We start from the raw sequence: 57,671 nt of genomic DNA, 5'->3' as shown, positions 1-57,671 counted from the left end.
GCGGTCGCAGTGACGGAACGTTCGATGGGACTTCGTGAGCCGCACGCTCCACGCGGCCCACGCTCCTAGAGAAAGGCATTCCGTTGCTCTCAACCAGGAAGTCGACCCGCTCCCGGCGCACCGTCGCCCGCGTCGCCGTCGCCGGAGTTCTGGCCGCCGTGCCGATCGCGGCGGTGGCCGTCCCGGCCTTCGCCGACGACATCCCCTCCGCGGCCCCCGTCGACCGGCACGACCACGACGGCGACTGGCGTCATCACCACCACGACGGCCCGTGGGACGGCCCGGGCGGTCCCGGACAGGGCCCGTGGCCGGGTGGCCCCGGCCCGTTCCACCCCGGCCCCGACGGCCCGCCGCTGCTGCCCCCCACCGGCTCCTTCGGCTGAGCCACAGACCGATACGGCCCCCGCACCCCCGCCGCTTCCCGGCACACCGGAACGGCGGGGGTTCGTTCTTCCCAGTCAGCTGCCAGCGTCGTCGCATTTCCGTCCCAGCCTGCGCCGCTTCGATGGGAAGCGTGAATCCGACGGAGACGATTCACTTTCCGATCGAAAGGCACTGCTTTGTCGAATACCGCGAACACCTCGACCGCCAAGCCCGCCCGTGCTCGCCGCCGGGTCGTCCGGCTCGCCGCCGCGAGCGCTCTGGCCGCCGTCTCGCTGACGGCCGTCGCCGTCCCGGCCTTCGCCGCGACCGCCGACACGAACTCCTCCGCCGGCTCGATCGCCCTGCAGCCGGACGACCAGCGCCTGCCGGGCGATCAGGACCACCGCGGACAGGACGGCGACCACCGCGACGGCGACCGCGGGCCGGACGGCGACCACCGCGGCGACGGCGATCACCGCCGGCCGGATGCCCAGCAGAGCCCGATCCCGGGCGTGCAGCTGCCGTCCACCGGCTCCTTCGGATAATCCGCCGGAGACAACGAGGGCCGCTCCCCTGTCGGGAACGGCCCTCGGTCTCAGGAAGATTCAGCTCACGCCATGCCGGAGATCCAGTTGTGCATCCAGGAGATGGCGGTCTGGCCGCCGCCGACGGAGTAGTTGCCGTAGGAGGTGTGCGCCCCGGAACCGTAGAAGTCCTCGAGCTGCTCCACACGCTGCTTGTTGGCGCCCTCGGTCAGCTGCGACTGCAGGGTCGGGATACCGCCGTGCGACATCAGGTCGCCGATGATCGACCCGGCCTCCAGCTGGTAGCGCCACACGTTGGCGGCCGACGCGCCGGACGCCTGCGCCAGGAAGCCGGCGAAGCGGGTGATGAAGTCGGTGTCCTCGGTCGCGCAGTACAGATCGCCCTGGGCGCAGATGGTCCGGACGCGGTCGCTCAGGAAGCCGAAGCCGCCGACGCGGGGACCACCGGAACCGGCGCCGCCGACGACCGGGCCGACCTGAACGTCGGTGGGCGAGCGCCGCGGATCGGAGATCAGGCCGACACCGGAGATCTTGTCGGGCGTCACCACACCGAGTCCGGTGCCGAGTTCGGCCGCGAGATCACCGGCGGCGTCCGCGCCCTGGCTGTAGCCGACGACGGCGTAGTGGGTGGCCCCGCAGCGGGCCGCCATCTGGCTGATCAGTCCGCGCGCGCCGTCGGTCGCCTGCTTCTTGGAGGCGCCGTAGACGTCGCCCTCCCAGGGGAAGGCCGTCGCGGCGTAGGAGACGTAGTCGACGTCGGCCGAGCTCGGGAGGCCGCGGGTGACACCGGACAGCATGCCCGGACCCGTCATGTCCTCGGGCTTGTGGTCACCGGTCTCCCACGTTCCGGGGATGGCGACCACGTACAGGCTCGGGCAGCCCGGATCCGCAGCGGCGGTACCGCTTCCGAGTACGGTGCCGGACAACGTCATGCCGGACAACACCGCCGCCGCTGCCCCTGCCGCCGCGACCAACTTCTTCAACCGCATAATGCTCCAGTTCAAGCCTGCCCCGGCACGGGGACATGAGGACAATTCGCCGATCATGGTGGGGCCACCGAATTTCCGGATGGTTGACTCCCGGCCAACCGGCGACGCACATGTCGGCCGCTGCGGAACAGACCGAATGGCTGGTTCAGTGACACACCGCTGCCAAGAATAAAGGGCTCCGCACCGAAGTGCCATTCGGCCACCCGATGTCGTCCGATTTCCGTCGTGACCGGACACGACGAAAAGTGCCCGCGGGGCATACACCCGCGGGCACCTTCACAATCTGCCCCTACGTCAGCGCTGCGCGACCGTCGTCGGCGCGATCGGCGACGGCAGCGCCGTCTCGCCCTCCAGGAACTTGTCGGCCGCCGACGCCGCGGCGCGGCCCTCGGCGATGGCCCACACGATCAGCGACTGGCCGCGGCCCATGTCACCGGCGGCGAAGACGCCGGGAACCGTGGTCTGGAAGTCGTTGTCGCGCTTGACGTTGCCGCGCTGGTCGTAACCGACGCCCAGATCCTCGAGCAGGCCGTTCTTCTGCGGGCCGGTGAAGCCCATGGCCAGCAGCACCAGATCGGCCTCGAGGGTGAAGTCGGACCCCTCGACCTTCTCGAAGCGGCCGTTGACCATCTGGACCTCGTGCGCCTGCAACGCGGTGACTTTGCCGTCCTCCCCGACGAAGCGCTCGGTGTTGACCGAGTAGACGCGCTCGCCGCCCTCCTCGTGCGCCGAGGAGACCCGGTACATCAGCGGATAGGTCGGCCACGGCGTCGACTCGGCGCGCTCCTCCGGCGGCCGCGGCATGATCTCGAACTGGTGCACGCTCTCCGCGCCCTGCCGGTGCGAGGTGCCCAGGCAGTCCGCGCCGGTGTCGCCGCCGCCGATGATGACGACCTTCTTACCCCGGGCGTGGATGGGCGGCAGGCCCTCCTCGTCGGTGATCGGGTCGCCGAGCTGCACGCGGTTGGACAGCGGCAGGAATTCCATCGCCTGATGGATGCCGTCCAGATCGCGGCCGGGAACCGGGAGATCGCGCGCGATGGTCGACCCACCGGCCAGCACCACCGCGTCGAACCGCTCGCGCAGCTGCTCGGCGGTGATGTCGACGCCGACGTTCACGCCGGTCTTGAAGACGGTGCCCTCGGCCTCCATCTGCGCCAGCCGGCGGTCGATGAAGCGCTTCTCCATCTTGAATTCCGGGATGCCGTAGCGCAGCAGGCCGCCGATGCGGTCGTCGCGCTCGAACACCGTCACCGTGTGGCCGGCGCGGGTCAGCTGCTGGGCCGCGGCCAGACCGGCCGGGCCCGAACCCACGACGGCGACCTTCTTGCCGGTCAGCCGGGTCGGGTAGACCGGGGCCACCCAGCCCTCGTCGAAGGCGTTCTCGATGAGTTCGACCTCGACCTGCTTGATGGTCACCGGGTCCTGGTTGATGCCGAGCACGCACGACGCCTCGCACGGCGCCGGGCACAGCCGCCCGGTGAACTCCGGGAAGTTGTTGGTGGCGTGCAGGCGATCGATGCCCTCGCGCCAATTGCCCTTGTACACCAGGTCGTTCCACTCGGGAATCAGGTTCCCCAGCGGGCACCCGTTGTGGCAGAACGGGATTCCGCAGTCCATGCACCGGCTGGCCTGGGTCTGCAGGGTCTCGTGCGCGAAACCCTCCTCGTAGACCTCTTTCCAGTCCATCAGGCGCAGCGGGACCGGCCGCCGCTGGGGCAGCTCTCTGCTCGTGTGCTTCAGAAATCCTTGTGCGTCACCCATGAACGGCCTCTGACCTCCGCGCCTGTCCGGCGCACCCAACAAAATCGGTGCGTCTCATATCAGCCACGGGCGGCCTCCATGATTGCTTCATCGACGTTCCTGCCGGCCTTCTCAGCTTCGGAGATAGCCAGCAGTACCTTCTTGTAATCGCGCGGCATAACCTTCACGAAGTGGTTCACCTGCTGCGACCAGTCACCCAGAATCCGCTCCGCGACGGCCGATCCGGTCGCGTCGCGGTGCCGGGTGATGGTGTCGCGCAGCCACGTGAAGTCGTCGCCGGACAGCGGCTCGACGGCGTCGGCCTGTTCGGGGTTGATGTTGTGCTCGAACTTGCCGTCCGGGTCGTAGACGAACGCCAGGCCGCCGGACATGCCGGCGCCGAAGTTGCGCCCGGTCTCGCCCAGGATGACCACGCGACCGCCGGTCATGTACTCGCAGCCGTGATCGCCCACGCCCTCGACCACCGCGGTGGCGCCCGAGTTGCGGACCGCGAACCGCTCGCCGACGACGCCGCGGATGAACGCCTCGCCGCTGGTCGCGCCGAACAGGATCACGTTGCCCGCGATGATGTTCTCCTCGGCGACGAACTCCTTCGGGGCGTTGAGCGCGGGGCGCACGACCAGGTGGCCGCCCGAGAGTCCCTTGCCGACATAGTCGTTCGCGTCGCCGAACACCCGCAGCGTGATACCCGCCGGGACGAACGCGCCGAAGCTGTTGCCCGCCGAACCGGTGAAGGTGATGTCGATGGTGTCGTCGGGCAGGCCGGCGCCGCCGTACAGCTTGGTCACCTCGTGGCCGAGCATGGTGCCGACGGTGCGGTTCACGTTCGTGATCTTGGTCTCGAACTTGACCGGCTTACCGCGCTCCAGGGCATCGGCGGACTGGGCGATGAGCTGGTTGTCCAGCGCCTTGTCCAGGCCGTGATCCTGATCCTTGGTGCGGCGGCGGTCCTGGTACATGAACGCCGTCTCGACATCGTCGAGGATCGGCGAAAGGTCCAGCTTGGCCGCCTTCCAGTGCGCCTTGGCCTTGGTGGTGTCGAGCAGGTCGACGCGGCCGATCGCCTCGTCGAGCGTGCGGAAGCCCAGCGAGGCCAGCAGCTCGCGCACCTCCTCGGCGATGAACAGCATGAAGTTCTCGACGAACTCCGGCTTGCCCGTGAAGCGTTCGCGCAGCACCGGATTCTGCGTCGCGACGCCCACCGGGCAGGTGTCGAGGTGGCAGACGCGCATCATGATGCAACCCGAGACCACCAGCGGCGCGGTCGCGAAACCGTACTCCTCGGCGCCGAGCAGCGCGGCGATCATGACGTCGCGGCCGGTCTTCATCTGACCGTCGACCTGCACCACGATGCGGTCGCGCAGGCCGTTGAGCAGCAGGGTCTGCTGGGTCTCGGCGAGACCCAGCTCCCAGGGGCCGCCCGCGTGCTTGAGCGACGTCAGCGGCGAGGCGCCGGTGCCGCCGTCGTGACCCGAGATCAGCACCACGTCGGCGTGCGCCTTGGAGACGCCCGCGGCGACGGTGCCGACGCCCGGCTCCGCGACGAGTTTCACGTGAATCCGCGCCTGCGGGTTGGCGTTCTTGAGGTCGTGGATCAGCTGCGCCAGATCCTCGATCGAGTAGATGTCGTGGTGCGGCGGCGGCGAGATGAGGCCGACGCCCGGCGTCGAGTGCCGCACCTCGGCGACCCACGGGTACACCTTGTGCGCCGGAAGCTGGCCGCCCTCACCGGGCTTCGCGCCCTGCGCCATCTTGATCTGGATATCGGTGCAGTTGGTCAGGTAGTGCGCGGTCACACCGAAGCGGCCCGAGGCCACCTGCTTGATCGCGCTGCGCCGCCAGTCGCCGCTCTCCTCCGGCTCGAAGCGGGTCACCGACTCGCCGCCCTCACCCGAATTCGACCGGCCGCCCAGGCGGTTCATCGCGATCGCGAGGGTCTCGTGCGCCTCGGCGGAGATGGAGCCGTAGCTCATCGCGCCGGTGGAGAAGCGCTTGACGATCTCCGACGCCGGCTCGACCTCGTCGATCGGGATGCCGTGACGGTTCTCGGACCTGAACTTGAACAGGCCGCGCAGCGAGGCCAGCCGCTCGGACTGGTCGTCGACGAGCTTGGTGTACTCCTTGAAGATCTTGTACTGGCCCGTGCGGGTGGCGTGCTGCAGCTTGAACACCGTGTCCGGGTTGAACAGGTGGTACTCGCCCTCGCGCCGCCACTGGTACTCGCCGCCGACCTCGAGTTCGCGGTGCGCGCGCTCGTTGCGGTTCTCCAGGAACGCCACCCGGTGCCGGGCCGCGACCTCGGCCGCGATGTCGTCGAGGCCGATGCCGTCCAGCGGGGAGGTGAGACCGGTGAAGTACTGGTCGCACAGCTCCTGCGACAGGCCGACCGTCTGGAACAGCTGGGCGCCGCGGTAGGAGGCGATGGTGGAGATGCCCATCTTGGACATCACCTTCAGCACGCCCTTGCCGGCGCCCTTGATGTAGTTCTTGACGGCCTTGTCGTAGTCCGCGGCCAGATCGCCGGTGCTGCCCGGCATCTGCAGCGCGTTGCGCTCGAGCATGTCCTCGAGGGATTCGAAGGCCATGTAGGGGTTGATCGCGGCCGCGCCGAAGCCGACCAGCGTGGCCATGTGGTGCACCTCGCGGGCGTCACCGGCCTCCACGACCAGGCCGACCTTGGTGCGAGTGCGCTCGCGCACCAGGTGGTGGTGCACCGACGCGGTCAGCAGCAGCGACGGGATCGGCGCCAGCTTCTCGTTGGACTCGCGGTCGGACAGCACGATGATGCGGGCGCCGCCGTCGATGGCGGTCGAGACCTGCTCGTTGATGGCCTGCAGCGCCTTGCGCAGGCCCTTGCCGCCCTTCTTGACCGGGTACAGGCCGTGCACCACGACCGAGCGCAGGCCCGGATGCGAGCCGTCGTCGTTGATGTGGATGAGCTTGGACAACTCGTCGTTGTCCAGGATCGGCGAGGTCAGCGTGATCTGCCGACAGGACTCCGGGCTGGGGTGCAGCAGGTCGGCCTCCGGGCCGATCATGCTGCGCAGGCTGGTGACGATCTCCTCGCGGATCGCGTCCAGCGGCGGGTTGGTGACCTGCGCGAACAGCTGCGAGAAGTAGTCGAACAGCAACCGCGGGCGCGCCGAGAGCACCGCGATCGGGGTGTCGGTGCCCATCGAGCCGAGCGCCTCGCCGCCGGTCTTGGCCATCGGCGAGATCAGCAGGTTCAGCTCCTCGGTGGTGTAGCCGAAGATCTGCTGCCGGATCAGGACGCGGTCGTGCGACATGTGCACGTGCGGGCGGTCGGGCAGGTCCGACAGCTTGGTCGGGCCGTCGTCCAGCCACTCCTGGTACGGGAACTCGTTGGCGAGCTGGGTCTTGACCTCCTCGTCGCCGATGATGCGGCCCTGCGAGGTGTCGACCAGGAACATGCGGCCCGGCTGCAGGCGGACCTTCTTGACCACCTTGGACGGCTCGATGTCCAGCACGCCGACCTCGGAAGCCATCACGACCAGGCCGTCGTCGGTCACCCAGATGCGCGAGGGGCGCAGGCCGTTGCGGTCGAGCACGGCGCCGATGACGGTGCCGTCGGAGAAGCACACCGAGGCCGGGCCGTCCCACGGCTCCATCAGGAACGAGTGGTAGCGGTAGAAGGCGCGGCGGGCGGGGTCCATGGACTCGGCCCGCTCCCAGGCCTCCGGGATCATCATCAGCACGGCGTGCGGCAGGCTGCGGCCGCCCAGGTGCAGCAGCTCGAGCACCTCGTCGAAGCGCGCGGTGTCCGAGGCGCCCGGGGTGCAGACCGGGAAGATCTTCTCCAGCCGGTCGCGGCCCTCGTGGTCGGTGCCGAAGGCGTCGGAGTTCAGCAGCGCCTCGCGGGCGCGCATCCAGTTCTCGTTACCGGTGACGGTGTTGATCTCACCGTTGTGGGCGACGCGGCGGAACGGGTGCGCCAGCGGCCACGACGGGAAGGTGTTGGTGGAGAAGCGCGAGTGCACGATGCCCAGCGCCGACTCCACCCGGTGGTCCTGCAGGTCCAGGTAGAACGCCCGCAGCTGCGGCGTGGTGAACATGCCCTTGTAGACGAAGGTCTGGCCCGACAGGCTCGGGAAGTACACGGTCTCGCGGCCGACCGATCCTTCCCCGGGACCCTGCTTGCCGAGCTCGTGCTCGACGCGCTTGCGCACGACATAGGCGCGGCGCTCCAGGTCCATGCCGGACAGCTGCTCGGCCGACTCCGGCGGCGAGGCGATGAAGAGCTGGCGGAAGGTCGGCATCGCGTCGCGCGACAGCGCGCCCAGCGACGACTCGTCGATCGGCACCTCGCGCCAGCCGAGAACCGCCAGGCCCTCTTCCTTGACGATCTTCTCGACGTGGTAGCGGGCACGGGCCGCCTCGCGGCGGGCCTGCGGCAGGAAGGCGATGCCGGTGGCGTAGGAACCCTCGGCGGGCAGCTCGAAGTCCACGACGGCACGGAAGAACGCGTCCGGGACCTGGATCAGGATGCCCGCGCCGTCACCCGAGTTGGGCTCGGCGCCGGCCGCTCCGCGGTGTTCCAGGTTCAGCAATGCCGTAATAGCCTTGTCGACGATGTCGCGGCTGCGGCGGCCGTGCATGTCGACGACGAACGCGACACCACAGGAGTCGTGCTCGTACGCCGGATCGTAAAGACCGGTGGGTCCGTGCCCATGACCGGCACCGCCGGAGGGGGACCGGTGGCCAGGAAGTTGCGTCATGCCTCTGCCTTCAGAAAAATCAGGCCTTCGATGAATTCGGGCCTTCGTCGAACGCCTCCGTCTAGACTGCGCCCGGACGTGTAGGAGACCAGCAGCGCTGATGGTCCCGTTGCAGTCGACTCTCCAGTTGTCGTTCCCGCTTCGATGTCGTAGCCGGGTGCTCGGCGGTAGCGGAACTCTGACGCGTTCCGCGCCCACCGTGCCGTTATCGCCCGCTAGGCTGGTTTCACGGCTTGTGGCCGAATCGGGCGATGTAGTCGGACATTTCGTGCCGACGTTCAGAGCAAACGATAAGTCAGGACCTGAACCCAACCAACTTAGGTTGCACTAATAACGGCGTCTACCTGGACTTCTTCATCGGTCCTCCACTACCTGCGCGTTCTCCAGTGTAAAGCAGGGATGGATGATCGCTGAGTCGCGTATGCCACTGTTCGTCTCCGCCGTGCGCGATCGCTCGCCGATCCTGCACGTACGCTGCAAGATGCCCTCTTACCTGCATCAACAAAGAATTCCCAGCGTCCGGTACGGACAAACCGAATGTAAGACGGCTAACTTTCCGGACACCGGGAAGTGACGTTCCGGACACGCAGGCAGCGGGTATCGGCCGTGTGCAGACCGTACGGCTTTCTTTCTCCGATGTGCCTTTCAGCACAACTCCAGCAAACTATCTCGGTGTGGTTTCTCACACCGGGGCCGGGCACAGTGCGGCGGCCGCGCGCACCAGGGCCGCGGCGTGCAGCGGATCGACTCGGCCGGAGGTCGACACCGGGAAAACCGCCGCGGCGACCCGCTGCGCGCAGGCCGGGCCGGACAGGTCGGCGCGCCGGTCCGCCAGCTGCCGCAGGATCTCGCCGTTCACCCGGTCGATCACCGGCCGGACCGTGGCCAGATCGGGCGTCTCGGCGGGCGTCGCGGCCGGATCGATCCGCCACCGGGCCTGGAGGCCGCGCTGCACGATCTTGTTGCCGTCGATCTGGCCGTAGAAGACCTGGCGCACCCACTCCTGCGGCACGCCGAGCCGCGCGCCCGCCGCCGCCATCGAGTCGTAGACCTCCGCCTCGCGCGCCGGATCGTCGACCACCGGCGGCTGTCCGGTGCGGGTCGCGGTGGCCCATTTGGCGGCCGCGACCGCATCGGCGGTGTTCAGCCGCTCCAGCACGAGGTCCACCAGCGGGTCGAGGGACGCGGGCGCGCCGGGCTCCTCCGCGGCGGCGACCGGCACGATCCGGTCGGCGGTCAGCGGCAGGACTCCGGCGGACGTCACCCCGAACGAAACCCCTACGGCCAGCGCGAGCGCGGCGAAGCGCATATCGGAACCTCCTGTCGCCGGGACCCGCGGATGATCTGTGAGCCTGACCACAACCCCGCGGGCGTACTCGGTGGAACGCGCCTCAGCCTGTCACGCTGAGGGCACGAATGAGCGACAATTTCGAGCAGCACGCGAAATAGCCTGGGACTTAGAGGATGTGAGATCCCCGTGACCCCTGCGTCTCCCACGGCCACCGGCCGCAGCGCTACCGCTCGCCCCTCCCGCATCGGCCCGGCCGCCCTGCTGATCTGGCTCGGCGGCGGGGACCCGAGAGTCACCGACCGGCACGAACGCGCCGGTTACGCCGTCGACGGCGCCGCGGTCGCCCTGTTCGCGGTGCTCTCCGGGCTGGTGGTCGCGCTGGCCACGGTGGCCGCGCACTGGCCGGCGAGCATCGTGGTGATCGCGGCCCTGATCACCGTATCGCTGGTCGCGGTGGGTGAGCGCGCGTTGATCACGCTGCCGGGGCGCGGCCGCGGTCCGTGGATCGGCCGGCTCGTCGCGGCGGCGCTGGCCGGGCTGGTGATCGCGGAACTCGCGAGCACCGTCCTGCTCGGCGGCACCGTGCACCGGGTACTGGACGAAAACACCAGGCGCGACGCCGAATCCGCGCCCGCGGTGGTCACCGCCCGCACCGATCTGGAGCAGGCGGCGGCCGAGCGCGCCGCCCTGGACCAGGCCGTCGTCAAGGCCCAGGGCGATATCGATCAGGCCCTGGTCATCGCCCGCTGCGAATACAACCCGACGCCGGGGTGCCCGCAGACCAAGATCACCGGCGTACCTGGCCGCGGCCCGGAAACGCAGACCGCCAACGACATGCTGGCCGACGCCCGCACCCGGCTGGCCGCCGCGCAGGCGCGGGTCCAGCCCCTCGACGACCGGATCGCCGACCGCCGCGGCGCGCTCGACCGGGCCCGCGCGAATGCGTTCGACACCGGCGACCGCGGCCTCGGCGCACGCTGGATCGCCATGAACGAGTACACCACCGGCCACGCCGGCGGGCTGCTGCTGCGGCTGGCCACGATCGTGGTGGGCGTGGCGCTGGCCCTGCTCCCGCTGCTGCTGCGCCGGTGGCGCGGTGAGACGTCGCTCGACCGGCGCGTCGCGGCGCGGGCGGTCGCCGACCGGGCCGAACAGAACGCCACCGCCGCCATCGCGGTCAAGCGGGCCGAGGTCCGCGCCGAAGCCGAAAGCCTGCGCGCGGACCGCGAATTGGCCGGCGCACGCCTCGCCGCACACGCCGACACCGCCATCGACCGCGAGCGGCAGCGCAAACGCATCGTCGCCGCCATCGGCAATATCGAGATCGGTATCACCGAGCCCGCCCGCCGGGCCGTCTCCGATTTCGAGACGCTCGCCGAGCTTCCGCCCGCGCCCGCGGCCGGAAGCCACGACCCCGGATCCCAGGAGGGGACTGTGACACCGCCGCGCAACCTACCCGCCCAGCGCACTTCGAGCGCGCTCGCACCGGCCGCTGCCGCGGACGTTCCCGTCCCCGTCGGCTCCGGAGCGCAGCCGGTCGCGAAGAAGGGTGGCGGGCTGGAACTTCCGGTGATCGGCACGGTGCCGTTCACCGATACCGCGGCCCGGTGGATCCGGCCGCTGGTCCCGTCGTTCGTGACGAGCGCCGTGGATACCGCGACGCACCCGCTGCGTACCGTCCGGCAGGCCTTCGAGGAGGCCCAGGAGATCACCTTCACCCTGCGCCGCACCCGGAAGGTCACGGTGCATTCGGACGATTCGGCGTACGGACAGCTCGCGCCGGGCTCGCCGCAGTACGCGGAGCAGGTCGCGTCCCAGGTCGTCGACGCGCCGCAGCACGCGAACGATCCGCGCTACGCGGCTCTGGCACAGGGCAGGTCCGAGTACGGACTCACCGCCCGGGAGCCGCACGAAGCGCTCGCGGCGCGTTCGACCGGCGAACTCGACTACCGCGGCCCGCGCCAACTGCCGCCCGCCCCGGACAACGGCTGAGCCGATTGTTTCACGTAGAACATGTAAACCGGCTGGTACCAACCTTTTTGGCAGTGCTTTCGTAGCGTGGGCCACCCGCACCGGGACGACCACGCGCGGTGATTCCGCCCGGCCACGACGCGAGCGGAATCACCCGAGATCAGCGCGCTTCACCCGCAGATGCCTTCTCGGGGGCCGCGCCACTCCGATCTGCTCCGGCCCGGACCGGGGAAGTCCTGGTCCGGAAGGCGATCAAGGCCGCCAGCAACAGGATTGCCGCAGTGGCTATCGAGGCCAGGTGGATACCTGATACGAAAGCCGCACGGGCCGCCTCGAGCAGCGCGGCCGCGGCCTGGTCCGGCAGAGTGCTCGCGGTGTCCACCGCGCTGCCCAGGGATTCGCGGGCAGCACCCACCTGCGACCCGGGCACCTGCGAGACATCCAGGCCGTGCCGGAACACCGCCATCACCACGCTGCCCAGGACCGCGACGCCGAGCGCGACGCCCGCCTCGTACGCGGTCTCCGAGACCGCGGCGGCCGCACCGGCGCGTTCCGGCGGCGCGGACCCGACCACCAGGTCCGACGAGACCGTCAGCGCCACACCGACACCCGCGCCGACGAGCAGGAACCCGACGATGAACGCCGCAGTCCCGGCCGCCGGATCGGCACTCAGCCAGGCGAACAGCCCGGCGCCGAGCGCGGCCACCACCAGCGCGCCGCCGAGGACTTTGCTCGGCTGCCACACCCGCACCAGCCAGGCCGAGACCAGCGCCGAGGCCATACTGGCCAGCATGCCCGGCAGCAGTCGCAGCCCGGCGTCCAGCGGCGAGCGGCCCTGCACCAACTGCAGGTACTGCGAGCCGAAGAACAGCACCCCGGCCAGCGCGAAGACCGCCAGCAGGCTGGTGAGCACCGCCGTGCGGAACCGCGGCAGCGCGAACAGCCGCAGGTCCAGCATCGGGTCGGCCAGCCGGCGCTGCCGGCGCACGAACAGCGCGCCCGCGAGCACACCGGCGGCGGCGACACCCAGCATCGCCGGGCGCACGCCGTGCGCGGCGATCTCCTTGACCGCGTAGACGATCGGCACCAGCGCCAGCATCGACAGCCCCGCGCTGATCACGTCGAACCGGCCCGGATTCGGATCGCGCGATTCGGGCACCAGCAGCGGACCCAGTGCGACCAGCACCGCCATCACCGGCAGGTTGATCAGGAATACCGAACCCCACCAGAAGTGCTCGAGCAGCCAGCCACCCAGTAGCGGTCCGAGCGCCGCGCCGCCGGTGGCCGCCGAACTCCACACCGCGATCGCGGTCGTGCGCTGGCGCGCGTTGGTGAACATCGAGCGGATCAGGCCCAGCGTGGCCGGCATCAGGGTGGCGCCGGCGACGCCCTGCAGGACGCGCGCCGCGATCAACATCTCCGGATTCACCGACCACGCGGCGAGCACCGAGGCCACACCGAATCCGGCCGCGCCGATCAGCAGCAGCCGCCGACGGCCGATGCGGTCGCCGAGCGTGCCCATCGTGACCAGCAGGCCCGCGAGCACGAACGAGTAGACGTCGATGATCCACAGCAGCTGCGGCGTGGTCGGGGCCAGGTGGGCGCTGATCGCCGGGACCGCGATGTCGAGCACGGTCGCGTCCACGGAGATGAGCAGCAGGGCCAGCACCAGAACGCCGAGACCGGCCCAGTCGCGAGCGGTGGCCCGGCGCGGGAGGGCGGTGGTGACGGGGGTGTTCATGTCCTTCTCTACTTCCGTGATGTTCTAACCGTCCGGACGGTACAGTACCAAAGATAACCGTCCGGACGGTACAGTTGCGGGCGTGACAACCACCACCCGCGATCGAATCCTCGACGCGCTCGAGACGCTGCTGCTGGACAAGGGCATGTCCCAGGTGACGCTGGAGAGCGTGGCCGCGTCCGCCGGCGTCTCCAAGGGCGGCCTGCTGTACCACTTCAAGAGCAAGGACGCGCTGCTGGCCGGGCTGGTCCGCCGGCTCGGCGAACGCGCGGACGAGCAGTTGCGGAATTCGGTGGCGGACGGCAGATCGGTCGCCGAGTGGTATCTCCAGACCCCGAGTCCGGACAGCGATTCCGACGCGCTGGAACTGGCGCTCTACCGATCCATGGTGGCGGCCATGCGCACCGTCGACGCGCCGGCCGGCGAGCAGGACGACGAGGTGCAGCGCGCCCTGGCCGAGGTCATGGACGCGCCCGGCGCGGGCCTCGACACCGAGATCGACGACCCGGTCCGCGCCGACATCATCCGTCTGGTCGGCGACGGCGTCTATCTGCGCGCCCTGCTCGGCCTCCCCCCGATCGATCCGGACCGCTACCGCGCCGTCGTCGCCCACCTCCTGCGGCGCTGACCCCTCGCAACGCCGACCCCGCACATCACCGCCCACGTGTCCGATTCGGCGACGCACTCGACCGGGGCCTCATCGGCGGGAAGGCTTGTGGTCCGGCGGTCCGGCAAATCCGGAAACCGCGCACAACGGGTGGCCACGGATAAACTCGTGCCCGTGTTGTCCGCCGCGGCCGAGGGGGCCGGCCCGTCGCCACGGTCCGGCGCGCCCGCGCCCGCCGAGGCCGGACGTTACGACGGCTCCGAACCCGCCGAGGCGTTGCCGATCCGGCCGCTGACCTTCCGCGAGGCGCTGGACCTGCCGTTCGCGGTGCTCCAGGCACACGTGCGGGTACTTGCGGGGCTGCTGGGTGTCGCCTACCTGATCGCCGTGGGGGCGGTGGCCGCGATCACCGCCGCCGGTTCGGCCGCGACCGGTGGCTCGGATGCCGGAACCGCCTGGGCGGCGGTGCTTTCCACCGCGGTATTCGCCTGGCTGCTGCGCTGGTACGCGCGCGGCTGCACCGCCGCGGCCGGATCGGCGAGCGTGCACGGCGACTCCGTCACCTGGCGTTCGGTGTTGCGGCGCCTCGGCGCGACGGCCGGGCCGGTGCTGCGCTACCGGATCGTGTCCACCGCGCTCGCTATGGGTGTACTGGTGCTGGGCGCGGTCCTGATCGTCACGATCCTGCCCGCCCTGGCCTGGCTCGGCTGGCTGCACGCGCGGCGCTGCCTGACCGTCCCGGTGCTGGTCGAGGAGACCGCCACCTACCGCCAGGCCGCCGCGCGGGCGAAAACGCTTGCCGCCGGGGCGGAGTGGCGACTGGCGGGGCTGTGGCTCGCCCTGCGCGCGCTGCTGCTGGTCCTGGTCGTCCCGCTGCTCGGTGTCACGCTGTTCGTCGCGGGGTTCTCCGGCACCCACCGCTGGGCCACGATCGTCCTGGCGACCGCCACGGCCCTGTTCGTCGCGCTGCTCGCCGAGGTGATGCAGGCGGCGGCCGACGTGGTGAGCTACGTCGACCGGCGCTGCCGCCGGGACGGCTGGGACATCCGCGTTCCGCTCCCGCCCGACGCGAACCGGGCGGCGGCCGGATGACCGGCGAACCGCCCGTCCCGCCGATCCCCGGACTCGGCGCCGCCGGTGAGCACCGCGGCGCGGCGGAGTCCGCGGCCGGCCGCAACGACTACGACACCGCGCTGCGGGAGCGCTACCGCGCGGTCGTGCGCGGCCTGGAACAGGGCGGCGTCCTCGAGGTGCGGCGCTCGCGGACCGCGCGGGAGACCGCCGACGCCGCGGTCGCCGCGCTGCCCGACCGGACGAGCGAACTGCCCGCCGCGGCAGGCAGTTTCGACGAGGTCGTCTACGGCGGCCGGCCCGCCACCGAGGACGAGTACCGCCGCCTCGAACGAGCCGACCTCTTCTCCCTCGCCCCACCGCCGCCGCCCGAACCGGCGGAGGCCACCCCCGCTCGCCGCCGGACGCTGCGGATTCCGCCACTGCCGCAACTGATCCGGGAGCCGAAGTTCTGGGCCGCCGTGGTCGCCGTGCTCGCGCTGGCGCTGATCGCGTACGTCCTGGTGAAACTGGCGACCGCCCCGACGGCGCCGCCACCCCCGGATCCGAACCTCCCACCCCCGGACCCCGGCGACTACTCCCCGCCCCCACCGGATTTCGGCGAGGGCTCGGATTCGATCTTCGCGCGGACACCGGACTGGCTGGCCTACGGGGGCCTGCAATGGCTGTTCTGCGGCGCACTCGTGGTGTGGTGGCGGGCCCGCCGCCGCGGCGCCCTGGTCGGCGAGCCGCGGCCGGTGCAGGTCGCGGCCAACGAACTGCTCGCCGGACAGGCCGCGCTGTACCGGAAGTCGGGCGACCGCGACCATGTCGCCGCCCTGCTGCGCGCCGCGACGCTGCGCCGGATCCGGCCGCGCCTGGGCGTGCACGCCGACGCCCCCGTGCAGCAACTCGTCGACGCGCTCGCCGTCCGCACCGGCACGCCCCGGGAACACTTGGGCGCCACGCTGTTCGGGCCCGTGCCGGACGACGACACGCTGCGGCGGGTTGCCGCGCAGTTGGACCGGATCGAATCGGAGATCGGATGACGGAGATCGAATGACGACAGCGGACACCGACCACACGCCGACGGCCGAGGAGGCCCTGCAGGCGTTCGGCGCCCTGCGCACCGAGATCGGCAAGGCCGTGGTCGGCAACGACCAGGCCGTGATGTTCCTGGTGCTGGCGCTGCTGTGCCGCGGGCACGTACTGCTGGAAGGCGTTCCGGGCGTGGCGAAGACGCTGCTGGTGCGCTCGCTCGCCACCGCGCTGGACCTCGACCACTCCCGGGTCCAGTTCACGCCGGACCTGATGCCCGGCGATGTCACCGGATCGCAGATCTACGACCCGCATTCGGCCGAGTTCACCTTCCGCCGCGGCCCGGTGTTCACGAATCTGCTGCTGGCCGACGAGATCAACCGCACCCCGCCGAAAACCCAGTCGGCACTGCTGGAATCGATGGAGGAGCGCCAGGTCTCCGTCGACGGCAAACCGCAGCCGCTGCCGGACCCGTTCGTGGTGGTGGCCACGCAGAACCCCATCGAACAGGAGGGCACCTACCCGCTGCCCGAGGCCCAGCTCGACCGGTTCCTGTTCAAGGTCGATATCGAACTTCCCGGCCGCGACGACGAATTCCGGGTCCTGCAACGGCATGCCGCGGGCTTCGACCCGCGCGATCTGACGGCGGCCGGCCTGCGCGCGGTCGCCGGTCCCGACCACATCGCGGCGGCGCGGGTGGCGATCACGGGGGTTCAGGTCAAGCCCGAGGTCCTGGCCTACATCGTCGACCTGTGCCGGGCCACCCGGTCCACCCCCGCGGTGCGGCACGGCGCCTCGACCCGCGGCGCGACCGCGCTCCTGGCCGCGGCGCGCGCGTTCGCGTGGCTCACCGGGCGCGACTTCGTGACCCCCGACCACGTGAAAACCGTTGCGGTTCCGGTGCTGCGGCACCGGCTGCAACTGCGGCCGGAGGCGGAACTGGACGGCGTGACGGCCGAGGGCGTGCTGTCGTCCCTGCTGCTGTCGGTACCGGTTCCGGTGTAGCCCATGGTCGTCACGGGTCGATCGGCCGCGCTCGCCGCGGTGGCGGCGGTGGTCGTCACGGCCGCACTGGCGTCCTGGTGGGGCGTGCTGATCGTGACCGGCGTGCTGATCGTGCTGATCTGCGCCGATCTGCTGGCGGTCGGCCGGGCCGACGGTCTCGAACTGTCCCGCGACCCGCTCACCACCGTGCGGACCGACCGCACCGCGACCGTCGAGCTGACCGTGCTGAATCGCGGACCGCGCCCGGTGCGCGGCGTGCTGTGGGACGACTGGCCCGCCAGCGCCCGCGCCGCCGAGCGCGCCTATCCGCTCCGGCTGCCGCCGAATACGAGGGTCCGGCTGGGCACCACGCTGCGGCCGGCCTACCGCGGCGATCGCGTCGCGGGCCCGGTGACGGTGCGCCTGTTCGGCCCGATGGGCTTGGCGGGCAGGCAGTTCCGCCGCGACGTGCCCGCCCGGGTACGCGCGCTGCCGCCGTTCCGCAGCGAGGGCGTCCTGCTCTCGAAGGTCGCCGAACTGCACCTCCTCGAGGGCAGCGCGGTGGTCAACGCCCGAGGGCAGGGTTCCGAATTCGACTCCTACCGCGAGTACGTCGCCGGAGACGATGTGCGCGCGATCGACTGGCGGGCCACCGCGCGCGCCGCCGACGTCCTGGTGCGCACCTGGCGCCCGGAGCGGCACCGGCGGCTGCTGCTGGTGCTCGACACCGGCCGGCTCAGCGCCGGGCGCATCGGCGCGGGCACCCGGCTGGATGTGAGCATCGAGGCCGCGCTGCTGCTGGGCGGGCTGGCGGCCGCGGCCGGCGATACCGTCGATCTGCTCGCCTACGACCGGCGGGTGCGCGCCGAGGTGTACGGCACGGGCGGGAAAGGGTTGCAGCCCAAGCTGATGCACGCGCTGGCCGGCGTCGTTCCCACGCTGGTCGACACCGATACCGCCGGACTCGTGCGCACGGTCGTGCAGCGGTCCCGCCGCCGCAGCCTGGTGGTGTGGTTCACGAGCCTGGACGGCGCCATGGTGGCGGAGAATCTGCTGCCGGTCCTGCCCGTGCTCACGCAGCGGCACCGGGTGCTGATCGTCTCGGTGACCGATCCGGATGTCGCGGCGGCCGCCGCGCGGCGCGGCACCCTCACCGAGATCCACACCGCGGCCGCCGCCGAGGCCCTGCTCGCCGAGCGGGCCCTGACCCGGGAGTCGTTGCGCCGCAAGGGGGTCGATGTGGTCGCGGCCGCGCCGGATCGGTTGCCGGAGGCGCTGGCCGACGAATATCTGGAGCTGAAACGGTCGGGGCGAATGTGACTTCGGCGGACTGCCTCGCCGACGCCGGGCGCGCTACCAGCGCGTCCGAGCCGGGACGAGCGCGGGCCCGAGCGCGGCCGCCGGATATGCCAGCGTGCGGCGTTGGCGTTCCGCGATGATCGCGCCGAGGACCTGCAACGGCGGGTACCCGGGCGGCGGCGGGACCCGCAACTGCCGGCAGACGGCGGTGACCAGAGCTTCCCCGAGGTGGTGCTGCGCCTCCGGCGTCAGTGTGCGGCAGCGCGTCAGATACTGCCGGACCGGCAATGCCACTTCTTCAGTGAGACCGGACAGCTCCACCCGCTGCACCCAGCCCTGCAACCACGGCGGCGCGACGGCCAGGGCGGGCATCGGCATGCGGACGCGGTCGTGGACGACGACGGTGCCGGCGAGCACGTCGCCGACCCGGCGGGCTCGCGGCGAGCACAGTGAGGTGACCACCGCGACGGCCCCGAATCCGCCCAGCGCCCAGAAGTCGACGATGGCCCCGGCGAGACCGCGGGTGACGGCGTGGCGGAAGTCGATCGGGCCGCCGTCGCCGCGCACCACGCGCAGCCCGAGCGCCAGCTTGCCGACCGTCCGGCCGCGCAGCAGCGTCTCGCAGGTGATCGGATATCCGGCCAGCACGGTGACGACGGTGACCAGCATGGCGACGTCGAACCACGCCGGATCGGGCCGGGTCCACACCAGCGCCGCCGACAGCGCGAGCATGATCAGCCACCCGGCCACCAGTTGCAGCATCACATCGAGAAGGAATGCCGCGGCCCGGGTCGGGATGCGCGCGATCGGCAGGTCCAGGGCGACGGCCTCGCCGGTAGTGAAAACGGCCATGCTGCACACAGACTAGCCTTTTGCGGGGACCACGGGAGGGCACCGATGGACGTGGATGCGTACGCCTATACGCACAGGCGATCGTGGGATCGGCTCGATCAGCTGGCCCGGCAGCGCCGGTTGTCCGGCGCCGAGGCCGACGAACTGGTGCAGCTGTACCGGCGCACGTCGCAGCAGCTGGCCCGGTTGCAGTCGCAGTCGCCCGATCCGGAGCTGGTCGCGGGGCTCAGCGCGCTGCTCGCGCGGGCCCGGGGCCGGGCGCTCGGCACCACGGCGGACGTCTGGCAGGAGGTGGGGCTGTTCTTCACCCACCGGTTCCCCGCGGCGGTGTACCGGGCGTGGCCGTGGTGGGCGGGTGTATCGGCGATATTCCTGGTCGTATCGACCGGTCTCGGCGTCTGGGTGTCCGGTTCGGGCGATGCGCGCCGGGCCCTGGACCTCCCGGAGAACACCGATGTCCTGACCGGACCGGGCGGGCGTTTCGAGACCTACTACTCCGAACATCCGCACGACGCGTTCGCCGCGCAGGTGTGGACCAACAACGCGTGGGTGTCGGCGGTGGCGCTGTTCACCGGGATGTTGATCCTGCCCGCGCTGTACGTGCTGTTCATGAACGCGCTGAATCTGGGGATCTCGGCCGGGCTGATGGCCGACGCCGGGCGGCTGGACTCGTTCTTCGGATTCATCCTCCCGCACGGCATGCTCGAACTCACCGCGGTCTTCCTGGCCGGTGGCGCGGGGCTGAAACTCGGCTGGACCCTGATCGATCCGGGCCGGCTCGGCCGCGGGCAGGCGCTGGCGCGGCAGGGCCGGGCGACCGCGACCATCGCGCTGGGGCTGGTGGTCGTCCTGCTGGCGGCAGGCCTGATCGAGGGTTTCGTGACGCCGAGCGGCCTGCCGGCGCCGCTGCGCATCGCCGTCGGACTGGCGGCGGAGATCTGTTTCCTGGGGTACGTCTTCGGCGCCGGGCGGCGCGCGGTGCGGGAGTCGGCAGCTACCGATCGGCTCACGACGGACTGAGGTCGGAAAATCCGATTGCGGAGAGAGCGTCCGTCGATGATGATCTAGACGGGAAAATTGAGATCCACTGGCCGCAGCGAGTCCGGCTCAGCTGCGGCCAGCGTTACCGTCAACTCTACACAATCGTTATCGCTACGCAACCAGCGACGCGTTGTCCGGGCGTATAAGTCACAGCTCGAAAACGATGCCCCGACAGGGTGGCTGGGGTCGATTCGCTAATTTTCAGCGTCCGTCGCGCGGACGGTTCCCGGATCGGGTGCCGGGACCCGGCCCGGGTCCTCCCCTTCGCCCGATTACCCGGCTTCCGCTGTGTCCGAATGGCACCTTTCAGCGTTTGCCGGATGGTGCGATACGGGCGATCCGCACCACCCTCACATAGGGCACGAGCTGCGTATTCAGGAGAAGGACAGCGGGTGACTGTTCAGTTGCCGAAAGGTAAACAAACTCAAGGTCTGTTACTTCCGAAGATTGCTTGATGGACATCTTGTATTGAGGCAGATTCCACGGATACGAGCCAGTTTCGCGGGCCGTAATCGCGGTTTCGATCTAGATCGGCTGCGCCCGCAACCCTCCCGTAGTAGGCTCTCGCGCCCCTGAGCGACCCCTCGAGTGCGGCGAAGATCACACCCCGGCATCGGACCGAGACGTGGAATACGGCCGCCACACCGAGATCGACACGCCGCCTACCGGGCCCGGCGCTCGAGGGCTTTAGGGGCCATACGGCTGCACGTCCGGAGGCGACCAGAGAAGATAGCCACCGTGCGGACGAAATTCTCCTCCGAGCTCGCGGCCCTGACCGGTGAGCTGGCCCGCCTGTCGGAGCTGGCACACGAGGCGACCGAGCGCACCGCCGTCGCGGTGGCCGAGGCCAATCTGACTGCCGCCTACGAGGTCTTCGCCATCGATGAGCAGTTACAGAGTCTGCACGGCGCATGCGAGAACCGGGCGGTGCTCCTGCTCGCCCTGGAGGCGCCGGTCGCCCGCGACCTGCGGCACGTGGTCAGCGCCATGCAGATCGCCGACGACCTGTCCCGGATGGGATGGCTCACCAGCCGCATCGCCGACAGCGTGGTGCATCGCTATCCGGAGCCCGTCGCGCCGCCGGACATCCTGGCGCTGCTCGGCCGGATCGGGCAGATCGCCGTCGACTTCGCCGCGTCCGCCACCCGTGTCATCGCCGCGCACGGCTCCTCGACCGATCCGGATCCGATCGTCGGCGACGATCGCCTCTCCGAACTCCAGCACCAGGTCCTCCAGATGGTGTCGGATCCGGCGTGGGCGCACGGCAGCGCGATGGCCGTCGATCTGGCCCTGCTGGTCCATCACTACGAGCGCTGCGCCGACCACTGTGTCCGCATCGGCCGCTTGATCCGCTTCTATCACACGGGAATACCCCTCTCGGCGCAGCCGCAGGAGAACTGAGCCGGCCGGAATCGAAAACCCCGGTTGACTGAAATCCGCGCGTCCCGGATACCGCCGGCGGAGGTGCGCTGTGATTTCCCGTACACACTGTGAGATCGGGTACACGGAAAGTCTGTGACCATACACAAAGACCGAGGGCCCGGATCGTGGGATCCGGGCCCTCGGCCTGTGGTGGGCGAAGGGGGACTTGAACCCCCACGTCCCGAAGGACACTGGCACCTGAAGCCAGCGCGTCTGCCATTCCGCCACTCGCCCGAGCGACTCGAAAACGTTATCACGCACCGTTACGCGATATGAAATCGCCTGGTCACCCACCCTGTAGCCCATCGATTGCCGGATGGGAACTTCCCGGGACCGCCGAGAGTTACAGGTATGGACGATCGTGGATATCATGCAAGGACCGTGTCCGTCCGACGACACGCCCTATTGGCGTGTCGCGGATTGGTGACAGTCGGGCACTATGCGAGAAGGAACAGGAACAGGCGCGCACCGAAGGGAGGGCCGGGATGGGGATCGTGTCACGCTTCGAGCGCCGACTACAGGGTGCTGTCGGTGACGCCTTCGCTCGGGTCTTCGGTGGCAGTGTCGTACCGCAGGAGGTGGAGGCGGCGCTACAGCGCGAGGCCACCGATCGGGTCTCCGAACTCGACGGTGGGCACCTGCTGGCTCCCAACAGCTACGTGATCACCATCAACACCTCGGACCTGCAAGAACTCGCCGCGGACCACGAACTCACGAGCCGTGCGTTCGCCCGGCATCTGCAGGACTACATCCGTGAGCAGGGTTGGCAGACCTACGGCGAAGTGCACGTCGAATTCCAGGCATCCCCTACGCTGCACACCGGGCAGTTCAGAACTCGCGGCCGGGTCGACCCGGACGTGAGCCGCCGGAACTCGCCGGACCGGCGGCCGCCCGACCGGCCTGGACAACCCGCACAACGAACCGCACACCCGCAACCAGGAGCTGGCCCCATGACGCAGAACTCAGGCTACGACCCCAGCCGTGAGCCCGCGGAGTCCGATCCACGCAACCGCGGGTACGCGCCGCCCGGTGGCCGCCCCGGTCCGGGGAGCTACGACTACGGCCGCGGCGGGCAGTACCCCGCGGCCAGCGATTACGCCGCCCCCGAGTCGCAGCAGGCCTACGGCGACTATCAGGGCGCCGACTATCAGAACGGCTACGACTATCAGCAGGGTGGCGCGGGTTACGGCCAGCCGGGCTACGCCGATCCGGCCTACGGCCAGCAGGCCGGATACGAGCAGGGCGGCTACGCCCAGCAGGGGTACGCGGACCAGGGCTACGGCCAGCAGGGCGGGTACGACCAGGGGTACGCCGATCAGGGGTACGACCAGGGGTACGGCCAGCAGGGGTACCCCAACCAGGATTACGGCCAGCAGGCCTACGGTCAGGCTCCGGCGGGCTACGACCAGCAGGGCTACGCGGGTCAGGGCTACGGCCAGCAGGCCCCGGCCGGATACGAGCAGGGCTACGCCGACCAGGGCGCCTACGAGCAGGGCGGCTACGGCCAGCAGGGGTACGCGGACGCGGGATACGCCCCGCAGCAGCAGGGGTATGGCGCGGCGCCGCAGCAACCCCAGCAGCGCGGCGGCTCCGGATTCTCGGCGACCCTGCAGCTCGACGACGGCAGCGGCCGGACCTACCAGCTGCGAGAAGGCAGCAACATCATCGGCCGCGGCCAGGACGCGCATTTCCGCCTGCCGGATACGGGTGTCTCGCGCCGCCACATCGAGGTCCGCTGGGACGGCCAGGTCGCGATGCTGTCCGACCTCGGATCGACCAACGGAACGCTGGTCAACGGCTCGCCGGTACAGGATTGGCAACTGGCCGACGGCGATGTGATCCGCGCCGGGCATTCCGAGATCCTGATCCGGATCGTCTGATCCCGTAAGCTCGCCGATGCAGGTCACGGTGTGACGCGGGAAACCTCGGTCGTATCGTGATCGCAACCGGTCGTCGGTCCTATTATGCTGCCACCATTCGGTCGGCAGCCGGGCCGTGCTGACCAGCACGCCGGTTGGGGGTCGAACCGTACCAACGGCATTGGTCGAACAGGAGGTGGAGCGCCGTGCAGGGACTGATCCTGCAGCTGACCCGTGCGGGGTTCCTGCTGTTGTTGTGGCTGTTCGTCTGGGCGGTGCTCCGCACCCTGCGCAGCGATATCTACGCGGCATCCGGCATCCGGATCCAGCCCCGGGCCCCGCGTGGTTCCGCGGTGCTGCCATCCTTCAGCCGTGGCCAGAAGGGCGCCAAATATCTAGTGGTGACTCAAGGTTCACTCGCCGGCACTCGTATCACGCTCGGTACGCAGCCGGTGCTCATCGGCCGTGCCGACGACTCCACGCTCGTTCTGACCGACGACTACGCGTCGACCAGGCATGCGCGGCTCTCGCCGCGCGGCGAGGACTGGTACGTGGAAGACTTAGGCTCAACCAACGGGACCTACCTCGATCGAGCGAAGGTCACCACCCCGGTCCGGGTTTCACTCGGTACCCCTGTCCGTGTCGGTAAGACAGTGATCGAGCTGCGATCGTGACTCTTGTTCTCCGCTACGCAGCGCGCAGCGACCGTGGTCTCGTCCGGGCCAACAACGAGGATTCCGTCTACGCCGGAGCACGCCTGCTCGCCCTAGCCGACGGCATGGGTGGACACGCGGCCGGTGAAGTCGCGTCCCAGTTGATGATTGCCGCCCTGGCACACCTGGACGACGACGAGCCGGGCGACGACCTGCTCGGCAAACTCGACCGAGCCGTGCGCGACGGTAATGCCGCCATCGCCGACCAGGTCGAGGAGGAGCCCGAACTCGACGGCATGGGCACGACCCTCACCGCGATCCTCTTCGCGGGCAGGAAACTCGGCCTGGCCCACATCGGCGATTCGCGCGCCTACATGCTCCGGGGCGGTGAGCTCACCCAGATCACCCGCGACGACACCTTCGTGCAGTCGCTGGTGGACGAGGGCCGCATCACCCCCGAACAGGCGCACACCCATCCGCAGCGGTCACTGATCATGCGGGCGCTGACGGGCAACGAGATCGAGCCCACGCTGACCATGCGGGAGGCCCGCGCCGGGGATCGCTATCTCCTGTGCTCCGACGGCCTTTCGGATGTGGTCAGCGACGAGACGATGGCCAACACGCTGCGCGAGGGCAATACCGACGAAGCGGCCGACCGGCTCATCGAGCTGGCGCTGCGCAGCGGTGGCCCGGACAACGTGACCGTCGTCGTCGCCGACGTCATCGATCTGGACTACGGCCAGAGCCACCCGATCGTGGCCGGCGCCGCGTCCGGTGAGGACGAGGATGCCCCGCCGCCCAACACCGCCGCCGGTCGCGCCGCGGCGATGCGCCCGCCGAGGGCCGCGCCCCGCCGGGCACCCGTGGCCGCGGAGCCGCCCGCCCCCCGCAAGAGTCACAAGCTGCGCTGGATCGTGCTCGCGCTGGCGCTGATCGTCGCGGTCGTGGTCGGACTCGTCGTGGGCTACAAGATGATTCGCAGCAATTACTACGTCGGGGCCGACAACGGCAACGTGGTGATCATGCGCGGTCTGCCGGGGTCGGTGCTGGGCTACTCGATCCGCGAGGTGGATCAGCTGTCCTGCGTCGACCGCGACAACAAACTCACCCTGATGCGTCCCGGCGCCGGCTTCCCGACCGGGTGCAAGCAGCTGCGCGTGGACGACCTCCGCGAGACCGGCCGCGACAAGGTCGTCAACAACGGCCTGCAGCCCGGCACCTTCACCGACGCGCACCGCCAGCTCGAGAAGCTCACCAGCACCGAGCTGCTGCCCCCGTGCGTGAAGCCCGCGCCCCCGGCCCCGGCACCGCCGCCGCCCCCGGCCGACACCGGCGCCAATCCCACCAACGCTCCCGCACACACGGACCAGCCGGCCCCGCCGACGACCCCCGCGCCGACGCCGCAGACCCCGGGGGAGAACTGCAGGAAGGCGGACTGATGTCCGCACCGGCACCGCCGTCGGCTGGGGCCTTCCCCAGCCCTCCGGGCGGCTTCGCTCCCGCGCCGCCACCGAGCACCCGGCGCAACGCCGAGGCGTTGCTCCTGGCCGGTGCGGCCGCGATCACCACCCTGGCGCTGGTGCTGGTGGAGGCGAGCCAGGATCAGGTGCTGACCTGGGACCTGGTCAAACTCGGGGTGGCCTATCTGGCCCTGTTCGGTGTCGCGCACCTGGCCGTGCGCCGCTTCGCTCCGTTCGCCGATCCCCTGCTGCTGCCGATCGTCGCGCTGCTCAACGGAATCGGGCTGGTGCTGATCCACCGCGTCGATCTGGCCGACGAGCAGACCGCCGCCTACAACTCCTGGCCGATCCCCTCCCCCGACGCCAACAGCCAGGTGCTGTGGACGGCGCTGGGTATCGCGCTGTTCGTCGGGCTGCTGGTGCTGCTGCGCGACTACCGCACGCTCGCCCGCTACAGCTACACCCTGGGGCTGCTCGGCCTCGTCGCCCTGGTCATCCCCGCGCTGCTGCCCAGCGCGTTCTCCGAGACCAACGGCGCCAAGATCTGGATCCGGCTGCCCGGATTCAGCGTGCAGCCGGGCGAATTCAGCAAGATCCTGCTGATCATCTTCTTCGCGTCGGTGCTGGTGGCCAAGCGCGATCTGTTCACCGCCGCCGGGCGGCACGTGCTCGGCATGGAGCTGCCGCGGGCGCGTGACCTCGGCCCGATCATCGGCGTCTGGCTGGTGTGCCTGCTCGTGCTGGTGTTCGAGAAGGACCTCGGCACCTCGCTGCTGATCTTCGCGACCGTGCTGGCGCTGCTGTACATCGCCACCGAGCGGGTGGGCTGGCTGATCGTCGGCGGGCTGCTGCTGGCGCTCGGATTCGTCATCGCCTACAACGCCTTCGGGCACGTGCAGGTCCGGGTGGAGACCTGGCTGCACCCCTTCGACGACTACAACAACACCGGCTACCAGATCTCGCAGTCGCTGTTCGGCCTCGCCACCGGCGGCGTGGCGGGCACCGGGCTGGGCAGCGGGCGCCCCTCGCAGGTGCCCTTCGCCAAGACCGACTTCATCGTCGCCACCATCGGCGAGGAACTCGGGCTGATCGGCCTGGCCGCGGTGCTGATGCTGTTCGCGATCTTCGTGGTGCGCGGGCTGCGCACGGCGCTCGCGGTGCGCGACAGCTTCGGCAAGCTGCTGGCCGCCGGGCTGTCGTTCACCATCGCGGTCCAGGTGTTCGTAGTGGTCGGCGGCGTCACCAAGCTGATCCCGCTGACCGGCCTCACCACCCCGTTCGTCTCCTACGGCGGTTCGTCCCTGCTGGCCAACTACGCGCTGCTGGCCCTGCTGGTGAAGATCTCCGACGCCGCCCGGTCGCCGGCCCCGGCCCGCCGCCGCGAACAGCAGGCCCCGATCGCCGACGCGCAAACCGAACTCATCCGGTCGAAAGGAGAAGCGGTGTGAACACTCCCCTGCGTCGCGTCGCCATGGCCGTGATGATCATGATCGTCGCGCTCCTGGCCAACGCCACCTACGTCCAGGTGATCAAGGCCGACAGCCTGCGCAACGATCCGCGCAACTCGCGGGTGCTGCTCGACGAGTACTCCCGCCAGCGCGGCCAGATCTCCGGCGGGGGCGCCGTCCTGGCGAGTTCGATCGCCACCGACGACCGCTACAAGTACCTGCGCACCTACCCCACCGACCCGGCCGCCTACGCCCCCGTCACCGGCTTCTACTCGATGCAGTACGGCAGCACCGGGCTCGAGCGCGCCGAGGATTCGGTGCTCAACGGGTCCGACAGCGCGCTGTTCGGGCGGCGGCTGGTCGACATGATCTCCGGCCGCGACCCCCGCGGCGGCAACGTGGTCACCACGATCAACCCGGTGATGCAGCAGGTCGCCTACGAGCAGCTGACCGCCAAGGGCTACACCGGATCGGTGGTGGCGGTCGAGCCCAGCACCGGCCGCATCCTGACCATGGTGTCCACGCCCAGCTACGACCCCAACCAGCTCTCCGGCCACGACGGCGCCAAGAGCACCCAGGCGTGGGAGTCGCTGTCGGCCGACGAGCGCCAGCCGATGCTCAATCGGGCTGTCTCCCAGACCTATCCGCCCGGTTCGACGTTCAAGATCGTCACCACCGCGGCCGCGCTGTCGATGGGTATCAAGCCCGAGGACCAGTTCACCGCCGCGCCGAACATCACGCTGCCCGGCACCAGCACCACGCTGGAGAACTACAACGGGTCGACCTGCGGCGGCGGTTCCACGGCGTCGATGTACGACGCGTTCCGGCTGTCGTGCAACACCGCCTTCGCCGAGATCGGGATGAAGGTGGGCGCCGCGAAGCTGAAGGACGAGGCGGCCGCGTTCGGTATCGGCGCGCACGCGGGTATACCGATCCAGTGGGCAGACAGCACGGTCGGCACCATTCCCGACAACCCGTCCCTCGCGCAGAGCAGCATCGGCCAGCGCGACGTGGCGCTGACCCCGCTCGACGACGCGGTCATCGCGGCCACCGTCGCCAACGGGGGTGTGCGCATGGATCCGCACCTGGTCGACCAGTTGCAGGGCCCCGACCTGAGCGAGCTGTCCAAGACCAAACCGGTCTCGGTCGGGCAGGCGATCAGCGCCCCGGTGGCGACGGAGCTGACCAACCTGATGATCGCGTCCGAGAAGAACACCGCCGGAGGGACCCAGCCACGCCCGTACCAGATCGCGTCCAAGACCGGGACGGCCGAACACGGCAACGATCCGCGCAACACCCCGCCGCATGCCTGGTACACGGCCTTCGCCCCAGCGCAGAATCCGAAGATCGCGATCGCGGTCATCGTGGAGAACGGCGGGGACCGGGCACTGGCCGCGACCGGCGGATCGGTCGCCGCGCCCATCGCCCGGGCGGTCCTCGACGCCGGATTGCAGGGGGGCTGACCACATGAACGTGCTAGTACGCCAGAGCGGTCACGACCCGCAGACCGCGCCCTGCTGCTCAGGCGAACCGAGACAGAGCCTACGGGGGCTGCAATGCTGACAAACGGCGCGATGATCGCGGACCGCTACCGACTGCAACGGCTGATCGCCACCGGTGGCATGGGTCAGGTATGGGAGGCGCTCGACACCCGGCTCGATCGACGAGTCGCGGTGAAGGTGCTGAAGGCGGAGTTCTCCGCGGATCCGACGTTCCGGCACCGGTTCCGGACCGAGGCCAAGACGACCGCGCAGCTCAACCATCCCGGCATCGCCGGAATCTACGACTACGGCGAGACCTACGACCCGCAGGGCGGCGAAACCGCCTACCTGGTCATGGAACTCGTGCAGGGCGAACCGCTCAACGCCGTCCTGAACCGGCTCAACCGGCTCTCGGTGGCCCAGGGCCTCGACATGCTGGAACAGACCGGCCGGGCACTCGAGGTCGCACACGCGGCCGGCGTGGTGCACCGCGACGTCAAACCCGGCAACATCCTGGTCACGCCGACCGGCCAGGTGAAGATCACCGACTTCGGCATCGCCAAGGCGGTCGACGCGTCCCCGGTGACCAAGACCGGAATGGTCATGGGCACCGCGCAGTACATCGCGCCCGAACAGGCCACCGGCGAGGACGCCACCTCGGCCAGTGACGTGTACTCGCTCGGCGTGGTCGGCTACGAGGCGCTGTCCGGGCACCGCCCGTTCAGCGGCGACGGCGCGCTCACGGTCGCGATGAAGCATGTGCGCGAGGCCCCGCCGCCGATGCCGTCCGATCTGCCGCCGAACGTGCGCGAGCTGATCGAGATCACCATGGCCAAGGAGCCGGAGCGGCGCTACAGCAGCGGCGGCGAATTCGCCGACGCCGTGGCCGCCGTCCGGGCCGGGCGCCGGCCCCCGCCGCCGCGCAACGCCGCACCGCAGACCGGGGGCGCGCGCGTCCTGCCACCCGGTCCGACCACGGTGCTGCCGCGCGGCGAGTACGACGACGCCACCACGCGCTACGCGTCGCCGGCCACCCGGGCGCAGGCGGGCGGCACCGCCGCCATGGCCGGCCGGGGCGCGCTCCCGCCGGACGAGGACAAGCCGCGGTTCACCAACGGCCAGAAGGCGCTCGCCGGACTGGGCGTCGGTGCGCTGGTGCTGGGCGCGATCGCCGCGTGGGTGCTGCTGAGCGGTAAGCCGCCGGAGTCCTCGGTATCGCCGGTGAAGACGCCGACCTCGGTCGTCCAGCCGCCGCCCCCGCCGACGACCACCTACTCGGAACCGCCGACGACGACCCGGTACGAGCCGCCGGTCACCACGACCGAGGCGCCGACGACCACCACGGAACCGCCGACGACGACCACGACGCCACCGGCGCCCACGACCACCACGAGGCCGCGGGCGACGACCACGGCGCCGACGACCACCCGCCGCATACCGTTGCCGTCGCTGGACATCCCGATCCCGGGCGCCGACGGCGGCAACTACGGAACGCACGGCACCCACGGCACCACCCGGTACCAGAATCCCGACGACAGCAGTAGCTCCCTGCCCACAGCACCGCAAGGACTGCCATGACGACCCCGAAGAATCTGTCTTCTCGCTACGAGTTGGGCGAGATCATCGGATTCGGCGGTATGTCCGAAGTCCACAAGGCCCGGGATCAGCGTCTCGGCCGTGACGTCGCGATCAAGGTGCTGCGCGCCGACCTGGCCCGCGATCCCACCTTCTACCTGCGCTTCAAGCGCGAGGCGCAGAACGCGGCCGCGCTGAACCATCCGGCCATCGTCGCGGTCTACGACACCGGCGAGGCCGAGGTCGACGGCGGGCCGCTGCCCTACATCGTGATGGAGTACGTCGACGGCGACACGCTGCGCGATATGGTGCGCGGCAAGGGTCCGCTGCCGCCGCGCCGCGCGATGGAGGTCATCGCCGACGTCTGCGCCGCACTGGATTTCAGCCACAAGAACGGCATCGTGCATCGCGACATGAAGCCGGCCAACATCATGATCAACCGCCAGGGCGCGGTGAAGGTCATGGACTTCGGCATCGCCCGCGCGATCGCCGACAGCTCGAATCCGATGACCCAGACCGCCGCGGTGATCGGTACCGCGCAATACCTCTCGCCCGAACAGGCCCGCGGCGAGACGGTCGACGCGCGCTCCGACGTGTACTCCGTCGGCTGCGTCCTGTTCGAGATCCTCACGGGCGAACCGCCTTTCACGGGCGATTCGCCGGTCGCGGTGGCCTATCAGCACGTGCGGGAGGATCCGCGGCTGCCGTCGCTGGTCAATCCGGGTGTGCCGCGCGAACTCGATTCGGTGATCCTCAAGGCGATGGCCAAGAATCCGGCCAACCGCTACCAGACCGCCGCGGAGATGCGCGCCGATCTGATCCGGGTACTCGGCGGGCAGAAGCCGCACGCGCCGATGGTCATGACCGACGAGGACCGCACCACCATCCTCGGCAGCATGGATCCGGCCCCGCGCACCTACCGCACGGTGGAGCGCGACGACGTCGACGATCCGGAACCCGAACCCCGCGACCCGCGCCGCATCGCCCTGATCGCCGGCGGCGCGGTGGCCGCCCTCGCGGCGCTCTTCGCGCTGTTCTGGTTCCTGATCGGTCCCGGCAGCAATCCGGACCAGATCGCGGTGCCCGACCTGTCGAACAAACCGGTCGAGCAGGCGAAGGGCGATCTGCAGAAGGCCGGCTTCGCCGTGGCCACCCAGGACAAGGCCGACAGCAAGGTGGCCGTCGGCAACGTGATCGCCACCCAGCCGCTCGGCGGTTCCAGCGCGCCCAAGGGCAGCACCATCACCCTGCTGGTGTCCACGGGCCCGCAGCTGGTCGCGATCCCGAAGCTGGAGCAGCTGACCCAGCAGCAGGCCGAGCAGCAGCTCAAGGCCTCGGGTCTGGTGCTGGACAGCGATATTCAGCGCGACTGGTCCAGCACCGAGGACAAGGACAAGGTCATCCGGACGGAGCCGAGCGGCGGCCAGCGGATCGATACCGGCAGCTCCGTCAAGATCGTCCTGGGCAAGGGCCCGGAGCAGGTCCGCGTCCCCGACGTGGTCGGCCAGCCGATCGACGTGGCCGAGCCGAACCTCGCGCAGAGCGCCGGATTCAAGGTCGTCATCCAGAAGGTGACATCGTCCAAGCCGGGCGGCGAGGTGATCTCCACCGATCCGTCGGGCGGTTCGATGGCCGACCGCGGGTCCACCATCACCGTCCAGGTGTCCAACGACCAGATCCAGATGCCGAGCCTGGTCGGGATGACGCCGTCGCAGGCGGTCGACCGGCTGCGCTCGGCCGGCTGGTCCGGCGGGGCGGGTCAGATCGTGCAGACCACGCAGGGCACCTTCGACGCCGGCAATGTCGGGCGCATCGTCGATCAGCAGCCGAAGGCCGGATCCTCGCTCGCCCGCAACGGCACGGTCACCATCGTGACCGGCGTGCTGGGCCCGCCCTGACGGACGCTACGACAGGTCGAGGTGGCGGTTCATCGACATGGCCTCGGCGGCCAGGTCGGGGAGTTCGATCACCTCGACCCCGTGCTCACGCAGTTTCTCCACACCCACGCAGTTCTCGACGAAGGTCGCCGGTTCGCGCCAGGCGATGACCACGCGCGCGAGGCCGGCGGACAGGATGCGGTCGGTGCACGGCGGGCGGGTGGCGGTGGCGCGGCGGGAGCAGGGCTCCAGGGTGCTGTAGATGGTGGCCTGCGCCAGCCGGGGGTCGTCGCCGAGTTTGTTCAGCGCGGATTCCTCGGCGTGCACCTTCTCGTCGGATTCGCGCGAGAACCCGTGCGCCAGTTCGACTCCGTCGGCGCCGACGACGACCGCGCCGACCGAGAAGGCGGTCGGGCTGCGCGGGCACAACCGGGCCAGCTCGATCGCATGACGCATCCAGAACCGGTGTGTCACTGCGGTTTTTCCCTCTCGTGTGGCCCTTCGTCGGTCTGCCTCGGCAGGTAGCGCAGCAGGGCGACGTCGCCGACGCGGCCGACGTCCGCCAGTCCCATTCTGCGCCGCGATCCGCCCGGGAAGTCGGCCGGCCGCAGGAACCGCGGGGCCCCGGACGCGCCGACCAGCACCGGCGCCACGGCCAGCAGCAGTTCGTCGGCCAGCCCGCCCGCGAGGAACGCGGTGTGGATGTGGCCGCCGCCCTCCACCATGAGGCGGTGCACGCCACGGCGGCCGAGGTCGTCGAGCAGCGCGGGGAAATCCACTGTGCCGCCCAGGGATACGACGTCGGCCAGGCCCGCGAGCCGGTCACCGAGTCGGGCCACGCCGGAGTCCGTGGTGTAGACGACCTTCTCGCCCCCGGTGTGGAAGAAGCGGAGTCCGGGGTCCAGGTCTCCGCTACCGGTGAGCGTGACCTTCAGCGGATGCTCGGGCTTACCCGCGGACACCCGGCGCGCGCGGCGGGCGTCGTCGCGGACCAGCAGCCGCGGGTTGTCCCGGCGCAGCGTCTCGGCGCCGGCGAGCACGGCGTCGGAGTCGGCGCGCACGGCGTCGACCCGATCGAAGTCCTCCGGATTCGACAGCAGGAGGCGTTCGGGGCTCGCATCGTCGAGGTAGCCGTCGACGCTCACCGCGGCCGACAGCAGGACATACGGCCTCACGCTCGCTCCTCCCCCGACTCAGACGAGCGCCGCGACCTCGGACTCCAGCTGCCGGACCAGCGCCTCGGCGGGACGTTCGCCGCACACCTCGAGCCAGTTCGCCAGCATCCGATGGCCGCCCTGGGTGAGCACCGACTCGGGATGGAACTGCACGCCGTGGATCGGCAGGGTGCGGTGGCGCATCCCCATGACGATGCCGCTCTCGGTGCGGCCGACCACCTCGATATCGGCGGGCAGCGTGTCCTCGAGCACGGTCAGCGAGTGGTAGCGGGTCGCGGTGAAGGGATCCGGCAGACCCGCGAGTACGCCTGCGCCGGTGTGAAATACCGAACTGGTCTTGCCGTGCAGCAGTTCGGGAGCACGGGTGACGGTGCCGCCGAAGGCCGCGCCGATGGCCTGATGCCCGAGGCAGACGCCGAGCAGCGGGACGCGGTGCGCGGCGCACCCGTGGACCAGGTCGATGCTCTTGCCCGCGCGGTCCGGAGTACCGGGGCCGGGGCTGATCAACACGCCGTCGAATCCGGTGACGACCTCGTCGGTATTCGCCAGCTGGGGATCGTCGTTGCGCCAGACGGTCGCCTCGGCGCCCAGCTGCCCCAGGTACTGGACCAGGTTGAACACGAAGCTGTCGTAGTTGTCGACGACGAGTACACGCATGGTTCGAGAGTACGTTGCGTGTCGCACCGCCGTCGCGGGAATACCTGGTGAGACCCGTGGCAACGGTCCTGACCCGCCCGGGTATACCCAGCTGGGATAGCCTTTAGTCAGACCGGAAGGCGCGGCAGCATGCCCCCGCCGGTACGACCTGTACGCCGAATACGAGGACGTCATGCCCAAGTCGAAGGTCCGCCGCAAGAAGACCGATTACGCGATCAACCCCGCCAGCCGCACCCCGGTCAAGGTCAAGGGCGGCCCGTCACCGGTCTGGTACGTCACGATCATGCTCGGCTTCATGCTGGCCGGGCTGGTGTGGCTGCTGGTGTACTACCTGGCCAACGACAAGATCACGTGGATGGCCGATCTCAACGCCTGGAACTTCCTGATCGGCTTCGGGCTGATGGTCATCGGCCTGATCATGACCATGCGGTGGCGCTGACCGGCACTACACCGATGTTATTCATGCACACTTGTGGATGAATCTGTGGACAACTCGAGGAACGATGGGGGACCGTGACCGCACCCGATTCGACGGCCCGGCTCGCCTGGTCCACTCCGCCCGCCGCGCTCGTGGTGACGGCGCTCGGCGGCGTGGCCCTGGTGGTGGCCGCCGTCTTCGCAGGTGACGCGCCCAGCAGGCTGCTGGTGGGGATCGCGGCGGTACTGCTGCTGGGCCTCACCGCGCTGGGGCTGCGCCAGCGGCCACGGCTGAGCATCGTTCCCGGCGCCGCGCCCGTACTCGTCGTGCGCGGCCTGTTCGGCCCGGTGGAATATTCACGGGACCGGATCCTGCGGGCGCGGGTCGTGGGTTTCCGGCGGCTCGGCCGGAAGGTGCCCAATCTGGAGATCGACGTCGAGCACGACGGCAACGACCGGCTGCTGATCTTCGGCCGCTGGGATCTCGGCACGCATCCCCAGGACGTGCTCGACGCGATGATCGCCCAGGGTCTGGTGCGCGAATAACTCCCGGTCTCAGGCCGACAGCGACGCCGCCGCGGCGACGATCAGCAGCACCGACACCACGATCACGCCCCCTACCGCGACCCAGCCGGTGGTCCGGGCCCCCTGTGGCGACTTGGTCGTCAGCCACTGCGGGAGGAAGAGTATGCCCGCCGCGGCGAGGGTGCCCGCGGCCAGTCCGCCGAGGTGACCCCACAGCGAGATGCCCGGCAGGGACACGCTGATGATCAGGTTGATCACGATCAGGACCAGCATCTGCGTGGGACTCTGCCGCAACCGCAACAGGATCACCGTCATCGCGCCGAACAGGCCGTAGATCGCCCCGGACGCGCCCGCGGTCGCCGAATCCTGCGCCAGCCACATGACGGCGGCCGACCCGCCGAGCAGCGAGGCCAGGTACACCGCGGCGAATCGCAGCCGCCCGAGCACCATCTCGCAGTCGCGGCCGAGGATGTACAGCGCGAACATATTGACCAGCAGGTGCACCGGACCGTAGTGCAGGAATCCGGAGCCGAGCACCCGCACCCACTGACCGTCGGCCACCGCGGGCGGGGCCAGCACCCAGTCGTAGAACAGCGTCGACCGCTGGTTGGCCGCGACGCTGTGCGCCTGCGACGCGGTGATCGCGAAGACGACCACGTTGAGGGCGATCAGCGCATAGGTCAGATACGGCGCCGGGCGCTGCGACGCGGGCGCGCCGGCCACGGTACGCACCGGCCGGACGTCGGCCTGCCCCTGGCGCACGCACTCCACGCAGTGCTGCCCGACCGACGCCGGGCGCAGGCACTCCGGGCAGGCCGACCGCCCGCACCGGGTGCATGCCAGGCCGGTCGGCCGATCGGGATGGCGGAAGCAGGTCGATGCGGGCGGCTGGGGATTCACGAAACTCCGATGGGACTCAGTCGATGGTGATCGAGGTGATGACGACCGGATCCTTCGGATGCTCGTTGCGGTCGGTCGGGGTGGTGGCGATGGCGTCGACCACCTTGCGCGAATCCGGGTCCACCACCTCGCCGAAGATGGTGTGGCGGCGGTTCAGGTGCGGCTGCGGGCCGACGGTGATGAAGAACTGCGAACCGTTGGTCCCCGGCCCGGCATTGGCCATGGCGAGCAGGTACGCGCGATCGAACCGCAGCTCCGGGTGGAACTCGTCGCCGAACTCGTACCCGGGACCGCCGCGGCCAGTACCGGTCGGGTCGCCGCCTTGAATCATGAACCCATCGATCACGCGGTGGAAGGTGCTGCCGTCGTAGAACGGACCGGTGTCGCCACCGCTCGCGTTCTTCGCCGTATACGGCGCCGTGCCGTCGGCGAGGCCGACGAAGTTGCGCACCGTTTTCGGGGCATGGTTACCGAAGAGCGAGATCTTGATGTCGCCGAGGGTGGTGTGCAAGGTCGCCACGGCGGTCTGATTCGGTGAGGTCACGCGGAACATCGTGCCATGCCGTCTGCGGGCCGTGGCGCTGCCCGCTACGGCAACCGCGCGGCGTGTTGAGGGGTCGACCCGTTGGTCGAGTAGCCCAGGCGCGGCGGTTCGACGGCGGGGTCGGGGAGCTGGGGACGGCGGCGGGCCGCCACCCAGGCGGCGCTGCCCGCGAATCCGACGAGGACGGCGACGATGAGCCGATTGCGCAACCGGCCGGACTTTCCAGAGCTCCCCAACTGCATGCGACCACTGTGGCACAGCGGCGCTCGTCGCGCAGGCAACGCTGGTCACAGTGGCCGGACATGCCGAGCGTCAGCGGCTGACCGAGCGCTTGAACTGCCGCACCGCCAGCGGCACGAACACCACCAGGATCACCGCCACCCAGATGAGCGTCGTGAGTACCGGATGCTGCATCGGCCAGGCATCGGGCGGCGGGAAGGCCGGACTCGTATTCCCGAACAGCTCGCGCGTGGCCTGGGTGACCGCAGAGACCGGATTCCACTCCGCGAACACCCGCAGCGGCGCCGGCAGCTTCTCCAGCGGTACGAAGGTGTTGGCGAGGAAGGTCAGCGGGAAGATGACCATGAAGCTGGCATTGTTGAACACCTCGGGCGCCCGCACGATCAGGCCGACCACGGCCATGATCCACGAGATCGCGTAGGCGAACAGCAACAGCAGCACATAGGCGAGCACCGCGTCGAGCAGCGATCCGCGAATCCGCCAGCCGACGACCAGACCCGTCAGGGACATGACCACCAGGCTCACCACGTTGATCACGACATCGGCGGCGGTGCGGCCGACGAGGACCGCGACCGGGGCCATCGGCAGCGACCGGAACCGGTCGATGATGCCCTTCTGCATATCCTCGGCCAGGCTGAGCCCGGTGAAGGTGGCGCCGAATACCGAGGTCTGCGCGAAGATGCCCGCGATGAGGAACTCCCGGTAGCCGCCCTCCAGCCCCGGCACCTCGATCGCGGTGCCGAAGATGTACGCGAACAACAGCACGAACATGATCGGCGACAGTGTCGAGAAGATCAGCACGTCGGGCACGCGCCTGATCTTGATGACATTCCGCTTGGTGATGGTCAGGCTGTCGCTGACGACCATCGATACGCGCTGTCCGAGCGAGGGCTGATCGGCGAGGGCCGCGGCCGTGCTCATCTGGTTCGTCCTTCCGTCGCGCCGGCGTGGTCGGCGGTCGCGCCGTCGGCCTTGCCGTTCTCGCTGATCAGTTCCTCGGCCTCGTGGCCGGTCAGGGTGAGGAATACGTCGTCCAGGGACGGGCGGCGCAGGCCGACGTCGTGAATCCGGACCCGGTGCTCGGCCAGCCGGCCGATGGCGTCCACCAGCGCCTGCGACCCCTCGCTGACCGGGACCGTGATGCGGCGCAGCCCGGGCTCGAGGTGGATCTCGCCGACGGCGAGCGCGGCGAGGGCCTGCTGCGCCACCGCGAGGCTGTCGGCGTGGTCGACGGTCAGCTCGATGCGGTCGCCGCCGACCATCGTCTTCAGCTCGTCGGCGGTGCCGCGGGCGATGACCGTGCCGTGATCGATGACCGCGATGGAGTCGGCCAGCCGATCCGCTTCCTCCATGTACTGCGTCGTCAGCAGGAGGGTGGTGCCGCCGGCGACCAGCTCCTCGATGACGTCCCACAGGTCCAGGCGGGCCCGCGGGTCCAGGCCCGTGGTGGGCTCGTCGAGGAACAGCACGGGTGGGTTGGCGACCAGCGCCCCGGCCAGGTCGAGGCGGCGGCGCATACCGCCGGAATACCCCTTGACCGGCCGGTCGGCGGCGTCGCTGAGCCGGAACCGGTCGAGCAGCTCGCGGGCCCGGTCCTTACTGCGCTGCACGCCCATGTGGTACAGCCGCCCGACCATCTCCAGATTCTCGAATCCGGTGAGGTACTCGTCGACGGCCGCGTACTGGCCGGAGGCGCCGATATGCGCCCGCAGCCGCTGTGGTTCGCGCAGGACATCGATGCCGGCGACGGTGGCGCGGCCGGCGTCCGGGATGAGCAGTGTGGTCAGCACCCGGACCGTGGTGGTCTTGCCGGCGCCGTTGGGGCCCAGCAGCGCGGTGACCGTTCCCTCGGGCACCGTGAGGTCGAGGCCGTCGAGGGCGGTCAGCCGTCCGTACTTCTTGACCAGACCCTCGGCGATGATGGCGTCGGGCATGATGCTCCTGCCGTTCGTGATGGATTCTGCAATGACCTGATCGATCGGTGCCCAGTATTGCCCAGGGCACCGACAAGTTCATGCGATTAATCCCGCGCCGCGACCTCTGGTCGAACGCCCCCTGCCAGGGACGACGTCCGGACAGCAGGAGGCCGCATCCCGGGGATCCGGCGGTGCTCGGGGGTGCCGGCGGGATGCGGCCGAATACATCGTCGCGCGGCGGGCCCGCCCGATCCCGAGTAGCGCACTACTCGTTCTCGGCCGCACACCGGTACTCACCCCGTCGCGCGGGCCCTCCGATCGACACGCCGGAAATCCCGGCAATCGGGAGCGTTGCCCCGGATTCGGGCACGTGGGATACGCCACGGCGGCCCCGCAGACGGCGGCGAGCCCCTCCCGAGCGCGGCTTCGAAGAAACACGTAAACCTTTGCGCCCCAACATTTCAGAGCCTGCACGGAGGTGCCCTCCACCACCCTCCCGGCACCCCTCGGCACGCCCCCACACTCCCGCCCGGAAAAACTTTCCGAAAGTGGCAGCCCTCATACACACACAATCGCGGATCGTCGCGTAGGATCATTCACGTCGGCCCCTCCCCCCCGGGCCGACCCTACGCGGGCCTCGGCTAACTCCCCCCCTTCGCCGAGGCCCGCTCCTAATTTCCGAGGTCTTTCCGGCCTTTCCGGGGTCGTACCGGCCCGAGTTCAGGCGCGTCGCAGCACGTGTGACCGCAGCCGATTGATGCCCCGCACCCGCACGCTGCGCAGGTGCCGCAGCGCGAATCCGGGCTCCCCCGCCAGCTGTGCCGCCGCGCCGTCATCGATCAGGACGGTGCCCGGCCGGGCCACACCGGTCAGCCGCGCGGCCGTGTTGACGACCGACCCGTACAGGTCGCCGAAGCGTTGCAGCACATCGCCGTACGCCAATCCCACCCGCAGATCGGGCGTGGTCCCGGCGGACTGCGTGGCCTCCTGGATCGCCAGCGCGATCCGCGCGCCGACCACCGCCGACTCGGCGGAGAACATGACCTCGTCGCCCACGTTCTTGATGACCCAGCCACCGTTGCCGGTGATCGCCTCGGTGGTGACGGTCTCGAACGACTCCAGCAGGCTGGTGAGCTCCTCGGGATCGAGATGCCTGGTCAGGCGCGTGTATCCGACCATATCGGCGAAGCCCACGGCCAGCTCCCGCACGGTGTCGCCGCCGCTGCCGTCACCGTCCAGCGACCGGGCCAGCGCGGCCGCCAGATGCCGCCGCCACGCATAGGCCTGGAGCTGCTGCAGCGTGGAGACGACCTCCTCGGTCGCCTCCTGCGCGACCGCCACCTCGTCCGCCTCCGGATCGGCGGCCGTGATCGCGCGGATCCGGTCCACGATTTCCTCGGCCACCAGATCCACCTGCCATTCGGCGAGGCGCGCCATCGACTGACCGAGGGTCCGCGCCGCCCCCGACTGGCGGCGCGGATCGGTCGCCGCCAGGGCCGCCAGGCTCTGGAAGTTGTTGACCGCCTGGATATCTCCGTCGGTGTACTCGATCGCCTCGTCGTCGGGATTCGCCGGGAAACCCAGCGAGATCCACAGCCGGCGGGTCAGCTCCGGCGGCACGCCGGACTGCCGCGAGACGTCGTCCCTGGTGTACCGGCGCGGACCGTCCAGCAGATACGGCTCGACGACCGACTGCACCAGCTTCGACAACTCCGGAGAGGCCATGAGTCGACCTTACGGCCCCGCCTTGTCCGGGCTCGCCGGGTAGTGACGACTCACATACCCGGGCACGCGACGGACCAGGGACGATGCGGCGGGCCCGGGAAGCCGGTAGACGCCCGCGAATGTTCCTGCGCCTCTCGGCCATGTTCCGTCCAGCCGTTCGCCGGTGTACTGAAGGCATGACGACAACGAACACCTCGGTCCTCGTACTCGGCGGCACCGGTAAGACCGGCAGCCGCGTCGCCGCGCTGCTGCGGGCGGCCGCGGTGCCCGTGCGCCTCGGATCTCGCTCGGCGCCAGTGCCTTTCGACTGGACCGACCGCGGTACCTGGGCTGCGGCACTCGACGGCATGACCGCCGTGTACCTCGCCTACCAGCCGGATCTCGCCGCCCCCGGCGCACCGGAGGCCGTCTACGCGCTGACCCTCGCCGCGCAGCGGCACGGCGTGCGGCGGCTGGTGCTGCTGTCCGGCCGCGGCGAGCCCGAGGCGCTCGAATGCGAAGGGATCGTGCGGGATTCGGGCCTGGAGTGGACCGTGCTGCGCTGCAGCTGGTTCGCGCAGAACTTCAGCGAGGGCGCCTTCGCCGACTACATCCGGATCGGCGAGGTCGCCCTGCCCGCCGGCCCGGTGCCCGAGCCGTTCATCGATGCGGACGATATCGCGGCGGCCGCGGTCGCCGCGCTGACCGAGGACCGGCACACCGGCGAGGTGTACGAGCTGACCGGTCCCCGCGCGCTGACCTTCGCCGAGGCCGTCGGCGCGATCGCCGGGGCCACCGGCCGCGACATCTCGTTCACGCCGCTCACCCGCACGGATTTCGTCGCGGCGCTGACCACCTACGAGGTGCCGGCCGAGGAGATCAGCCTGCTCGACTACCTGTTCGGCACGGTCCTGGACGGCCGCAACTCGGCCACCGCCGACGGGGTGGAACGGGTACTCGGCCGCAAGCCCCGCGACTTCGCCGACTACGCCCGCGACACCGCCGCCACCGGGGTGTGGAGTCCCGCGGGCGTGGCCTGACGCCCGGAAACTCCTGCGGTTCAGAACATTCCGTGTGGATGCGGCAGCGCGGCGGGTACCGGCTGCACGACATCCCAGTGCTCGGCGATCAGCCCGTCCCGCACGAGAAGCAGGTCGACGATCGCGGTCTCGGCGCCGGCCGCGGTGGACCGGAGGTGCACGGCGACGAGGTCGTCGCCGGCGACGACGCGCAGCACGTCCTGATCCGCCGCGGCGAGCGACCGCCCGGCGGGGGTATCGAAGAAGTCCCGGAACGCTCGCCGGCCGCTCGATCGCTCCGGATCGTGCGGCACCCGCGGATTGTGCGAGACGAAGTCCTCGTGCAGCAGGGCGAAGGCGCCGTCCAGGTCGCCGGCGCCGAGGCGGCGGTACAGCTCGAGCACCACGGCGCGGTTGGCGTCGATACGGGAGATCCGGTCTGCGACGGTCATGGGAATCGGGTCCTTTCGATCGGGGTTCACCCCGTAGGACGGATCCCGGATCGCCGGCGTCACGCGTGACGCGAGACGCGTCCGTCACGTCGAACGGATATGAGCGTGGAGTTCGAACATCACCGGCCAGAGTTGTTCGCGGCGGCCTACCGCATGCTGGGCAGCCGCACCGAGGCCGAGGACGTGCTGCAGGAGGCATGGCTGCGCTGGCGGGAGGTCGATCACGACACCGTCGAGCGGCCGCGCGCCTACCTGTTCCGGCTGGTCTCCCGGCTCGCCATCGATCAGCTGCGCAAGGCGAAGGCGCGCCGGGAGACCTATATCGGGCCGTGGCTGCCCGAACCGCTGCTCACCGGCCCCGAGACGGATGCCGAACGCGCGGAATCGGTCTCGATGGCACTCCTGGTGGTGCTGGAATCGCTGGATCCGGCCGAACGCGTCGTCTTCGTCCTGCACGAGGTGTTCGGTGTCGGACACGCCGAGATCGCCGAGGTGCTCGGCCGCACCGAGCGCGCCACCCGCCAGCTCGGCTACCGCGCGCGGCAGCACGTCGAGGCGCGGCGGCCGCGCCACCGGCCCACCGGCCGCGATCATCGCGAACTCACCGACCGATTCCTGACCGCGGCCGCGGGCGGCGACCTCACCGCCCTCACCCGGTTGCTCGCCCCGGACGTCGTCTTCTGCGCCGACGCGGACGGCGCCTCCGAGACCCCCCGCGAGCCGGTCCTCGGCCTGACCGCCGTCGCCGGATATCTGTGCTCGGTCACCTGGGCCTGGCCCGCGGATCTCGCCTGGCGCCCGGCGGAGGTCAACGCCGGACCGGGTGCGGTGCTGACCGCGCGGGGCGCCGTGTACGCGGTGCTCTCGCTGGATACGGACGGCGACAACCGGATTCGCACCGTCCGCCTGATACTCGAGCCCGGCAAACTGCGGCACATCACACAGCATTTATAACAGTACAAGGCGTACCGTTATAGCTATGACAATCACAACCCCCTGGCCCAACGGCCTCGACGTCGCCCAGGTACGGGTGGCCCGGCCGACCGACCGGCTGCCCGAGATCGAGGACTTCTACGGCCGGATCCTCGGCCTGCCGGTCCTCTACCGGTTCGAGAACCACGCCGGATACGACGGCGTCATGGTCGGACTTCCCGGCGTCGCGTACCACCTGGAATTCACCACGCACGTCGACGGCAGCCCGGGTCCCGCGCCCAGCGCCGAGAACCTGCTGGTCCTGTACTTCCACGGCGACGCGCGGATGTACGAGGCGGTAGAACGCCTGGCTGCGGCCGGGCACGAACCGGTCGAGGCGGAGAACCCGTACTGGGCCGGCGTCGGCGCGCTGACCTTCGAGGATCCCGACGGCTGGCGGATCGTCCTGGCGCCCAGGCCCGTCTTCTAGAGTTTCGGCATGGTTCGTACCCGGGACGCCCGGATCGACGACGCGATTCTGGCCGCGGCGGTCGACCTGCTGGGCGAGGTCGGATATCAACGGCTCACCATGGGATCGGTGGCCACCAGGGCGGGCGTGCATCGCCCGGCCGTGTATCGGCGCTGGCCGTCGAAGCGCCATCTGGTCGTGGAGGCCGTCGCCCGCGATCTGGGCCTGACGCCGACGCCGGATACCGGCGATCTGCGCGACGACCTCGTCAGCGGCATGTCGACGCTGGTTCGCGCGCTGTCGGGGACCGCGCTGGGCCGCGCGCTACCCGCCCTGGTCGCCGATCTCGCCTCGGATCCGGAGCTGGCCGCGGATTTCCGGCGGCGGGTCTTCGAACCGCGCCGCGAAACCACCGCCGCCGCACTGCGTTCCGCGATGGCCCGCGGCGAGGTCGATTCCGGGATCGATATGGATTTCGTCCTCGACGCCCTCGCCGCCCCGCTGTACTACCGGGTGCTGTTCGGGCATCTGCCGCTGACCGACCACCTGGCCGAGCAGTCCGTCGATACGGTCCTGGCGATCATCGGCAACGATCTCGACACACCCGCGGTGGAGCGCCGGCCCGGGTCACCGGCCGGCCCGACAATGAACGAATGAAGCGCGACGTCTCGACTCGTCTCGACGTCGAGGTCCACGCGCGCACCGTGCTGGAATTCCAGATCGCGGTCGCGCGGCGGCCCGGCCTCGACATTCTCGAGACGTTCGAGATCACCCGCGACGGCCACCCGGTCGTATGGCGTGAAGTGGCGGGATCGCACGGCACCCGGATCCATATCGTCGAGTCGCCCGCGGGTGCCGTGCGCGCGCACTACCGCGCGACCGTCACGGGCACAGCGCATCCCGAGCCCGCCTCCGAGTACGACCTGTCGCTGTACCTGCGCCCCAGCCGATTCGCCGAATCGGATCGCCTGCTCGCCTACGCCGCCGCCGAATTCGGTTACGGCGCGGACGATCCGGAGATTCCCGCGCGAATCTCGGACTGGGTCGGCCGCCGGGTGCGCTATGTCGCACACGGCCGTCATCCCAGCGACGGCGCGGTGGAGACCCTGCTGTCCGGCACCGGCGTCTGCCGCGACTTCGCGCATCTGGTGGTGGCGCTGTTACGCGCGGTCGGGGTACCGGCCCGCATCGCGTCGGTCTACGCGCCGGGCTGCGTCCCGATGGATTTCCATTGCGTCGCAGAGGCTTACGTGCGGGGCGAGTGGCACACGCTCGACCCGACCCGGCTGGCACCGCGCCCCGCCATGGTCCGCATCGCCACCGGCCGCGACGCCTCGGATATCGCTTTCCTGGACAATCACGGAGGCGCGCTCACCGTCACCGAACTCCGCGTGGACGCCGTCACGGACGACCCGATGCCCGCCGACGATTTCACCCAGCCGTATTCGATCGGCTGATATATCGAAAAGAGTGTGGAGCCAAGGGGAATCGAACCCCTAACCCCTGCCTTGCAAAGGCAGTGCTCTGCCAATTGAGCTATGGCCCCTGGTGAGCGCCGCGCTCAGCGGGTGGTCACCTCGTGCCACAGATCCGCATCGCCGCGCTGCTTGAACTTGGTGACCGCGACGATAACCGCGGCCACGACACCGACCGTGAGGAGAATTTTCATGAATCCCACCCTACTGTGATGTCCGGGAAGTGGGTCTAGGAGGACTTGAACCTCCGACCTCTTCGTTATCAGCGAAGCGCTCTAACCGCCTGAGCTATAGACCCGTGTGGCTCTCGAACCGTGGTCCCCGAGCCGAGAGCAAAGATTACCCGAACGCACCTGCAACAACCAAAACGGCAGGTAGAAGAGCTGAGTGCGGTCCCAGGTCGGTCGGTGCCCACCCCCTGGAGGGCGGGCACCGACCGGTGGATCCCGAGAGTTCGGCCGCTTGTGATCCCGAGCGTGCGGCCAGCTGTGATCCGAGCGTGCGGCCAGCTGTGATCCCGAGCGTGCGGCCAGCTGTGATCCCGAGCGCTCTAGTCGGGATCGGCCAGGGTGACCTGGATGCCGCCGACGAGATCGGTGCACTGGTTGTAGATGAAGACGCCGACCGTGGACAGCGCGGTCAGCAGGACCACGTTGATCAGGCCGATCACGGCCGCGTAACCGAATACCGAGCCGGCATCGATCAATGCGGACGAGGAGGAGCTGCCGTTGGACATGATGTCGGTGAAGCTGCTGTTCAGGCGGTCCCACACACCCATGCCCGAGAGCACGATGTAGAGGAATCCGACCGCCAGCATCCACACGAAGAACATCGCCACGCTGATCACCAGCGAGATCTTCAGCGTCGACCACGGGTCGATGTGCCGCACCTGCACGGTCGCCCGGAGCGGCTCACCACCCGCGGCCGCGGCCACGGCCGCCGGAACGGCCGGCGAGACGTGGGTGGGCTGCTGGAGCACGCGCCCGCCACCGCCGACGCCGGCGCCCACGGGTGCGGCCTCCGGCTGATGCGGCAGCGGGTGCCGCAGCTCCGACAGATCGGGCATGTCCTTGACGAGTTCCGGCCGCGCGATGCTGCGGGTCGGCCCGTCGATGCCGACCGACTTCACCATCGCGGCCTCCTTGCGGGCCGCCTTAGCCGCCAGGTCCGCGGTCGTGCGGGCATTGGTGAGCCCGCCGCCGAGACCGCCGCCGCCACTACCGCCGAGACCCCCGACCGGCGCCGCCGGCGGACGTCCCGCCACCGGAGGCTGACCCGACCGGTTCAGGTTCGTCTGTGGCTCCCGCTGCGGCAATTGCGACCAGCCCTCTTCGAACCGCGATCCATCGCCGTCCCCGGATGCCTGTTCCTTCGCCTGTCCAGCCGACTGATGGTCGGACATCTCCGATGCGCCGGCGGACCCGTTGTCTCCCGACCCCGGCCGCGGAATGGGCCGCGGCGGAATCGGAGACGGCGAGACTCGCTCGGTCACACCGTTGGCGTGATGCCGCTCGTCGTTCGGCTGATTCGGTGTGGTCAATTGGGATTCCTTAGATCCGTCGTGCCGCCGCTGCATGTACAGAAACTACTGTTACCCGAAACCTACTGCTTGTCAGCACCGCTGGCTTCCTCTTCGCCGGAAAGCGCTTCGGGCTCGTCGGCGTTCCGCGCGATAGCAAGCAACGTATCGCCCTCGCCCAGGTTCATCAATCGCACGCCCTTGGTCTGCCGACCGGCCCGGCGCACCTGATTGGCCGCCGTGCGGATGACGCCGCCACTGGAAGTGATGGCATAGATCTCGTCCTCGTCATCGACGATCAGCGCGCCCACCAGGGTGCCACGCTTCGGGTCGTACTGGATAGTCAAGACGCCCTTACCACCGCGGCCCTGGGCGGTGTATTCCTCGATCGCGGTGCGCTTGGCATAGCCTCCCGAGGTCGCTACCAGCAGATATGTGTCGTTGCGGACGACATTCAGCGACAGCAGCCAGTCGTCGGTATTGAACCGCATGCCCTGCACGCCGGAGGTGGCGCGGCCCATCGGGCGCAGCACCTCGTCGTTGGCCGGGAAGCGGATCGACTGGCCGTGCGCGGAGACGAGCAGCAGGTCGTCGTCGGCGGAACACAGGGCGGCGCCGACCAATTCGTCGGTATCGCGCAGATTCACCGCGACGATGCCGCCGCTGCGGTTGGAGTCGAAATCGGTCAGTCGCGACTTCTTGACCAGGCCGTTCTTGGTCGCCAGCACCAGATAGGGCGCGTCCTCGTAGGTCTTGATCTGGATGACCTGGGCGATCTTCTCCTCCGGCTGGAAGGCCAGCAGATTCGCCACGTGCTGGCCGCGCGCGGTGCGGTTGGCCTCGGGCAGTTCGTAGGCCTTCGCCCGGTACACCCGGCCGAGGTTGGTGAAGAACAGCAGCCAGTCGTGGGTCGAGGTCACGAAGAAGTGTTTGACCAGGTCGTCCTGCTTCAGCCCGGCGCCCATCACGCCCTTGCCGCCGCGCTTCTGGCTGCGGTACAGGTCGGTCTTGGTGCGCTTGGCGTAGCCGGTCGCCGTGATGGTGACGACCACGTCCTCGCGGGCGATCAGATCCTCGTCGTTGACGTCGCCGTCGGCCGCGACGATCTTGGTGCGCCGGTCGTCGCCGTACTTGTCGACGATCTCCTTCAGCTCGTCGCGGACGATCGCGCGCTGCCGCTCCGGCCGGTCCAGGATGTCCTTCAAATCGGCGATCTCGAGTTCGATCTTCGCCAACTCGTCGACGATCTTCTGCCGCTCCAGGGCCGACAGGCGGCGCAGCTGCATGTCCAGGATCGCGGTGGCCTGGATCTCGTCGATGTCGAGCAGCTCCATCAGGCCCGTGCGCGCGATGTCGGTATTGGCCGATCGCCGGATCAGGGCGATGACCTCGTCCAGCGCGTCCAGCGCCTTGACCAGGCCGCGCAGGATGTGGGCGCGTTCCTCGGCCTTGCGCAGGCGGTAGCGGGTGCGCCGGATGATGACTTCCAACTGGTGCGCGACGTAGAACCGGATCATCTGGTCCAGCCGCAGCGTGCGCGGCACGCCGTCGACGATGGACAGCATGTTCGCGCCGAAGCTGGTCTGCAGCTGGGTGTGCTTGTAAAGGTTGTTCAGCACGACCTTGGCGACGGCGTCGCGCTTGACCGTCACCACGATCCGCAGGCCCGCGCGGTCGGAGGACTCGTCGTGGACATCGGAGATGCCCGCGATCTTGCCGTCCTTCACCTGCTCCGCGATCGAGTTCACGAAGTTGTCGGTGTTGACCTGATAGGGCAGTTCGGTGATGACGATGGTGGTGCGACCGCGGTTGTCCTCCTCGATCTCCACCACGCCGCGCATGCGGATCGAGCCGCGCCCGGTCTTGTAGGCGTCCTGGATGCCCTGACTGCCCACGATCATGCCGCTGGTCGGGAAGTCCGGACCCTTCACGACCTCCATGCAGGCCGCGAGCGTGGCCTCCTCGTCGGCCTCGTGATTGTCCAGCGCCCAGTAGATCGCCTCGGCCACCTCGCGCAGGTTGTGCGGCGGGATGTTGGTGGCCATACCGACCGCGATGCCACCTGAACCGTTGATCAACAGGTTGGGGACACGGCTGGGGAGAACGACCGGCTCCATCGAGCGGCCGTCGTAGTTCGGCGTGAAGTCGACGGTCTCCTCGTCGATCTCGCGCAGCATCTCCATGGCCAGCGGCGTGAGCCGGCACTCGGTGTAGCGCATGGCGGCGGGACCGTCGTTGCCGCGTGAACCGAAGTTGCCCTGGGGATCGATCAGCGGATAGCGCATCGACCACGGCTGGGCCATGCGGACCAGGGTGTCGTAGATCGCCGAATCGCCGTGCGGGTGGTAGTTACCCATCGTCTCCGCGACCGGGCGCGCCGACTTCACGTACCCGCGGTCGGGGCGATACCCGTTGTCGTGCATCGCGTAGAGGATCCGGCGGTGCACCGGCTTCAGGCCGTCGCGCACCTCGGGCAGCGCGCGGCCGACGATCACGCTCATCGCGTAATCGATGTAGCTGTTCTGCATCTCCTGCTGGATGTCGACCGGTTCGATGCGGTCGCCACCCTCGGGGGGGAGTGTGGTCTCGGTCATGGAATCGTCTCCGTAAGAAGTCTTTGCGGGCCCACGTCATTCGTTTCCGGCGCGCCGGAAAACGGACCTACAGATCGAGGAAGCGGACGTCCTTGGCATTGCGGGTGATGAAGCTGCGCCGAGCCTCGACGTCCTCGCCCATCAGGATGCTGAACAGCTCGTCGGCCGCGGCCGCGTCGTCCAGGGTCACCAGGCGCAGCAGCCGGGTGGCCGGATCCATCGTGGTCTCCCACAGCTCCTTCGGGTTCATCTCGCCGAGACCCTTGTAGCGCTGTACGCCGTCGTCCTTGTTGATCTTCTTCCCGGCCGCCAGGCCCTGTTCCATCAGCGCGTCGCGCTCGCGGTCGGAGTAGGCGAACTCCGGCTCGCTGCGCTGCCACTTCAACTTGTAGAGCGGCGGGCAGGACAGGTAGACGTGCCCGTGCTCGACCAGCGGGCGCATGAAGCGGAACAGCAGCGTCAGCAGCAGCGTGGTGATGTGCTGGCCGTCGACGTCGGCGTCGGCCATCAGGATGATCTTGTGGTACCGCAACTTCGAGATGTCGAACTCGTCGTGGATACCGGTGCCGAACGCCGTGATGATCGACTGGACCTCGTTGTTCTTGAGGACCTTGTCGATGCGGGACTTCTCGACGTTGATGATCTTGCCTCGGATCGGCAGGATCGCCTGGTACATCGAGTCGCGGCCGGATTTGGCCGAGCCACCGGCGGAGTCGCCCTCCACGATGTAGATCTCCGACAGGCGCGGATCCTTCGACCGGCAGTCGGCGAGCTTGCCGGGCAGGCCGCCCAGATCCGTCGCGCTCTTGCGGCGCACCAGCTCGCGGGCCTTGCGGGCGGCGACGCGGGCCTGCGCCGAGGAGACCGCCTTCTGCACGATCGTCTTGGCGTCGGCCGGGTTGGCCTCGAACCAGTGCGCCAGATTCTCGTTGCAGGTGCGCTGCACGAACGACTTGACCTCGGTATTACCGAGTTTGGTCTTGGTCTGGCCCTCGAACTGCGGCTCGCCGACCTTCACGCTCACGATGGCGGCCAGCCCTTCCCGGATGTCGTCGCCGGTGAGGTTGCCGTCCTTCTCCTTGATGAGCTTCTTGTCTTTGGCGTACTTGTTCACCACCGAGGTGAGCGCCGCGCGGAAGCCCTCCTCGTGGGTGCCGCCCTCGTGGGTGTTGATGGTGTTGGCGAAGGTGTGCACGGATTCGGAGTAGCCCGAGTTCCACTGCATCGCGACCTCGAGCTCGTGGCCGGTGCCCTTGCTGGTGAAGCCCACCACCGTGTTGTGGATCGCCTGCTTGGTGCGATTGATGTGCTTGACGAAGTCCTCGAGGCCGCCCGGATAGTGATAGGTGCGGGTCTTGACCTTCTGCTCGGTGACCGTCGCCGCCTCGCCCTCGTGTTTGGGCGCCTCGGCGGTCTCGCTGACCACTTCCTCGGTGATCTCGGAGTCGCTCACCCGCTGATCGGTCAGGGTGATGGTGAGGCCCTTGTTCAGGAACGCCATCTCCTGCAGGCGGCGCGACACCGTCTCGAAGTTGTAGTAAGTGGTCTCGAAGATGTTCGGATCGGCCCAGAACCGGATCGTGGTACCGGTCCGCTTGGTCGGATCGCCCTGCACCAGCTTGCCGGGCTTCGCGTCCTTGTACTCCTGGGTCCAGTGATAGCCGCCGTAGTCGATATCGGCCTGCAGACGAGTCGACAGCGCGTTCACCACCGAGATACCCACGCCGTGCAGACCACCCGACACCGCGTAGGACTCGGAGTCGAACTTGCCGCCGGCATGCAGCTGGGTCATGACCACCTCGATGGTGGGGATGCCCTGCGCGTGCATGCTGGTGGGAATACCGCGACCGTCGTCGACCACCTCGACGCCGCCGTCGGCCAGCAGGGTCACATCGACACGGCTGGCGTAGCCCGCCATCGCCTCGTCGACGGAGTTGTCCACAACCTCCCAGATCAGGTGGTGCAGACCGCGCTCACCGGTGGAGCCGATGTACATACCGGGACGCTTGCGGACTGCCTCCAGTCCCTCCAGGACCGTGATGCTGGAGGCGTCGTAGTCCTGCCGAGTGCCCTTGGTCGAGCCGCTTGCTTTGGAGTCGTTGGCAGCCACTGCTCGGTAGCTCTCCTTACTTGCTGATCTGTCGGCGCAGCGTCGGACGGCACACAGAGAACCCCTGTAGACAGCTGCTCGAGATGACGAACTGCTCGAGAATTACGGGTCCTCGCGCGGGCTTGCCCGGAACGCGCCGACAGTATCGCCGCTAGTTACTCCACCATCCTACTGGTACACCCGCCTCAGGACGCACCTATGACACCCCTGAGAGCTTCGTGAGTGCGTGAAATCGATCGCCGCCGGGTCCGGAGTTAGGTCTCGGCGAACCAGCCAGCCTCAGCGCCGCGTCGAGAGGCGGGTGGAAATGTTTGCGGGGGCGTTCGGTCGATCTTCCGGCGGTTCCACGTGAAACGTCCTGCTACCCGTACGTGTCGCGCGGGCCGCGGCCCTTGATGTGCCGCTCGCCCTTGCGCCAGCTCGGGGCGGCCGGGCCGCTGATCTTCAGCGATTTGACGACGCCCTGACCCACGGCGGCATTGATCTTCGCGAGGATCTGGGACTGCAACATGCGCAGCTGGGTCGCCCAGGCGGTGGACTCCGCCTGGATGCTCAGCACGCCGTCGGTCAGCGATATCGGTGTCGCGTGGGAGGCGACGTCCTCCCCGACCACGCTCGCCCACCGGCCGAACACCATGCCCTCGGCGACCTTGCCGGACCAGCCGCGGCTCTTGGCCAGCGCGCCCGCCAGGGCCGAGAACGTCTGCGGATCGCGCTCGTCGGGCCGCGCGCCGGACCACCCCGAGCGCCGGCGCAGCGCGCGGATCCCGCCCTTGCGCGGCGAGGCCCGCCCCTGCCCGACCGCCTTACCGCTCGCCCGCGCCGCGGCCCGCGCCTCCTCCAGCGCCCGCCGTGCCAGATCGACTCCGCGCACCTCGTCCCCCGGCCCGGCCGCAGCGGCCTCGGCGCTGTGTTCGGACTCCTCCGTCACCGGCACTCCTTCCACGCGATGATCGACTCCCGGGCGCGGACCACCCCGGGCGGTGCAGGACACGCTAGCGGTTTCCCGCCCGAGTTCCGGCGTGGCGCGACCGGTGTCACGTGACATAGTTGCGCCACGCGCCGACCGACCCGGTCACTGTTCCGCCGTGGAGTCGATCGGCGCGGGAGACGGATCCGGTCGGTCGCCGATGTGGGAGGTGCGCTCGTCGGCCGCGCCGGTCGTCTCGACGCGGATCGCGGTGGCCTCCAGTTCCGGCGGGACGTCCTCGGGGACGGCCGCGGTGATGAGGACCTGTTCGGCGGTGGCGGCGACGGCGGCCAGGGCGGCGCGGCGGCGACGGTCCAGTTCGGCGAAGACGTCGTCCAGCAGCAGGACGGGGTCGGTGCCCGCGCTGCGCAGGAGTTCGAAGGCGCCCAGCCGCAGGGCCAGGGCGAACGACCACGATTCACCGTGGCTGGCAAAGCCTTTCGCGGGCGCGGAGCCGAGCAGCAGCTCCAGGTCGTCGCGGTGCGGGCCGACCAGGCACACTCCCCGCTCCAGTTCCTTGGCGCGGGCCTCGGACAGCTCCCGGAGCATGATCGACTCCAGTACCTCGGCGTCGTCGGGCGCCGGCGTCCGGTCCGGATGCAGGAGTTCCGGTGGCAGGTAAGAACTTCGGTAGCGGACCGCGGCGGGACGCGACTCCGGCGCGATCGAGCTGTAGGCCTGTGCGAGGAAGGGGCGCAGCTCGTGCACCAGCCGCAGCCGCTGTGCCAGCAGTTCGCCGCCGTGCGCGGCCAGATGCCCGTCCCACACATCCAGGGTGCTCAGCTCGGCGGGGGCGCCCGAGCGCGAGCGGGCTTGCCGCCCCGCGGTTTTCAACAGCGCCGAACGCTGCCGCAGGACGCGGTCGTAATCGGACCGCACGCCGGCCAGGCGGGGCAGCTGCGCGGTGCACAGCTCGTCGAGGAAGCGGCGGCGCTCCGACGGATCGCCGCGCACCAGCGCCAGATCCTCCGGCGCGAACAACACCGTCTGCAGGATGCCGAGGATCTCCCGGGGCCGACGCACCGGCGATCGGTTGATCTGGACGCGGTTGGCGGACCCCTGATTCAGCTCGAGGTCGATACGCAGCTCGCGCCCGGTGTTCACCACGGTCGCGCCGATCCGGGAACGCTGCGCCCCCAGGCGAATCAGGGGAGCGTCTGTGGATACCCGATGCGATCCGAGGGTGGCGAGATACCCGAGCGCCTCGATCAGGTTCGTCTTGCCGTTGCCGTTGGCGCCCAGGAAAACCGTTCGGCCCGCGGACAGTTCGAGTTCCGCCTGCTCCCAGGAGCGAAAGTCCCGCAGACTCAACGCCCGGACGTGCATCGCTCGACTCACCGTCCCCGCGGTAGTCCTGTGGAGAACCGCGACACCGGGCCCGAACAGGCCACGGGCACAGGGTTCTTCACAGAGTTATCAACATTGTTCACAGAGATCGGGCGGCCACCGGGCCCGCCCGGCTCAGCCCGGCAGGCGAACCGGCATCAGCAGGTAGATGTAGTTCCCCGCGAGTGCCGCGTACGCACCGGATTCGAGGACCGCCGGCTCCTCCTCGCCGGCCGGGCACAGCACGGCGGGACGGCTCGGCGTGGTGAATCCGAAGGTCACCCGGTCCGACCGCAGCGCGGACAGCCCGTCGTTGAGGTAGCCGGGGTTGAAGGCGATGGTGAGCGCCTCGCCGCGGAATTCGGCCTCCAGCCACTCCTCCGCGCGGCCCGCGTCGTCACCGCCGGCCGACAGCTGCAGGCCCTGATCGGAGAACTCCAGGCGGACCTGGGCCCCGCGCTCGGCCACCAGGGCGACGCGCTTGATGGCCTCGATCAGCGCGCTGACCTGAAGGGTGGCGATGGACGTGTGCTCCTTGGGGAGCAACTGGCGGAACTTGGGGAATTCCGCGTCGAGCAGCCGGGTGGTGGTGCGGCGGCCGCCGTTGACGATGCCGAGCAGACCGTCGGTGCCGGTGCCGAAGGCGAGCTGCACCGGGGAGTCGGACGGGCCCAGCGTCTTGGCGGATTCTGAGAGCGTGCGCGCGGGGACCAGGACGGCGGTCTCCACATCGTCGCGGCCGGGCTGCCACTCCAGGTGCCGGACGGCGAGCCGGAAGCGGTCGGTGGCCGCGAGAACGACCTTGGGGCCCTCGATCTCGACCCGGATGCCCGTGAGCATCGGCAGCGTGTCGTCGCGGCCCGCGGCGACGGCGACCTGGCCGACCGCCTCGGAGAACACGTCGACACCGAGTTCGCCGGTCTGCGGCGGCAGTTCGGGCAGCTGGGGATAATCCTCGACCGGCATGGTGGGCAGCGAGAACTTCGCACTGCCGCAGGCGATCAGGACGCGTGTGCCGTCGACCGAGACGTCGACCGGCTTGTTCGACAGCGCCTTGGTGATATCGGCCAGGAGGCGGCCGGAGACCAGGACCTGGCCCGGACCCGCGACCTCGGCGGCCACTCGCATCTGCGCGGATACCTCGTAATCGAAGCCCGAGACGGTCAGCCCGTCCTCGTCGGCCACGAGCAGAACACCACCGAGCACCGGAACCGGTGGACGCGACGGCAGGCTACGGGCCACCCAGGCGACGGATTCCGCGAAATCCTCGCGAGCGACCCGAAACTTCATGCTTGCAAGCTCCATCGCCCGGTATGTCCTCTCCCAGTCTCGATCGGTCGTGATCCGTTCGGCTCAGCGCCGCTTCGTGCAGAGATGTTCTGGAACGGCCACCCGAATTCCTACCCACCGCAGTGTGGCACAGGCGACCGACACCAAACCGTACCCGTGGATGCGCCGGATGACTACACGCCCCCTCCCCCGGTGCGTCGCGACGTTCCCCGCCCGTTCTTCTCCTTGCCGCTTCGATCCACGACTCGTGGAGAAGCCGGACGGTCCGCTGCGTCCCGAACCGAGTTTCCACACACCCTGTTTTGAAAGAACTTATTGAAGGAGAGGAACTGAAACAGTAATAGGCACTGTGGATTCTGTGGACTCCGGCCGAATCCGCTGGTCACAGGGCGCGGCGGCATGGGGATGTCCTGCGGGTGTCTCGAGGATGAACGGTGCACCGCTGTGGAGGTTACGAACTTGTCCCACGGCCGTCCTCGAGCGGTCCTCGAGTTGTTCCATGACTATGCCCGGTTTGTGCACATCTGTGCGCAAAGGGGTGGACAACTCGAGGATTCCTCGAGGACCTGACAAGGACTCCTCGAGGAATCCACAAGCACAACTACCGATCTGCGCAGGTCGGGGCCTATGGATGGATCTGCCTGTGGGAACTGTGCACCAACGGGTGTGAGCGAAGGTGTCAACACCCCTCCCGACAAACTGTGGGTAAACCGGTGGAGAACCGGGGGATTCCTCGAGGACTCCACAAGGATTCCTCGAGGAATCCACAACACGAAAAAGCCGATCCACCCTGGTGGCAGGGTGGATCGGCCTGGGGAGCGAATTCAGCGGGAGCGCTGCTTGATTCGGGCTGTGAGTTCTTGAACCTGGTCGTACACCCGGCGGCGCTCGGTCATCTCCTTGCGGACTTTTTTCTCCGCGTACATGACCGTGGTGTGGTCGCGGCCGAACGCCTGGCCGATCTTCGGCAGCGACAGGTCCGTGAGCTCGCGGCACAGATACATCGCGATCTGCCGCGCCTGCGCGAGCGGCCGGGCCTTGCCGGGCCCGGTCAGCTCCTCGAGCGTGGTGTTGAAGTACTCCGCGGTCACGGCCATGATCGTGGACGCCGTGATCTCGATCGTGGTGGTGTCGGGCATCAGATCGCGCAGGACGACCTCGGCCAGCGACAGATCCAGCGGCTGCCCGTTGAGCGAGGCGAACGCCGTCACGCGGATCAGCGCGCCCTCCAGTTCGCGGATGTTGCGCTCCACCCGGCTGGCGATGAGTTCGAGCACGTCGTGCGGCACATCGAGCCGGTCCATGCGCGCCTTCTTGCGCAGGATGGCGATGCGCGTCTCCAGCTCCGGCGGCTGCACGTCGGTGATCAGGCCCCACTCGAACCGGGTGCGCAGCCGCTCCTCCAGCGTGGCCAGCTGCTTGGGCGGCCGGTCGGAGGAGACGACGATCTGCTTGTTGGCGTTGTGCAGGGTGTTGAAGGTGTGGAAGAACTCCTCCTGGATACCTTCCTTGCCCTCGATGAACTGGATGTCGTCGACCAGCAGGATGTCGGTCTCGCGGTAGCGGCGCTTGAACGCCACCTTGCGGTCGTCGCGCAGGCTGTTGATGAAGTCGTTGGTGAATTCCTCGGTCGACACGTACTTCACCCGCATACCGGGAAACAGCCGCTGGGCGTAGTGGCCGGCCGCGTGCAGCAGGTGCGTCTTCCCCAGACCCGATGCGCCCCAGACGAACAGTGGGTTGTAGGCCCGGGCGGGCGCCTCGGCGATCGCGACCGCGGCCGCGTGCGCGAACCGGTTGGAGGCGCCGATGACGAAGGTCTCGAACGTGTACTTGGAATTCAGGCTGGCGGCCGAGGTGGCGGGCGCCGTCGGCGTGGGCTCGGGCGTCTTGGCGAAGTAGGTGGGCCAGGAGTTGCGCACGTTGACGACGGGCTCGTCGTCCGCGGGATCCTCCTGCGGTCCGGGACGCCGGGCGGGCGGGGCGTCGGACTCCGAGGCGAACAGCGATTCCTGGCCGGACGGTCCGGGACCTCCGTCCGGTCCGCCGCGGGGGACGGCGGATAGCTGCCGGTCCCGGTGGGGCGGGGCCGGACGTTCCGGCTCGTCGTTCTCCGGCAATTCTCGAGCCACCGGTTGAGCGGGGTACTGGGGCTGGGGATATTCGGCATGACCGGAGAATTCCGCTGGGGAGAGATAGCGCGGCGCCGGGTAGTCGGACCCTGTGGAGTACTCCTGCTGCGAGGGATAACCCACAGGTTCGCGGGGGGTCTCGCGGACCCGTTCCGGGCGCGAAGTGAGCCGTGCGTGGCGGGGCGGACCGGCCGGCCGGTCGGCCGGCGGAGTGGCCGGAGCGGCGATGCGGACCCCGAGTCCCTCCACCTGGGGGCCGAGCCGGCGTGCCAGCGAGCGCAGGATCGGCTCCCGCAGATCGCGTTCGATAGCCTCCTGCGCCAGGGAGGAAGGGACCGAGAGCAACGCGAACCCCTGGGCTACCGTCAGCGGCTTGACCAGGCCCAACCATGCTTTCTGGGCGTTGGTCACGGGCGGGATCGCACCGTCGGCGGAACCTGTGGTGAGCTCGGCGACCACCTCCGGCCAGACGGCGGTCAACACGTTCTGCTCGTCGTCCACGTACGTTTCCTCCCCGGAATAGGTAGATAGGAGCAGACGGTCGGGCACCACCCGCGAGTCCCCCGCGACACGAGTGATCGACGTGGCCGTCGGCCCTACGAATATGCCACTCCAGGGGTCTTTCCACACAATTATCCACAGATGTGGAGAACCACAGTGATGTGAGCTGTGCTGCCGTGTCGCCCCCCGCGCCGCCTAGACCAGCGCTTCTGCAGCAATCTTCTAGCTAAGTAGCGTAAAGGGTCGGGCGAGTCGGTGGCAAGGCCGGTTCACGGCCGTGTCGTTCGTCACCGGAACGTCCGCGCGGAGGCTCCGGCACGCCCGCTGTGGAAAGCTATCGATCGAGGTCAGCGGCGTGCGCCACGGGGTGGACCCCGGTTTGACCTGGACCGGGCCGGTCAGTACTCTCGTACAGTCACCCCTCGTCGCGGTGGCGGCTGCGTGCTGCCCTGCCCGAGATGGGCGTTGCGACGATTCCAGTCATTCGTCGCGAACAGTTTCACCGACAAGCTTCGGGTGCCGCAGGGCGCCCACCTACTCGAGGAGTGTTGACCGTGGCCAAGGGCAAGCGGACGTTCCAGCCGAACAACCGTCGTCGCGCGCGGGTGCACGGATTCCGTCTCCGGATGCGGACCCGTGCGGGCCGCGCGATCGTGACCGCGCGCCGCCGCAAGGGCCGCGCTTCGCTCACGGCCTGAGTCATCGGCACCGGTATCGGCGCCATGACCTGTTCGCCGTTCGGTCCGCCGAATCCCCCCAGCCGATACGTGCTCGGACA

The 57,671-nt window shown here is 69.4% G+C and carries 49 protein-coding genes and 3 tRNA genes; 25 read left to right on the top strand and 27 right to left on the bottom strand.

Features of this window, described 5'->3' with window-relative positions:
• Positions 1-83 precede the first annotated feature (83 nt).
• Both ON41_RS01520 and ON41_RS01515 read left to right on the top strand, forming a co-directional pair.
• Positions 84-383: a hypothetical protein gene (locus ON41_RS01520; protein ID WP_157185326.1), complete on the top strand. Its 300-nt coding sequence runs from the start codon at positions 84-86 to the stop codon at positions 381-383.
• 177 nt (positions 384-560) lie between these two features.
• On the top strand, positions 561-908 hold the full coding sequence (locus tag ON41_RS01515) for a hypothetical protein (protein WP_040744297.1): 348 nt from the start codon (positions 561-563) through the stop codon (positions 906-908).
• A gap of 65 nt (positions 909-973) precedes the next feature.
• Here the strand turns inward: ON41_RS01515 and ON41_RS01510 are convergent, their stop codons facing one another.
• The 4 genes from ON41_RS01510 to aroQ all read right to left on the bottom strand — a co-directional run bounded on the left by ON41_RS01510 (position 974) and on the right by aroQ (position 9,706).
• The gene (locus ON41_RS01510; RefSeq protein ID WP_083905074.1) at positions 974-1,897 is read right to left on the bottom strand and encodes a cutinase family protein; all 924 of its coding nucleotides are present in this window, start codon (positions 1,895-1,897) and stop codon (positions 974-976) included.
• 294 nt (positions 1,898-2,191) lie between these two features.
• On the bottom strand, positions 2,192-3,661 hold the full coding sequence (locus tag ON41_RS01505) for a glutamate synthase subunit beta (protein WP_040744296.1): 1,470 nt from the start codon (positions 3,659-3,661) through the stop codon (positions 2,192-2,194).
• Between the two features lie 59 nt (positions 3,662-3,720).
• Positions 3,721-8,397, bottom strand: coding sequence for a glutamate synthase large subunit (gltB, locus tag ON41_RS01500; RefSeq protein ID WP_040744294.1), 4,677 nt, complete (start codon positions 8,395-8,397; stop codon positions 3,721-3,723).
• A 682-nt stretch (positions 8,398-9,079) separates the two neighbouring features.
• Positions 9,080-9,706, bottom strand: coding sequence for a gamma subclass chorismate mutase AroQ (gene aroQ / locus ON41_RS01495; protein ID WP_040744292.1), 627 nt, complete (start codon positions 9,704-9,706; stop codon positions 9,080-9,082).
• 168 nt (positions 9,707-9,874) lie between these two features.
• On the opposite strand from aroQ, the gene ON41_RS01490 reads away from it, so the two are divergent.
• Positions 9,875-11,680 (top strand): DUF4407 domain-containing protein, encoded by a 1,806-nt coding sequence (locus ON41_RS01490; protein ID WP_246829428.1) that lies wholly within the window; start codon positions 9,875-9,877, stop codon positions 11,678-11,680.
• 139 nt (positions 11,681-11,819) lie between these two features.
• On the opposite strand, the gene ON41_RS01485 is transcribed toward ON41_RS01490, so the two are convergent.
• Entirely contained in the window at positions 11,820-13,400 is a 1,581-nt protein-coding gene (locus tag ON41_RS01485) for an MFS transporter (protein ID WP_083905052.1), read from the bottom strand.
• Positions 13,401-13,482: 82 nt separating this feature from the next.
• On the opposite strand from ON41_RS01485, the gene ON41_RS01480 reads away from it, so the two are divergent.
• The 5 genes from ON41_RS01480 to ON41_RS01460 all read left to right on the top strand — a co-directional run bounded on the left by ON41_RS01480 (position 13,483) and on the right by ON41_RS01460 (position 18,399).
• Positions 13,483-14,028: a TetR/AcrR family transcriptional regulator gene (locus ON41_RS01480; RefSeq protein WP_040744290.1), complete on the top strand. Its 546-nt coding sequence runs from the start codon at positions 13,483-13,485 to the stop codon at positions 14,026-14,028.
• Between the two features lie 147 nt (positions 14,029-14,175).
• A complete protein-coding gene (locus tag ON41_RS01475) occupies positions 14,176-15,099 on the top strand; it encodes a hypothetical protein (RefSeq protein ID WP_246829427.1) in 924 nt (307 codons plus the stop codon).
• Positions 15,096-16,106, top strand: coding sequence for a DUF4129 domain-containing protein (locus ON41_RS01470; protein ID WP_040744289.1), 1,011 nt, complete (start codon positions 15,096-15,098; stop codon positions 16,104-16,106). Before ON41_RS01475 ends, ON41_RS01470 begins: the two co-directional genes overlap by 4 nt.
• Before the next feature lie 10 nt (positions 16,107-16,116).
• Positions 16,117-17,100 carry an AAA family ATPase gene (locus ON41_RS01465; protein ID WP_040744287.1) on the top strand — a complete coding sequence of 328 codons (984 nt, stop codon included), beginning with the start codon at positions 16,117-16,119 and terminating at the stop codon, positions 17,098-17,100.
• A 3-nt stretch (positions 17,101-17,103) separates the two neighbouring features.
• A complete protein-coding gene (locus ON41_RS01460; RefSeq protein WP_040744286.1) occupies positions 17,104-18,399 on the top strand; it encodes a DUF58 domain-containing protein in 1,296 nt (431 codons plus the stop codon).
• A 33-nt stretch (positions 18,400-18,432) separates the two neighbouring features.
• On the opposite strand, the gene ON41_RS01455 is transcribed toward ON41_RS01460, so the two are convergent.
• The gene (locus ON41_RS01455) at positions 18,433-19,230 is read right to left on the bottom strand and encodes an RDD family protein (protein WP_040744559.1); all 798 of its coding nucleotides are present in this window, start codon (positions 19,228-19,230) and stop codon (positions 18,433-18,435) included.
• 45 nt (positions 19,231-19,275) lie between these two features.
• Here ON41_RS01455 and ON41_RS01450 point away from each other — a divergent pair, with 45 nt between their 5' ends.
• Positions 19,276-20,250 (top strand): stage II sporulation protein M, encoded by a 975-nt coding sequence (locus ON41_RS01450; protein ID WP_040744284.1) that lies wholly within the window; start codon positions 19,276-19,278, stop codon positions 20,248-20,250.
• 759 nt (positions 20,251-21,009) lie between these two features.
• Positions 21,010-21,672, top strand: a complete 663-nt coding sequence (locus ON41_RS01445; protein WP_040744283.1) for a phosphate signaling complex PhoU family protein — start codon at positions 21,010-21,012, stop codon at positions 21,670-21,672.
• Positions 21,673-21,841: 169 nt separating this feature from the next.
• Here the strand turns inward: ON41_RS01445 and ON41_RS01440 are convergent.
• Positions 21,842-21,927, bottom strand: a tRNA-Leu gene (locus tag ON41_RS01440).
• A 251-nt stretch (positions 21,928-22,178) separates the two neighbouring features.
• Here ON41_RS01440 and ON41_RS01435 point away from each other — a divergent pair.
• The 7 genes from ON41_RS01435 (at position 22,179) to pknB (ending at position 32,067) form a co-directional block, all read left to right on the top strand.
• Positions 22,179-23,573, top strand: coding sequence for an FHA domain-containing protein (locus ON41_RS01435; protein WP_040744281.1), 1,395 nt, complete (start codon positions 22,179-22,181; stop codon positions 23,571-23,573).
• A gap of 185 nt (positions 23,574-23,758) precedes the next feature.
• Complete coding sequence (locus ON41_RS01430) at positions 23,759-24,226, top strand: FHA domain-containing protein FhaB/FipA (protein ID WP_040744280.1); 468 nt, start codon at positions 23,759-23,761, stop codon at positions 24,224-24,226.
• Positions 24,223-25,644, top strand: a complete 1,422-nt coding sequence (locus ON41_RS01425) for a PP2C family protein-serine/threonine phosphatase (RefSeq protein WP_040744278.1) — start codon at positions 24,223-24,225, stop codon at positions 25,642-25,644. The genes ON41_RS01430 and ON41_RS01425 overlap by 4 nt, the downstream gene beginning before the upstream one ends.
• Complete coding sequence (locus tag ON41_RS01420) at positions 25,644-27,113, top strand: FtsW/RodA/SpoVE family cell cycle protein (RefSeq protein ID WP_040744276.1); 1,470 nt, start codon at positions 25,644-25,646, stop codon at positions 27,111-27,113. The genes ON41_RS01425 and ON41_RS01420 overlap by 1 nt, the downstream gene beginning before the upstream one ends.
• The gene (locus tag ON41_RS01415) at positions 27,110-28,576 is read left to right on the top strand and encodes a peptidoglycan D,D-transpeptidase FtsI family protein (protein WP_040744275.1); all 1,467 of its coding nucleotides are present in this window, start codon (positions 27,110-27,112) and stop codon (positions 28,574-28,576) included. Before ON41_RS01420 ends, ON41_RS01415 begins: the two co-directional genes overlap by 4 nt.
• Positions 28,577-28,669: 93 nt before the next feature.
• Positions 28,670-30,172 carry a protein kinase domain-containing protein gene (locus tag ON41_RS01410; protein ID WP_040744274.1) on the top strand — a complete coding sequence of 501 codons (1,503 nt, stop codon included), beginning with the start codon at positions 28,670-28,672 and terminating at the stop codon, positions 30,170-30,172.
• A complete protein-coding gene (gene pknB / locus ON41_RS01405) occupies positions 30,169-32,067 on the top strand; it encodes a Stk1 family PASTA domain-containing Ser/Thr kinase (protein ID WP_040744273.1) in 1,899 nt (632 codons plus the stop codon). Before ON41_RS01410 ends, pknB begins: the two co-directional genes overlap by 4 nt.
• 6 nt (positions 32,068-32,073) lie before the next feature.
• On the opposite strand, the gene ON41_RS01400 is transcribed toward pknB, so the two are convergent.
• From ON41_RS01400 to ON41_RS01390, 3 genes are read right to left on the bottom strand one after another with little or no spacing between them, the layout of a single operon-like run.
• Positions 32,074-32,502 (bottom strand): dCMP deaminase, encoded by a 429-nt coding sequence (locus tag ON41_RS01400; protein WP_051160872.1) that lies wholly within the window; start codon positions 32,500-32,502, stop codon positions 32,074-32,076.
• A 14-nt stretch (positions 32,503-32,516) separates the two neighbouring features.
• Positions 32,517-33,221, bottom strand: coding sequence for a RibD family protein (locus ON41_RS01395; protein WP_040744270.1), 705 nt, complete (start codon positions 33,219-33,221; stop codon positions 32,517-32,519).
• An 18-nt stretch (positions 33,222-33,239) separates the two neighbouring features.
• Positions 33,240-33,878, bottom strand: a complete 639-nt coding sequence (locus ON41_RS01390; RefSeq protein ID WP_040744268.1) for an aminodeoxychorismate/anthranilate synthase component II — start codon at positions 33,876-33,878, stop codon at positions 33,240-33,242.
• A gap of 172 nt (positions 33,879-34,050) precedes the next feature.
• Between ON41_RS01390 and crgA the strand changes: the two genes are divergently transcribed.
• Positions 34,051-34,317, top strand: a complete 267-nt coding sequence (gene crgA / locus ON41_RS01385) for a cell division protein CrgA (RefSeq protein ID WP_040744267.1) — start codon at positions 34,051-34,053, stop codon at positions 34,315-34,317.
• Between the two features lie 74 nt (positions 34,318-34,391).
• A complete protein-coding gene (locus ON41_RS01380; protein ID WP_040744265.1) occupies positions 34,392-34,841 on the top strand; it encodes a PH domain-containing protein in 450 nt (149 codons plus the stop codon).
• A gap of 9 nt (positions 34,842-34,850) precedes the next feature.
• Here the strand turns inward: ON41_RS01380 and ON41_RS01375 are convergent, their stop codons facing one another.
• The 6 genes from ON41_RS01375 to ON41_RS01350 all read right to left on the bottom strand — a co-directional run bounded on the left by ON41_RS01375 (position 34,851) and on the right by ON41_RS01350 (position 40,145).
• Positions 34,851-35,720, bottom strand: coding sequence for a rhomboid family intramembrane serine protease (locus tag ON41_RS01375; RefSeq protein ID WP_040744264.1), 870 nt, complete (start codon positions 35,718-35,720; stop codon positions 34,851-34,853).
• Between the two features lie 16 nt (positions 35,721-35,736).
• On the bottom strand, positions 35,737-36,264 hold the full coding sequence (locus ON41_RS01370; protein ID WP_040744557.1) for a peptidylprolyl isomerase: 528 nt from the start codon (positions 36,262-36,264) through the stop codon (positions 35,737-35,739).
• A 44-nt stretch (positions 36,265-36,308) separates the two neighbouring features.
• Complete coding sequence (locus tag ON41_RS01365; RefSeq protein ID WP_040744262.1) at positions 36,309-36,506, bottom strand: hypothetical protein; 198 nt, start codon at positions 36,504-36,506, stop codon at positions 36,309-36,311.
• A 70-nt stretch (positions 36,507-36,576) separates the two neighbouring features.
• Complete coding sequence (locus ON41_RS01360) at positions 36,577-37,425, bottom strand: ABC transporter permease (protein ID WP_051160842.1); 849 nt, start codon at positions 37,423-37,425, stop codon at positions 36,577-36,579.
• Complete coding sequence (locus ON41_RS01355) at positions 37,422-38,438, bottom strand: daunorubicin resistance protein DrrA family ABC transporter ATP-binding protein (RefSeq protein ID WP_040744260.1); 1,017 nt, start codon at positions 38,436-38,438, stop codon at positions 37,422-37,424. The genes ON41_RS01360 and ON41_RS01355 overlap by 4 nt, the downstream gene beginning before the upstream one ends.
• Before the next feature lie 702 nt (positions 38,439-39,140).
• The gene (locus ON41_RS01350) at positions 39,141-40,145 is read right to left on the bottom strand and encodes an adenylate/guanylate cyclase domain-containing protein (protein WP_040744259.1); all 1,005 of its coding nucleotides are present in this window, start codon (positions 40,143-40,145) and stop codon (positions 39,141-39,143) included.
• A gap of 176 nt (positions 40,146-40,321) precedes the next feature.
• Here ON41_RS01350 and ON41_RS01345 point away from each other — a divergent pair, with 176 nt between their 5' ends.
• Positions 40,322-41,164: an NAD(P)H-binding protein gene (locus ON41_RS01345; RefSeq protein ID WP_040744257.1), complete on the top strand. Its 843-nt coding sequence runs from the start codon at positions 40,322-40,324 to the stop codon at positions 41,162-41,164.
• A 20-nt stretch (positions 41,165-41,184) separates the two neighbouring features.
• On the opposite strand, the gene ON41_RS01340 is transcribed toward ON41_RS01345, so the two are convergent.
• Complete coding sequence (locus ON41_RS01340) at positions 41,185-41,595, bottom strand: nuclear transport factor 2 family protein (protein ID WP_083905073.1); 411 nt, start codon at positions 41,593-41,595, stop codon at positions 41,185-41,187.
• Between the two features lie 105 nt (positions 41,596-41,700).
• Between ON41_RS01340 and sigJ the strand changes: the two genes are divergently transcribed.
• From sigJ to ON41_RS01320, 4 genes are read left to right on the top strand one after another with little or no spacing between them, the layout of a single operon-like run.
• On the top strand, positions 41,701-42,549 hold the full coding sequence (sigJ, locus tag ON41_RS01335; protein WP_218003326.1) for an RNA polymerase sigma factor SigJ: 849 nt from the start codon (positions 41,701-41,703) through the stop codon (positions 42,547-42,549).
• A gap of 25 nt (positions 42,550-42,574) precedes the next feature.
• Positions 42,575-42,997, top strand: coding sequence for a VOC family protein (locus tag ON41_RS01330; RefSeq protein ID WP_040744254.1), 423 nt, complete (start codon positions 42,575-42,577; stop codon positions 42,995-42,997).
• Between the two features lie 9 nt (positions 42,998-43,006).
• Positions 43,007-43,633 carry a TetR/AcrR family transcriptional regulator gene (locus ON41_RS01325; RefSeq protein WP_083905049.1) on the top strand — a complete coding sequence of 209 codons (627 nt, stop codon included), beginning with the start codon at positions 43,007-43,009 and terminating at the stop codon, positions 43,631-43,633.
• Positions 43,630-44,433 (top strand): transglutaminase-like domain-containing protein, encoded by an 804-nt coding sequence (locus ON41_RS01320; protein WP_040744252.1) that lies wholly within the window; start codon positions 43,630-43,632, stop codon positions 44,431-44,433. Before ON41_RS01325 ends, ON41_RS01320 begins: the two co-directional genes overlap by 4 nt.
• A gap of 16 nt (positions 44,434-44,449) precedes the next feature.
• Here ON41_RS01320 and ON41_RS01315 read toward each other — a convergent pair.
• The 10 genes from ON41_RS01315 to dnaA all read right to left on the bottom strand — a co-directional run bounded on the left by ON41_RS01315 (position 44,450) and on the right by dnaA (position 56,893).
• Positions 44,450-44,522, bottom strand: a tRNA-Ala gene (locus tag ON41_RS01315).
• A gap of 15 nt (positions 44,523-44,537) precedes the next feature.
• Entirely contained in the window at positions 44,538-44,645 is a 108-nt protein-coding gene (locus ON41_RS42590) for a DLW-39 family protein (RefSeq protein WP_218003325.1), read from the bottom strand.
• A gap of 30 nt (positions 44,646-44,675) precedes the next feature.
• Positions 44,676-44,749, bottom strand: a tRNA-Ile gene (locus ON41_RS01310).
• A gap of 252 nt (positions 44,750-45,001) precedes the next feature.
• Positions 45,002-45,991, bottom strand: coding sequence for a DUF3566 domain-containing protein (locus ON41_RS01305; protein WP_040744552.1), 990 nt, complete (start codon positions 45,989-45,991; stop codon positions 45,002-45,004).
• Positions 45,992-46,053: 62 nt separating this feature from the next.
• Positions 46,054-48,564, bottom strand: a complete 2,511-nt coding sequence (gyrA, locus tag ON41_RS01300; protein WP_040744251.1) for a DNA gyrase subunit A — start codon at positions 48,562-48,564, stop codon at positions 46,054-46,056.
• A gap of 67 nt (positions 48,565-48,631) precedes the next feature.
• Entirely contained in the window at positions 48,632-50,674 is a 2,043-nt protein-coding gene (gyrB, locus tag ON41_RS01295; RefSeq protein ID WP_040744250.1) for a DNA topoisomerase (ATP-hydrolyzing) subunit B, read from the bottom strand.
• A gap of 361 nt (positions 50,675-51,035) precedes the next feature.
• Complete coding sequence (locus ON41_RS01290) at positions 51,036-51,605, bottom strand: DUF721 family protein (protein ID WP_040744551.1); 570 nt, start codon at positions 51,603-51,605, stop codon at positions 51,036-51,038.
• Positions 51,606-51,749: 144 nt separating this feature from the next.
• Positions 51,750-52,970 (bottom strand): DNA replication/repair protein RecF, encoded by a 1,221-nt coding sequence (recF, locus tag ON41_RS01285; protein WP_040744249.1) that lies wholly within the window; start codon positions 52,968-52,970, stop codon positions 51,750-51,752.
• A gap of 135 nt (positions 52,971-53,105) precedes the next feature.
• Positions 53,106-54,275 carry a DNA polymerase III subunit beta gene (gene dnaN / locus ON41_RS01280; protein ID WP_040744248.1) on the bottom strand — a complete coding sequence of 390 codons (1,170 nt, stop codon included), beginning with the start codon at positions 54,273-54,275 and terminating at the stop codon, positions 53,106-53,108.
• Between the two features lie 809 nt (positions 54,276-55,084).
• A complete protein-coding gene (gene dnaA / locus ON41_RS01275) occupies positions 55,085-56,893 on the bottom strand; it encodes a chromosomal replication initiator protein DnaA (RefSeq protein ID WP_040744550.1) in 1,809 nt (602 codons plus the stop codon).
• Between the two features lie 554 nt (positions 56,894-57,447).
• On the opposite strand from dnaA, the gene rpmH reads away from it, so the two are divergent.
• On the top strand, positions 57,448-57,591 hold the full coding sequence (gene rpmH / locus ON41_RS01270; protein ID WP_040744549.1) for a 50S ribosomal protein L34: 144 nt from the start codon (positions 57,448-57,450) through the stop codon (positions 57,589-57,591).
• Positions 57,592-57,671 lie beyond the last annotated feature (80 nt).

The sequence above is a fragment of the Nocardia transvalensis NBRC 15921 genome (genome assembly GCF_000308875.1).
GTDB classification, from domain to species: domain Bacteria; phylum Actinomycetota; class Actinomycetes; order Mycobacteriales; family Mycobacteriaceae; genus Nocardia; species Nocardia transvalensis.
The sequence above is the reverse complement of the archived record's forward strand: the minus strand, read 5'-3'. Positions and strand labels throughout refer to the sequence as shown.

Coding starts and splice junctions, on each gene's coding strand:
- ON41_RS01510 (WP_083905074.1), bottom strand. CDS start 1,897: ATGCGGTTGAAGAAGTTGGTCGCGGCGGCAGGGGCAGCGGCGGCGGTG.
- ON41_RS01505 (WP_040744296.1), bottom strand. CDS start 3,661: ATGGGTGACGCACAAGGATTTCTGAAGCACACGAGCAGAGAGCTGCCC.
- gltB (WP_040744294.1), bottom strand. CDS start 8,397: ATGACGCAACTTCCTGGCCACCGGTCCCCCTCCGGCGGTGCCGGTCAT.
- aroQ (WP_040744292.1), bottom strand. CDS start 9,706: ATGCGCTTCGCCGCGCTCGCGCTGGCCGTAGGGGTTTCGTTCGGGGTG.
- ON41_RS01485 (WP_083905052.1), bottom strand. CDS start 13,400: ATGAACACCCCCGTCACCACCGCCCTCCCGCGCCGGGCCACCGCTCGC.
- ON41_RS01470 (WP_040744289.1), top strand. CDS start 15,096: ATGACCGGCGAACCGCCCGTCCCGCCGATCCCCGGACTCGGCGCCGCC.
- ON41_RS01465 (WP_040744287.1), top strand. CDS start 16,117: ATGACGACAGCGGACACCGACCACACGCCGACGGCCGAGGAGGCCCTG.
- ON41_RS01460 (WP_040744286.1), top strand. CDS start 17,104: ATGGTCGTCACGGGTCGATCGGCCGCGCTCGCCGCGGTGGCGGCGGTG.
- ON41_RS01455 (WP_040744559.1), bottom strand. CDS start 19,230: ATGGCCGTTTTCACTACCGGCGAGGCCGTCGCCCTGGACCTGCCGATC.
- ON41_RS01450 (WP_040744284.1), top strand. CDS start 19,276: ATGGACGTGGATGCGTACGCCTATACGCACAGGCGATCGTGGGATCGG.
- ON41_RS01435 (WP_040744281.1), top strand. CDS start 22,179: ATGGGGATCGTGTCACGCTTCGAGCGCCGACTACAGGGTGCTGTCGGT.
- ON41_RS01420 (WP_040744276.1), top strand. CDS start 25,644: ATGTCCGCACCGGCACCGCCGTCGGCTGGGGCCTTCCCCAGCCCTCCG.
- ON41_RS01410 (WP_040744274.1), top strand. CDS start 28,670: ATGCTGACAAACGGCGCGATGATCGCGGACCGCTACCGACTGCAACGG.
- pknB (WP_040744273.1), top strand. CDS start 30,169: ATGACGACCCCGAAGAATCTGTCTTCTCGCTACGAGTTGGGCGAGATC.
- ON41_RS01400 (WP_051160872.1), bottom strand. CDS start 32,502: ATGCGTCATGCGATCGAGCTGGCCCGGTTGTGCCCGCGCAGCCCGACC.
- ON41_RS01390 (WP_040744268.1), bottom strand. CDS start 33,878: ATGCGTGTACTCGTCGTCGACAACTACGACAGCTTCGTGTTCAACCTG.
- crgA (WP_040744267.1), top strand. CDS start 34,051: ATGCCCAAGTCGAAGGTCCGCCGCAAGAAGACCGATTACGCGATCAAC.
- ON41_RS01365 (WP_040744262.1), bottom strand. CDS start 36,506: ATGCAGTTGGGGAGCTCTGGAAAGTCCGGCCGGTTGCGCAATCGGCTC.
- ON41_RS01360 (WP_051160842.1), bottom strand. CDS start 37,425: ATGAGCACGGCCGCGGCCCTCGCCGATCAGCCCTCGCTCGGACAGCGC.
- ON41_RS01355 (WP_040744260.1), bottom strand. CDS start 38,438: ATGCCCGACGCCATCATCGCCGAGGGTCTGGTCAAGAAGTACGGACGG.
- ON41_RS01350 (WP_040744259.1), bottom strand. CDS start 40,145: ATGGCCTCTCCGGAGTTGTCGAAGCTGGTGCAGTCGGTCGTCGAGCCG.
- ON41_RS01345 (WP_040744257.1), top strand. CDS start 40,322: ATGACGACAACGAACACCTCGGTCCTCGTACTCGGCGGCACCGGTAAG.
- ON41_RS01340 (WP_083905073.1), bottom strand. CDS start 41,595: ATGACCGTCGCAGACCGGATCTCCCGTATCGACGCCAACCGCGCCGTG.
- ON41_RS01330 (WP_040744254.1), top strand. CDS start 42,575: ATGACAATCACAACCCCCTGGCCCAACGGCCTCGACGTCGCCCAGGTA.
- ON41_RS01325 (WP_083905049.1), top strand. CDS start 43,007: ATGGTTCGTACCCGGGACGCCCGGATCGACGACGCGATTCTGGCCGCG.
- ON41_RS01320 (WP_040744252.1), top strand. CDS start 43,630: ATGAAGCGCGACGTCTCGACTCGTCTCGACGTCGAGGTCCACGCGCGC.
- ON41_RS42590 (WP_218003325.1), bottom strand. CDS start 44,645: ATGAAAATTCTCCTCACGGTCGGTGTCGTGGCCGCGGTTATCGTCGCG.
- gyrA (WP_040744251.1), bottom strand. CDS start 48,564: ATGACCGAGACCACACTCCCCCCCGAGGGTGGCGACCGCATCGAACCG.
- recF (WP_040744249.1), bottom strand. CDS start 52,970: ATGCACGTCCGGGCGTTGAGTCTGCGGGACTTTCGCTCCTGGGAGCAG.
- dnaN (WP_040744248.1), bottom strand. CDS start 54,275: ATGGAGCTTGCAAGCATGAAGTTTCGGGTCGCTCGCGAGGATTTCGCG.